Source organism: Micromonospora sp. NPDC023966 (genome assembly GCF_040639095.1).
Taxonomy (GTDB): domain Bacteria; phylum Actinomycetota; class Actinomycetes; order Mycobacteriales; family Micromonosporaceae; genus Micromonospora.
Genome location: NZ_JBEZZJ010000016.1, coordinates 115,343 through 170,472 on the forward strand (window position 1 = coordinate 115,343; position 55,130 = coordinate 170,472).

56 protein-coding genes and 2 pseudogenes (1 of these 58 cut by a window edge) are annotated in these 55,130 nt (G+C 72.4%); 22 read left to right on the forward strand and 36 right to left on the reverse strand.

Going from position 1 to position 55,130, the window contains the following annotated elements; translation table 11 throughout:
* Positions 1-241, forward strand: the end of a protein-coding gene (locus tag AB0F68_RS21250) for an FAD-dependent monooxygenase (protein WP_357341009.1). 1,343 nt of this gene lie to the left of the window's left edge; the window shows 241 of its 1,584 coding nt (coding positions 1,344-1,584); its start codon lies off the left edge, out of view; the stop codon is at positions 239-241.
* 55 nt (positions 242-296) lie between these two features.
* On the opposite strand, the gene AB0F68_RS21255 is transcribed toward AB0F68_RS21250, so the two are convergent.
* Positions 297-1,964, reverse strand: coding sequence for a DHA2 family efflux MFS transporter permease subunit (locus tag AB0F68_RS21255; RefSeq protein WP_357341012.1), 1,668 nt, complete (start codon positions 1,962-1,964; stop codon positions 297-299).
* 15 nt (positions 1,965-1,979) lie between these two features.
* Positions 1,980-2,384, reverse strand: a complete 405-nt coding sequence (locus tag AB0F68_RS21260) for an SgcJ/EcaC family oxidoreductase (RefSeq protein ID WP_357341017.1) — start codon at positions 2,382-2,384, stop codon at positions 1,980-1,982.
* 342 nt (positions 2,385-2,726) lie between these two features.
* On the opposite strand from AB0F68_RS21260, the gene AB0F68_RS21265 reads away from it, so the two are divergent.
* Positions 2,727-3,755: an RNA polymerase subunit sigma-70 gene (locus AB0F68_RS21265; protein ID WP_357341020.1), complete on the forward strand. Its 1,029-nt coding sequence runs from the start codon at positions 2,727-2,729 to the stop codon at positions 3,753-3,755.
* Between the two features lie 181 nt (positions 3,756-3,936).
* On the opposite strand, the gene AB0F68_RS21270 is transcribed toward AB0F68_RS21265, so the two are convergent.
* Positions 3,937-4,293, reverse strand: a complete 357-nt coding sequence (locus AB0F68_RS21270) for an AbfB domain-containing protein (RefSeq protein WP_357341023.1) — start codon at positions 4,291-4,293, stop codon at positions 3,937-3,939.
* A 205-nt stretch (positions 4,294-4,498) separates the two neighbouring features.
* On the opposite strand from AB0F68_RS21270, the gene AB0F68_RS21275 reads away from it, so the two are divergent.
* Complete coding sequence (locus AB0F68_RS21275; protein ID WP_357341027.1) at positions 4,499-5,542, forward strand: P1 family peptidase; 1,044 nt, start codon at positions 4,499-4,501, stop codon at positions 5,540-5,542.
* Positions 5,543-5,626: 84 nt separating this feature from the next.
* On the opposite strand, the gene AB0F68_RS21280 is transcribed toward AB0F68_RS21275, so the two are convergent.
* The 3 genes from AB0F68_RS21280 to AB0F68_RS21290 all read right to left on the reverse strand — a co-directional run bounded on the left by AB0F68_RS21280 (position 5,627) and on the right by AB0F68_RS21290 (position 8,307).
* Positions 5,627-5,956, reverse strand: coding sequence for a nuclear transport factor 2 family protein (locus AB0F68_RS21280; RefSeq protein ID WP_357341030.1), 330 nt, complete (start codon positions 5,954-5,956; stop codon positions 5,627-5,629).
* Positions 5,957-6,262: 306 nt separating this feature from the next.
* The gene (locus AB0F68_RS21285) at positions 6,263-7,201 is read right to left on the reverse strand and encodes an NADP-dependent oxidoreductase (RefSeq protein ID WP_357341041.1); all 939 of its coding nucleotides are present in this window, start codon (positions 7,199-7,201) and stop codon (positions 6,263-6,265) included.
* 284 nt (positions 7,202-7,485) lie between these two features.
* Positions 7,486-8,307 carry an HD domain-containing protein gene (locus AB0F68_RS21290; protein WP_357341043.1) on the reverse strand — a complete coding sequence of 274 codons (822 nt, stop codon included), beginning with the start codon at positions 8,305-8,307 and terminating at the stop codon, positions 7,486-7,488.
* Between the two features lie 457 nt (positions 8,308-8,764).
* On the opposite strand from AB0F68_RS21290, the gene AB0F68_RS21295 reads away from it, so the two are divergent.
* On the forward strand, positions 8,765-9,754 hold the full coding sequence (locus AB0F68_RS21295; protein ID WP_357341045.1) for a GlxA family transcriptional regulator: 990 nt from the start codon (positions 8,765-8,767) through the stop codon (positions 9,752-9,754).
* A 191-nt stretch (positions 9,755-9,945) separates the two neighbouring features.
* On the opposite strand, the gene AB0F68_RS21300 is transcribed toward AB0F68_RS21295, so the two are convergent.
* The 8 genes from AB0F68_RS21300 to AB0F68_RS21335 form a co-directional block, all read right to left on the reverse strand.
* Positions 9,946-10,713: a L,D-transpeptidase family protein gene (locus AB0F68_RS21300; protein ID WP_357341047.1), complete on the reverse strand. Its 768-nt coding sequence runs from the start codon at positions 10,711-10,713 to the stop codon at positions 9,946-9,948.
* 335 nt (positions 10,714-11,048) lie between these two features.
* Positions 11,049-13,646, reverse strand: a complete 2,598-nt coding sequence (gene rph / locus AB0F68_RS21305; protein WP_357341048.1) for a rifamycin-inactivating phosphotransferase — start codon at positions 13,644-13,646, stop codon at positions 11,049-11,051.
* A 392-nt stretch (positions 13,647-14,038) separates the two neighbouring features.
* Positions 14,039-14,452: a nuclear transport factor 2 family protein gene (locus AB0F68_RS21310; RefSeq protein WP_357341049.1), complete on the reverse strand. Its 414-nt coding sequence runs from the start codon at positions 14,450-14,452 to the stop codon at positions 14,039-14,041.
* Positions 14,453-14,548: 96 nt separating this feature from the next.
* Positions 14,549-15,310, reverse strand: a complete 762-nt coding sequence (locus AB0F68_RS21315; RefSeq protein WP_357341051.1) for an ABC transporter permease — start codon at positions 15,308-15,310, stop codon at positions 14,549-14,551.
* Positions 15,307-16,074, reverse strand: coding sequence for an ATP-binding cassette domain-containing protein (locus AB0F68_RS21320; RefSeq protein WP_357341054.1), 768 nt, complete (start codon positions 16,072-16,074; stop codon positions 15,307-15,309). The genes AB0F68_RS21315 and AB0F68_RS21320 overlap by 4 nt, the downstream gene beginning before the upstream one ends.
* Positions 16,067-16,498 (reverse strand): hypothetical protein, encoded by a 432-nt coding sequence (locus AB0F68_RS21325; protein WP_357341056.1) that lies wholly within the window; start codon positions 16,496-16,498, stop codon positions 16,067-16,069. The genes AB0F68_RS21320 and AB0F68_RS21325 overlap by 8 nt, the downstream gene beginning before the upstream one ends.
* A 38-nt stretch (positions 16,499-16,536) precedes the next feature.
* The gene (locus tag AB0F68_RS21330; protein WP_357341058.1) at positions 16,537-16,782 is read right to left on the reverse strand and encodes a hypothetical protein; all 246 of its coding nucleotides are present in this window, start codon (positions 16,780-16,782) and stop codon (positions 16,537-16,539) included.
* Positions 16,779-17,195 carry a DUF2089 domain-containing protein gene (locus AB0F68_RS21335; RefSeq protein ID WP_357341061.1) on the reverse strand — a complete coding sequence of 139 codons (417 nt, stop codon included), beginning with the start codon at positions 17,193-17,195 and terminating at the stop codon, positions 16,779-16,781. Before AB0F68_RS21335 ends, AB0F68_RS21330 begins: the two co-directional genes overlap by 4 nt.
* 125 nt (positions 17,196-17,320) lie before the next feature.
* On the opposite strand from AB0F68_RS21335, the gene AB0F68_RS21340 reads away from it, so the two are divergent.
* On the forward strand, positions 17,321-17,686 hold the full coding sequence (locus AB0F68_RS21340) for a hypothetical protein (protein WP_357341063.1): 366 nt from the start codon (positions 17,321-17,323) through the stop codon (positions 17,684-17,686).
* 13 nt (positions 17,687-17,699) lie between these two features.
* On the opposite strand, the gene AB0F68_RS21345 is transcribed toward AB0F68_RS21340, so the two are convergent.
* The 4 genes from AB0F68_RS21345 to AB0F68_RS21360 form a co-directional block, all read right to left on the reverse strand.
* Positions 17,700-18,584 (reverse strand): aminoglycoside phosphotransferase family protein, encoded by an 885-nt coding sequence (locus tag AB0F68_RS21345; protein ID WP_357341065.1) that lies wholly within the window; start codon positions 18,582-18,584, stop codon positions 17,700-17,702.
* 78 nt (positions 18,585-18,662) lie between these two features.
* Positions 18,663-19,157, reverse strand: a complete 495-nt coding sequence (locus AB0F68_RS21350) for an N-acetyltransferase (protein WP_357341075.1) — start codon at positions 19,155-19,157, stop codon at positions 18,663-18,665.
* A 22-nt stretch (positions 19,158-19,179) separates the two neighbouring features.
* Complete coding sequence (locus AB0F68_RS21355; RefSeq protein WP_357341077.1) at positions 19,180-19,773, reverse strand: hypothetical protein; 594 nt, start codon at positions 19,771-19,773, stop codon at positions 19,180-19,182.
* 98 nt (positions 19,774-19,871) lie between these two features.
* Positions 19,872-21,119, reverse strand: coding sequence for a hypothetical protein (locus AB0F68_RS21360; protein WP_357341079.1), 1,248 nt, complete (start codon positions 21,117-21,119; stop codon positions 19,872-19,874).
* A gap of 200 nt (positions 21,120-21,319) precedes the next feature.
* Here AB0F68_RS21360 and AB0F68_RS21365 point away from each other — a divergent pair, with 200 nt between their 5' ends.
* The 5 genes from AB0F68_RS21365 (at position 21,320) to AB0F68_RS21385 (ending at position 23,852) form a co-directional block, all read left to right on the forward strand.
* Positions 21,320-21,775, forward strand: a complete 456-nt coding sequence (locus AB0F68_RS21365; RefSeq protein ID WP_357341081.1) for an RNA polymerase sigma factor — start codon at positions 21,320-21,322, stop codon at positions 21,773-21,775.
* A complete protein-coding gene (locus AB0F68_RS21370) occupies positions 21,768-22,487 on the forward strand; it encodes a hypothetical protein (RefSeq protein ID WP_357341084.1) in 720 nt (239 codons plus the stop codon). Before AB0F68_RS21365 ends, AB0F68_RS21370 begins: the two co-directional genes overlap by 8 nt.
* 116 nt (positions 22,488-22,603) lie before the next feature.
* Positions 22,604-23,101 (forward strand): hypothetical protein, encoded by a 498-nt coding sequence (locus AB0F68_RS21375; RefSeq protein ID WP_357341086.1) that lies wholly within the window; start codon positions 22,604-22,606, stop codon positions 23,099-23,101.
* 59 nt (positions 23,102-23,160) lie between these two features.
* Positions 23,161-23,346, forward strand: a complete 186-nt coding sequence (locus tag AB0F68_RS21380) for a ribonuclease (RefSeq protein WP_357341089.1) — start codon at positions 23,161-23,163, stop codon at positions 23,344-23,346.
* 107 nt (positions 23,347-23,453) lie between these two features.
* Entirely contained in the window at positions 23,454-23,852 is a 399-nt protein-coding gene (locus tag AB0F68_RS21385) for a hypothetical protein (protein ID WP_357341091.1), read from the forward strand.
* Positions 23,853-23,930: 78 nt separating this feature from the next.
* Here the strand turns inward: AB0F68_RS21385 and AB0F68_RS21390 are convergent, their stop codons facing one another.
* Entirely contained in the window at positions 23,931-25,157 is a 1,227-nt protein-coding gene (locus AB0F68_RS21390) for a helix-turn-helix domain-containing protein (protein WP_357341094.1), read from the reverse strand.
* Positions 25,158-25,240: 83 nt separating this feature from the next.
* Here AB0F68_RS21390 and AB0F68_RS21395 point away from each other — a divergent pair, with 83 nt between their 5' ends.
* The 5 genes from AB0F68_RS21395 to AB0F68_RS21415 all read left to right on the forward strand — a co-directional run bounded on the left by AB0F68_RS21395 (position 25,241) and on the right by AB0F68_RS21415 (position 32,295).
* Positions 25,241-26,332: a ferredoxin reductase gene (locus AB0F68_RS21395; protein WP_357341096.1), complete on the forward strand. Its 1,092-nt coding sequence runs from the start codon at positions 25,241-25,243 to the stop codon at positions 26,330-26,332.
* Positions 26,333-26,348: 16 nt separating this feature from the next.
* Complete coding sequence (locus AB0F68_RS21400) at positions 26,349-27,491, forward strand: acyl-CoA desaturase (protein WP_357341098.1); 1,143 nt, start codon at positions 26,349-26,351, stop codon at positions 27,489-27,491.
* Positions 27,492-27,732: 241 nt separating this feature from the next.
* Positions 27,733-28,905 (forward strand): alanine--tRNA ligase-related protein, encoded by a 1,173-nt coding sequence (locus tag AB0F68_RS21405; RefSeq protein WP_357341101.1) that lies wholly within the window; start codon positions 27,733-27,735, stop codon positions 28,903-28,905.
* A 76-nt stretch (positions 28,906-28,981) separates the two neighbouring features.
* Positions 28,982-30,454 (forward strand): ATP-binding protein, encoded by a 1,473-nt coding sequence (locus tag AB0F68_RS21410; protein ID WP_357341103.1) that lies wholly within the window; start codon positions 28,982-28,984, stop codon positions 30,452-30,454.
* A 23-nt stretch (positions 30,455-30,477) separates the two neighbouring features.
* Positions 30,478-32,295 carry an acyl-CoA dehydrogenase gene (locus AB0F68_RS21415; protein ID WP_357341106.1) on the forward strand — a complete coding sequence of 606 codons (1,818 nt, stop codon included), beginning with the start codon at positions 30,478-30,480 and terminating at the stop codon, positions 32,293-32,295.
* Positions 32,296-32,310: 15 nt separating this feature from the next.
* Here the strand turns inward: AB0F68_RS21415 and AB0F68_RS21420 are convergent, their stop codons facing one another.
* Positions 32,311-32,964, reverse strand: coding sequence for a class I SAM-dependent methyltransferase (locus tag AB0F68_RS21420; protein WP_357341108.1), 654 nt, complete (start codon positions 32,962-32,964; stop codon positions 32,311-32,313).
* Positions 32,965-33,113: 149 nt separating this feature from the next.
* On the opposite strand from AB0F68_RS21420, the gene AB0F68_RS21425 reads away from it, so the two are divergent.
* Entirely contained in the window at positions 33,114-33,407 is a 294-nt protein-coding gene (locus tag AB0F68_RS21425) for a hypothetical protein (RefSeq protein ID WP_357341111.1), read from the forward strand.
* A 24-nt stretch (positions 33,408-33,431) separates the two neighbouring features.
* On the opposite strand, the gene AB0F68_RS21430 is transcribed toward AB0F68_RS21425, so the two are convergent.
* On the reverse strand, positions 33,432-34,310 hold the full coding sequence (locus tag AB0F68_RS21430) for an RNA polymerase sigma-70 factor (protein ID WP_357341178.1): 879 nt from the start codon (positions 34,308-34,310) through the stop codon (positions 33,432-33,434).
* A gap of 229 nt (positions 34,311-34,539) precedes the next feature.
* Here AB0F68_RS21430 and AB0F68_RS21435 point away from each other — a divergent pair, with 229 nt between their 5' ends.
* Complete coding sequence (locus tag AB0F68_RS21435) at positions 34,540-35,025, forward strand: carboxymuconolactone decarboxylase family protein (RefSeq protein WP_357341113.1); 486 nt, start codon at positions 34,540-34,542, stop codon at positions 35,023-35,025.
* Positions 35,026-35,114: 89 nt separating this feature from the next.
* On the opposite strand, the gene AB0F68_RS21440 is transcribed toward AB0F68_RS21435, so the two are convergent.
* The 3 genes from AB0F68_RS21440 to AB0F68_RS21450 all read right to left on the reverse strand — a co-directional run bounded on the left by AB0F68_RS21440 (position 35,115) and on the right by AB0F68_RS21450 (position 37,871).
* On the reverse strand, positions 35,115-36,794 hold the full coding sequence (locus AB0F68_RS21440; protein ID WP_357341116.1) for a long-chain-fatty-acid--CoA ligase: 1,680 nt from the start codon (positions 36,792-36,794) through the stop codon (positions 35,115-35,117).
* A 116-nt stretch (positions 36,795-36,910) separates the two neighbouring features.
* Positions 36,911-37,087: a hypothetical protein gene (locus AB0F68_RS21445; RefSeq protein WP_357341118.1), complete on the reverse strand. Its 177-nt coding sequence runs from the start codon at positions 37,085-37,087 to the stop codon at positions 36,911-36,913.
* A gap of 70 nt (positions 37,088-37,157) precedes the next feature.
* Entirely contained in the window at positions 37,158-37,871 is a 714-nt protein-coding gene (locus AB0F68_RS21450; RefSeq protein ID WP_357341123.1) for a spermidine synthase, read from the reverse strand.
* A 164-nt stretch (positions 37,872-38,035) separates the two neighbouring features.
* Here AB0F68_RS21450 and AB0F68_RS21455 point away from each other — a divergent pair, with 164 nt between their 5' ends.
* Positions 38,036-39,040 (forward strand): zinc-binding dehydrogenase, encoded by a 1,005-nt coding sequence (locus tag AB0F68_RS21455; RefSeq protein WP_357341180.1) that lies wholly within the window; start codon positions 38,036-38,038, stop codon positions 39,038-39,040.
* A 36-nt stretch (positions 39,041-39,076) separates the two neighbouring features.
* Here AB0F68_RS21455 and AB0F68_RS21460 read toward each other — a convergent pair whose 3' ends face one another.
* From AB0F68_RS21460 to AB0F68_RS21480, 5 genes and pseudogenes are all read right to left on the reverse strand, one after another.
* The gene (locus AB0F68_RS21460; RefSeq protein ID WP_357341125.1) at positions 39,077-39,685 is read right to left on the reverse strand and encodes a class I SAM-dependent methyltransferase; all 609 of its coding nucleotides are present in this window, start codon (positions 39,683-39,685) and stop codon (positions 39,077-39,079) included.
* Positions 39,624-40,513 (reverse strand): annotated as a pseudogene (locus AB0F68_RS21465) (sulfite exporter TauE/SafE family protein). The gene AB0F68_RS21460 and the pseudogene AB0F68_RS21465 overlap by 62 nt, the downstream one beginning before the upstream one ends.
* A pseudogene (locus AB0F68_RS21470) lies at positions 40,513-41,075 on the reverse strand (rhodanese-like domain-containing protein). Before AB0F68_RS21470 ends, AB0F68_RS21465 begins: the two co-directional pseudogenes overlap by 1 nt.
* Positions 41,076-41,153: 78 nt before the next feature.
* Positions 41,154-42,554 (reverse strand): MBL fold metallo-hydrolase, encoded by a 1,401-nt coding sequence (locus tag AB0F68_RS21475; RefSeq protein WP_357341127.1) that lies wholly within the window; start codon positions 42,552-42,554, stop codon positions 41,154-41,156.
* A 125-nt stretch (positions 42,555-42,679) separates the two neighbouring features.
* The gene (locus tag AB0F68_RS21480; RefSeq protein WP_357341130.1) at positions 42,680-42,949 is read right to left on the reverse strand and encodes a metal-sensitive transcriptional regulator; all 270 of its coding nucleotides are present in this window, start codon (positions 42,947-42,949) and stop codon (positions 42,680-42,682) included.
* Positions 42,950-43,089: 140 nt separating this feature from the next.
* Between AB0F68_RS21480 and eccB the strand changes: the two genes are divergently transcribed.
* Entirely contained in the window at positions 43,090-44,472 is a 1,383-nt protein-coding gene (gene eccB, locus AB0F68_RS21485; RefSeq protein ID WP_357341132.1) for a type VII secretion protein EccB, read from the forward strand.
* A gap of 69 nt (positions 44,473-44,541) precedes the next feature.
* On the opposite strand, the gene AB0F68_RS21490 is transcribed toward eccB, so the two are convergent.
* Genes AB0F68_RS21490 through AB0F68_RS21510 form a run of 5 tightly spaced genes read right to left on the reverse strand, consistent with a single transcriptional unit; the run spans position 44,542 to position 49,044 of the window.
* A complete protein-coding gene (locus tag AB0F68_RS21490; protein ID WP_357341135.1) occupies positions 44,542-45,147 on the reverse strand; it encodes a class I SAM-dependent methyltransferase in 606 nt (201 codons plus the stop codon).
* Positions 45,148-45,189: 42 nt separating this feature from the next.
* On the reverse strand, positions 45,190-45,792 hold the full coding sequence (locus AB0F68_RS21495; RefSeq protein WP_357341137.1) for a phosphatase PAP2 family protein: 603 nt from the start codon (positions 45,790-45,792) through the stop codon (positions 45,190-45,192).
* A gap of 35 nt (positions 45,793-45,827) precedes the next feature.
* The gene (locus AB0F68_RS21500) at positions 45,828-46,694 is read right to left on the reverse strand and encodes a carbohydrate ABC transporter permease (RefSeq protein WP_357341140.1); all 867 of its coding nucleotides are present in this window, start codon (positions 46,692-46,694) and stop codon (positions 45,828-45,830) included.
* Entirely contained in the window at positions 46,694-47,656 is a 963-nt protein-coding gene (locus AB0F68_RS21505; protein WP_357341142.1) for a sugar ABC transporter permease, read from the reverse strand. Before AB0F68_RS21505 ends, AB0F68_RS21500 begins: the two co-directional genes overlap by 1 nt.
* A complete protein-coding gene (locus AB0F68_RS21510) occupies positions 47,653-49,044 on the reverse strand; it encodes an extracellular solute-binding protein (RefSeq protein ID WP_357341145.1) in 1,392 nt (463 codons plus the stop codon). The genes AB0F68_RS21505 and AB0F68_RS21510 overlap by 4 nt, the downstream gene beginning before the upstream one ends.
* Positions 49,045-49,163: 119 nt before the next feature.
* On the opposite strand from AB0F68_RS21510, the gene AB0F68_RS21515 reads away from it, so the two are divergent.
* The 3 genes from AB0F68_RS21515 to AB0F68_RS21525 are packed head-to-tail and all read left to right on the forward strand — an operon-like array spanning position 49,164 to position 52,386.
* Positions 49,164-50,201, forward strand: a complete 1,038-nt coding sequence (locus tag AB0F68_RS21515; protein WP_357341147.1) for a zinc-binding alcohol dehydrogenase — start codon at positions 49,164-49,166, stop codon at positions 50,199-50,201.
* Positions 50,201-51,019: a sugar phosphate isomerase/epimerase family protein gene (locus AB0F68_RS21520; protein WP_357341150.1), complete on the forward strand. Its 819-nt coding sequence runs from the start codon at positions 50,201-50,203 to the stop codon at positions 51,017-51,019. Before AB0F68_RS21515 ends, AB0F68_RS21520 begins: the two co-directional genes overlap by 1 nt.
* Positions 51,016-52,386: a hypothetical protein gene (locus AB0F68_RS21525; RefSeq protein ID WP_357341153.1), complete on the forward strand. Its 1,371-nt coding sequence runs from the start codon at positions 51,016-51,018 to the stop codon at positions 52,384-52,386. Before AB0F68_RS21520 ends, AB0F68_RS21525 begins: the two co-directional genes overlap by 4 nt.
* Before the next feature lie 186 nt (positions 52,387-52,572).
* Here AB0F68_RS21525 and AB0F68_RS21530 read toward each other — a convergent pair whose 3' ends face one another.
* Positions 52,573-54,714, reverse strand: a complete 2,142-nt coding sequence (locus tag AB0F68_RS21530; RefSeq protein WP_357341155.1) for a molybdopterin-dependent oxidoreductase — start codon at positions 54,712-54,714, stop codon at positions 52,573-52,575.
* Between the two features lie 58 nt (positions 54,715-54,772).
* Positions 54,773-55,102, reverse strand: a complete 330-nt coding sequence (locus AB0F68_RS21535; protein WP_357341157.1) for a hypothetical protein — start codon at positions 55,100-55,102, stop codon at positions 54,773-54,775.
* Positions 55,103-55,130: the final 28 nt, after the last annotated feature.

Here is a 55,130-nt window from a genome sequence, read left to right on the forward strand (position 1 = left end):
CGGCCCAACCGAGGGCTGGCCCGCCCACGAGATCGACGAGCTGAGCCAGGGCCGTACCGGCCGGCTCACCACCCACTCGCTGGCGCCGGGAGCCGGCGCGGAGGTGCTGCGCCGACTCGGGGTCGGTCCGGGCCACCACGCCAGCTACCTGGTCCGGCCCGACGGGCATGTCGGCTACCGCGCGGGCGGCACCGACCTTGCCGGCCTTCGGTCCTACGTGCACCGTTGGCTCCGGGCCTAGTCCGCAACAAGTCGGCGGAGGGGGAGTGGCGCGAGGAATCATCTTGCTCGTCTGATCATCCGGCCTTGGATTCGACGGGCGCGGCATGCCCGGCGACCGTGGCCGGCGCGAGGCGGCGGTGTCGCGGTAGCACGATGCCGGCGGCGGTGGCCGCGAAGGCGAGCGCGGCGCAGACGCTCATCGCCGGGACGTAGCCGTCGCTGAACACGCGAGCGGTGGCGTAGCCGCCGGTCGTGGCGAAGACGGCGCCGGTGAGGGCGACCCCGAACGCGCCGCCGAGCTGGCGGAGGGTGCTGAAGGTGCCCGATGCCCGGCCGATGTCCTGCGGCGCGACGCGGCTGACGACCGATTTGGTGAGGGCGGGAAGGGCCAGCGAGAACCCGATGCCGCCGACGGTCATCGCCACGGCGGTCGTGGCGTACCCGATGCCGGGCTCGGAGATCAGCGCGATCCATCCCATGCCGACCCCGAGCAGGAGCGTGCCGGCGATGACCAGCGCCCGTTCGCCGATTCGATCCGTGAGCGCGCCCGCCCGTGGCGCGATGAGGAACGGCGCGATGCCCCACGGCAGCAGCCGCAGGCCGGCTTGCACTGCGCCGTGGCCGAGTGTGAGCTGCTGGAACTGGGCGGTGAAGAAGATCGCGCCCGTCAGCGACGCGTTTGTGAAGAAGACCGCGGCGTTGCCGGCGGAGAAGGCCGGCGAGTGGAACAAACGCATCGGCAGCATCGGGGTAGGGGCTTTCAGCTCCCTGAGGATGAACAGGCCACCGAGCACGATCCCGCCGGCCAGCGCCGATAGGGTTTCGGCGCTGCTCCATCCGGCCGCGTTGCCGCGCACCAGAGCCCAGGTGACGCCCAGCGCCGACCCGGCGGCCAGTGCCAAGCCCGGAAGGTCGAGCGCACCGCCGGAGCCGCGGGCCTCGACAATCCGGCCGAGCACCAGCGGAATCGCGATCAGCGTGATCGGAACGTTCAGCCAGAAGATCCACTGCCAGGCGAGGTCCTGGGTGACGACGCCACCCAGGACTGGACCGGCGATCGCGGCGAGCCCGGTGATGCTGCCGTAGATGCCCGTCGCCCAGCCGCGCCGCTCGGGCGGGAACGCAGCGTTGAGCACGCCCAGCGCGACCGGCATGATCATCGCCGCGCCGACGCCCTGCACGACTCGCGCCGCGATCAGCGGGCCCACCTGGGTGGACAGCGCGCAGGCGGCCGACGCCGCGGCGAACAGGCCCAGCCCGATCGCGAACAGGCGGCGCCGCCCGTAGCGGTCGCCCAGTGCCGACCCGGTCATCAGCAGGACCGCGAAGCTGAGCGTGTAGGCGTTGACGGTCCATTCGAGATCCTCGAGCGACGCGCCGAGGTCCCGCTGAATGGCGGGCAGCGCGGTCGCCACCACCAGCATGTCCAGCACCACGATGAACGATGCGAGGGAGCTGAGGGCCAGAACCCACCGCTGTGCCGGCGTGGAGCGTGCCGGCGTTCCTGTCTTGTCCACGTCTTTCTCCAAGGGTTGTCTGTCCGGTGCTCGGGTTCCGCCTCTCCCTGGGGAGTGGGCGGGGCGGAACGGTTGGGCGGCGAATCTGCCGTGGACGGCGATCGTGGTGCCGGTGTCGTACCGGCCGCCGTCGCCCGCTAGGTGGGACACCGTCGCGGCGATGCCCGCGGCGCTGCCGTAGCGGCCGAGCGCGGTGACACCGCTGAGCAGGCCCGCCGCGTTCATGTCGGTTGTTTGCGGTCAGGCGGCAGGGCAGTCGTGGTAGGCCTCGATGAGCCAACGCCCGGAGCGGCCGGACAGGACCCACGTCGCGATCGACCAGCGATCGGCGGGCGGCTCGTTCTCGTGGGTTCGGACGGTGACGCTGCGGCTGATCACGATCGCGGTGGCGTTGTCGAGGAACCGCACGCCCTGCACGCGATGGATGCGCCGGGTGCCCTTGAGCTGGTCGGCGAACGCCGCCGCCATCGCCGTGCGGATCACCGCCTTGCTCAGCAGGGCGAACCCGGGCAGGACCGCGGTCGCGTCGTCGGCGTAGTGGGCGACGAACGCGGCCACGTCGTTGTCCGCCCACGCGGCCGAGACGGCGTCGATCACCGCTCGTACCGCATGCTCGTCGGCGTCCTGGACCGTCGCAGAAGTCAATGGTCGTCCTCTCATCGATGTGTCGGTGCCTCGAATGGCCCGGGGCCAGGGGGCCGCGTCGCGGCCGGCGGCCACCGCCACGTGGAGGGCGCGACGCCGGCGGCGACGACCTCCGCGGCCTTGAAGTTTGAAAGGCGGATCGAGGACGAGTGGTCGCCGTTCGAGCGCCCGGCGGGCCCGGCAGCTCGCCGGTCACGGATGAAGACTCAGCGGATGGATCGGACTGGTCGGCCACCGACAGCGAGTGGGCTTGGCCACACCGAAGCCCCGGACCGATCACTTCCAGGGGTGCCGCGGGTCTGCATCAAGACAGGGCAGGCCCCAGACGGGTGGAGTGAGGACATGGCGCAAGCAGCGTGGGAACTGGTCCAGGAGCCTTACGCGAGGACGGACGACGAGGAGTTCTCCCGGCTCACCGAGCCGTTCCGCCGCGAACTTCTGGCGCACTGCTACCGCATGCTGGGCTCGATGGACGACGCCCAGGACATCGTCCAGGAAACCTACCTGCGGGCCTGGCGCGGCTTTGCCGGTTTCGAGGGCCGATCGTCGCTGCGGGTCTGGCTGTATCGCATCGCCACCAGCGCCTGCCTCACCGCACTCAAGCACCGCAGCCGACGAGTCCTGCCCTCCGGACTGGGTCCGTCCGGCGACCCGGACCAGCCGCTGACGGTAGCCGGCCCAGACGTCGCTTGGGTCCACCCGCTGCCGGACGCGGCACTGCCGGCCATGGACCCTGCCACGATCGTCACCACACGTAGCAGCGTCCGACTCGCCCTGGTGGCAGCTCTGCAATACCTTCCGGCCACACAGCGGGCCGTGCTGATCCTGCGCGACGTGCTCGCCTGGCACGCCTCCGAGGTCGCTGACCTGCTCGGCACCACTACCGACGCGGTCAACAGCGCGCTCGCCCGGGCCCGCGCGCACCTGGCTCGCATCGGCCTCACCGAGGACATGTTCACCGAACCGGCCGATCCGGCCGACCGGATGCTGCTCGACCGGTACGCACAGGCCTTCCAGAACGCGGACACCGCGGCACTGCTACGCGTGCTGCGCGAGGACGTCACGATGGAGATGCCGCCACACCTGACCTGGTTCGCCGGACGCGACGCGGTCACCCGCTTCCTCGCCACCACCGTGTTCGGCTGTGCGGGTGCGGTCCGCACGATTCCGGCGGCGGCCAACGGCCAGCGGGCGCTCGCCACCTACACCCGTGGCACCGACGGGCTCTATCACCCGCACGGCCTGCAGGTGCTCACCCTCACCCGAACAGGCGTCTCGCGGATCGTCTCCTTCCACGACCCGAGCCTCTTCGAGCCCTGCAATCTCCCGACACGCGTCGACGGGACCGGCCGACCCGTTGGAGGACGGTAGGGCCGGCGCGGCCACGCCAGGCCGCCGGTGCAGGTGATCGGCGTCGTAGGGGGATCATTCGGCGCGAGGATCAGGTTTGCCCCGGGTCTCGTACAGGCAGGCTGCCACATGACGGTCTCCCCGCCGTCGGACGCGCCGCCCCGTCCGGCATGCACCCTTGCGGGTACGCGCGTAGCGGCGCTCAGCCGGCGAGCGGCGCACGTACCCGAAAGGCGCTGTCGGCGCGGAACCGGTCGGTGCGATCGGACTGGTCGACCCACAGTTGGTCGCCGCGGTGCCGCAGGAACCAGCCGGGATAGTTGGCCGACTCGAGCTCGACCGTGCCCTCCCTGGTGCCGGGCCGGGGGCAGAAGGTGGCGTCGCCGCGGAAGAGGGCCGTGCGCTCGTTCCGGTTCAGCCGCAGCCGCCACGAGGAGTGCCGCAGGTAGCGGCCGTCGGTGAACCGGAAGGAGTAGCACCGGGCATTCGCGAGGCCCTCGACCGCCTCGAATGTCGCCCCCTTGCGGACGGCGGCCGCGCTGCCAGGGCCAGCCGCCACTCCGCCTCAAGCATGCGGGCACCGGCCGGATGCCGATGACCTTCATCCGGCTAGGCGCACGCCCCCCCCACACGTGATCTCAGTGCTGATGGGTGTAGACCATTCGGCGTGGTGCCGGCAGCCCGGCCTCGCCGGATCTCTGCACGAATCCGCCGGGCGACCGCAGGGCTGTTGCCGGCGTCGAGCCAACGACGACAGGAGCATCATGAATCAGGTCAGCCGCCGCGCCCGTGACCTCGGGATCGTCGTCGGACCCCTGCCAACCGGGCGGCACAACGCGATCACCGACGTCGCCGGGATCCTGGTCGGGCACACCACCATCGACGACGGCGCCGACCTGCACACCGGTGTCACCGCAGTCGTACCGACCCAGCTCGGCCCCGGCCGTTGGACCCTGCCGGCCGCCGTGTACACCGGCAACGGTCACGGGAAGCTCGTCGGCTCGACCCAGGTGGACGAACTCGGCGTCCTGGAGTCGCCGGTCGTCCTGACCGCCACGCTGTCCGTGTTCCGGGCTGCGGACGCGCTGCTCGGGTACCTGATGGACCGGAGGCCGGACGGCCTGTCGTTCAACCCGCTGGTGGGCGAGACCAACGACGGTCACCTGTCGGACATCCGCCGCCGCCCGATCACCGAAGAACACGTGCTCGCCGCCGTCACCCGGGCGTCCGGCGAACTACCGGCGGAGGGCTGCGTGGGGGCCGGCACCGGCACCACGGCCCTGGGCTTCAAGGCGGGCATCGGCACCTCGTCCAGGACGGTGCGGGTGGCCGACCGCGCGGTGACGGTCGGGGCCCTCGTGCAGTCCAACTTCGGCGGGGTGCTGACCGCCCTCGGTGTCCCGCTGCCGGCCGACGAGCTGATCCCGGATGCCGACCGAACCGAACCACCCGGCAACTCGTGCATGATCGTGGTGGCCACCGACGCGCCGCTGGACGCCCGGCAGCTCGGACGGCTCGCCCGGCGGGCGGTGTTCGCGATGGGCCGGGTCGGCGCGTCGTACAGCAACACCAGCGGCGACTACGCGATCGCGTTCAGCAAGGCACAACCGGACCAGCCACCCATCCCCGACGGGGAAATCAACCCGCTCTTCGCGGCCGTGATGGACGCGGTCGAGGAAGGGCTGCTCAACTCGCTGTTCGCCGCCGTCACCACCACCGGTGCGGGCGGTCGTACCAGTCACGCCGTTCCGCATCGAGAGGCGATCCGGCGGCTGTCGGCCGCCGGGCGACTGGCGGCGCGAGCCTGACCGCTCGGGTGATCCCGGTCGCCTCGGCGACCGGTCAGCTCGTAGACACCGACGTGGAGCCTCCCGCGGCGGCCGGCACGGGCCTCAGCTGATGCGCAGGCTCGCGATGAGGCCGTCGCGGAGGCGGAAGGTCATCGGGCCGGTGCCGTTGAAGCCGTTGCCCGAGACCTTGAGGGTGGCGACGTAGCTGTCGGGCTCGGTGCCGGCCTCGATCCCGACGAGCTCGAAGTGCGACTGCACCCCGATGTTGTCGGTGCGGTCCCAGGAGCGCACGCCGTCGCGGCCGTGGAACTCACGGCCCCAGTCGTTGAGGTACGCGTCGTCGGTGAACGCCGCGACGAAGGCCTCGGAGTCGGCGCGGTTGGTGGCGTCGATGAACGTCTGGATCGGGGCGGGGATGCTGGTGCTGGACATGAGCGCATCTTTCGACGGTCGTGTGGCGCGGACGGGCGCACCCCAGGCGGATTGACGGGCGGCTGAGCGGCGGCCCCCGTCCCGACCCGGTTGCCGAGGGTGGCGAGCTTGTCGGTTGGGCACGTAGTCGCGGCTGCCTTCGGCCGTGGCAGCTGGTGCTGAGCGTAGATCATTCATCCGTGCGCAGCAGCGGAACGCGCCCCGGCATCGGTCAGCCCCGACCGTCGGTCGGTGGAGGGCGGCTGCCACCGGGCACGTTGCCTCATCGGAACGTCGTGCGGGGCAGTAGAGCGGCCCGCACACTGGTCACGAGTGCTGCGTTCCCTGCTCGTCCGCGACCTGAATGATCGTCTTGCCGGGCGTGCGGCGGTGGCGGGTGAACGCGGAAGCCGTTTCGGAAAGCGGTCGCACGGCGCCGACGATGGGCTCGAGCCGTCCGGTCCGGAGGCGCTGGGCGAGGTCGGTCAGCCGGGCGCGATCAGGTTCGACGACGAAGAAGATGGCTCGCCCGTCCTTCGGCTGCCTGCTAGGTGGCGTCGCGATGGTGACGAGGGTGCCACCCGGGCGTACCAGTTCGGTCGATCGCTCGAGGATGTCGCCACCGATGACGTCGAACACCACGTCCACCTCGCCGACGTGCCGCAAGTCCTCGGCGTCCAGGTCGAGGAAGGTCTGCGCGCCGAGGCCGAGCGCGACATCACGGTCGTCGGCTCGGCCGGTGCCGATCACGCGGGCGCCCACCTCCCGCGCGAGTTGGACGGCGATCGAGCCGACGCCGCCCGCGGCGCCGTGAATGAGGACGGTCTGGCCGGTCGTGAGGTGGGCATGGTCGAACAGGCCCTGCCACGCGGTCAGCCCGGAGATGGGCAGCGCGGCGGCCACGACGTGGTCGATGTCGGCCGCGAGGGGGGCAAGGTTGCGAGCCTCCACCGCGGTGAATTCGGCCAGGGATCCGTTGCGGGCCCAGTCGGTCAGTCCGAACACGGGCTGGCCCACGCTGAGGCCGGTGGTTCCATAGCCGAGCTCGACCACGACGCCGGACAGCTCGTGCCCGGGGATGCTGGGCGTCCGGTCGCGGCCGGCGCGATCAGACCACGTTGCCGGCCAGTCGAGCTCTCCAGGGGTGAAGCCCGCGGCGTGCACGCGCACGATGACGTCGTTCTCCGCAGCGTGGGGGTAAGGCATGTCGGTCAGGGTGAGGCCACCGACGCCTGCGTCACGGTCGCGCACGGTAATCGCTCGCATGCTCGAATCTTCTCAAGAACGTTCGTCGGTTTGGGGCGGTTGGGGGCTTAGCGCGCGGGGTCCGCTCCTGGCGCTCGTGGTGCCGGCCGCGAGGTCGCGCATCGCCCGTCGTCAGTGCGCTGGTGAACCTGTGGGCGTGAACCCCAGCGACGACCGAACCGATGAGGAAGACGATCATGGAGGTGAGCGTCAGGCCGCTGCCAGTCCTGCGAATCCGAGGGCCGGGCGCACGCCACCAGGTCGCGACTCGTGGCGTGCGCCGGACGGCCCGGTGTGATGTCCGGTCAGCTCGGCCAGGGTGAGCCCACGATGCGCTCGACCGTCGTGACGCGTTGGAAGCCGGGGATGAAGTGCTCGAGTATGTCGGAGTTCACGGTGCCGTTGGTGGTGTCGGGGCGGTTCTTGAACCCGTCGAATTGGGCTCGCAGAAACTCGTTCTTGAAGTCCCCTCGTGGGTGGACGGCGAGGATCTCGGCCAGCTGATCGGGTTCCAGTCCGTCCAGGCCGAGGCCGAGCACGTCGGTCAGGACGCCGAGGTAGGTGGTCGCGATTTCCGGGGCCATCCGGTCGGGGATGCCCGGCGTGGTGTGCAGCGCGATCGCCGTCCAGACGGTTTCGGCGGCGGCCGTCGAGAAACCCCGGTCCAGGAGGAACTTGCGCGCGTGGTCGGCGCCATCGACTTCGAAGCGCTGCTCGACATCGGAGAAGGGAGTCAGGAGGCCGAGGTCGTGGAACATGGCCGCGACGTAGATCAGCTCCGGATCCGGCTTCACGCCGAGCCTGTGCGCGTGAATCAGACTGAAGAAATAGACCCGCCGGGAGTGGTGGTAGATGAGGGGGTTGGTCGTCTCCTGGACAAGCCTGGTCGCTTCAGCGACCGCCGCCGTCTCAGGAATCTCCAATCCCGCGATTACCTCTGGCATGATTCTCTGACTCTCCGGGAAGTGCGTCGGGCTGTGGATGTGGACGGTGTGTCCGAGATCCATGGTGCCCATCGATCGGGGTGCGGCGCCGCCTTCCTCGAGCCAGGAACCACTTAGATTCGGACAGGGCGAAATCGCAGCCCGAGTCCCGCGCGTGGCCTGCGACTCCGCGTCGTCCGTCACGGTTCGGTCCCGGCGATGCCCAGTGTCGGGTTCAGCGCGTTGGAGCCAACCGGACATGGGCAGCGGCATGACGATTCAGTTATCTAGCCTTTGCTGCGGCTCTGGCTTCTATTGAAGAAATCGGCTCCGCGCATCCGGGTAAGGCAGTGCAACCGAATTGTCAGGGGCCCGTCGTAAGCTCCCTAACGAAGCAGCATGATCGGCTGGGAGATCGTCGATCAGGACGCCCTTTTGTCGGCACGAATGCAATTTATAGCCCGATCGTCGCAGTCGATGCGGACGACGCCCATGGCTGCTGCCGGTTGAGCAGGCCCGCCCGGGACCGCCGTGATCGCCGGTAACGGTGTGCTACCAATGGACGGTGTCCATGCCTCCTGCATCGCCGATCCGACGGCAGTCGGTGCCGCCGCGGACTGGCTGGTCACCGCGCGGATCCGGCTCCGGAGGGACCGGAGTGGTGAACGGCGGCCCCCACTGCGTCGCGATCCTCGTCTACGACGGAGTGACGTTGCTGGACGTCGCCGGTCCCGCGGAGGTGTTCAAAGCGGCGAACCGGTTCGGTGCCGACTACCGGATCGTGCTGCTGTCGCCCACCGGCGCGGACGTCATGTCGAACCTCGGGGTCCGGGTTGCGGTCGACGGCGCCGTCTCTTCGGAGTCGGCTTTCGACACGTTACTGGTGGCCGGGTCCGACCTCTATCCGCGCGCCCGTGTCCCCGACCACCTGGCGGACGCTGCGCGGATACCGGCGGCTGTGGCCGGCCGGGTCGCGTCGATCTGCACCGGGGCGTTCGTCCTCGCCGCCGCCGGCCTCCTCGACGGCAAGCGCGCGACCACGCACTGGCAGGTCACACACGAACTCGCCGCCCGTTGTCCGACGTGCCGCGTCGAGCCCGACGCGATCTATGTTCGCGATGGCACCACGTACACGTCGGCGGGGGTGACGGCCGGCATCGACCTGGCGCTCGCCCTCGTCGAAGAGGACCACGGGGCCGACCTGGCGCGCGATGTCGCCCGCGCCCTGGTGGTGTACATGCAGCGTGCGGGCGGCCAGTCGCAATTCTCGGCACCGCTACAGGGACCGCCGCCGCGCTCGCCGGCGCTCCGCAAGATCACCGATTTGGTGACGGCGAATCCCCGCGGGGACCACTCGCTCGGTGAACTCGCGAAACACCTCAACGTGAGCACGCGGCAACTCACCCGGCTCTTCCACGACGAGCTGTCCACGACACCGGCCCGCTACGTGGAAACCATCCGATTCGACCTGGCCAGGGCACTGCTCGACCAGGGACACACCGCGACGCAGGCCGCGACCCTCGCCGGGTTTCCCAGTTACGAAAGCATGCGACGGGTTTTCGCCAGGAAGCTGTCGATCAGCCCCGCCGCCTACCAACGTCGGTTCAGCACGGCCCGCCGCACCACCGGACAGGTTCCACTCGGCGGCTGACCGGGCCGCCGGCCTACGTGCGTACTCCGCGAGGCGGCGCGCTCCTCGGCGAATGATCCGGCTCCGTGGACTTCATCCTGTCCTGCTCTGCTTCGTGAGCGTCTGCGGATGGTTCGACCGCTGGGCGACCGGCGAGGGAAGGGCTGCGCGATGATGGCGAGGCACTTTTCCGATCCGCGGTGGGTGCCGGGTCAGTAGCGGCCGAGGCTTTCCAGCGGGCACATCACGATGCGCGGCTGGGCCGCGGGGTCGAGCCACCGGAGTACGTTGACCAGGTCAGTGTGCGACAGGCTGATGCAGCCGGCGGTGGGACCGGACGGAGTCGTGCTGAACTCGTGCAGGAAGATCCCGCTGCCCGCGTTCGGCACCGGCTTCGCCACGTTCGGCGGCATGTTGTAGGTGATCACGGCGAAGTGCGTGTAGGCGGGTTTCTCCTTCCACAGCGCCTCGCTGAGCCCACCGGGATTGGTGGACGTGTGCTGGAAGGTGTTGTAGGCGGACGAGTTCGGGTTCTCGTTCCACCAGTCGTCCACCACAAGCCGGTGGTAGGGGTACCGCACGCCCGGATTCGCCGCGATGCCGTACATCGTCGGGCCGATGGAGTAGACGCCCGTCGGCGTGGTCGGGATGCCCTCGACGTGATGGTCGCTGAAGAACTGGGATCCGATCCGTGCCGGCAGCGCCGCGGACACCGGGGTCCAGCGGCCGTCGACCTTCGTGAACGTCTCCAGGGTGGCGTAACTGGTGCGGTAGCTGGCCGCGGTCACGACGATGACCTGCCGGGTGGTCGTCGGCAGGGTCGTGAGGTTGCTGGCCTTGTTGCTCGGCGAGTAGTTGCGCGGCCGGGGCTTGTCGGTGGTGGCGTCGGTCGTCCCTGCCGCGGCGGGCGTCGCACCGGAGGCGATGACGGGAGCCGCGACGCCGGCCGCCGCGCCGAGAATCAGAGATCTCCGCTTCATTCGGCAAATCCTCGCACCTCGAGTGACTCCCGGTTGTCCTTCGCGGCCGGCCAGCCGCTCGAACTTGGTGAAGCCGTTGGAGTCGTGGCGCAGGCTGAGGGCGACCTGGGGAACCACATCGGATACGGATCGCCTGAACCACCGCCGAGTCCGGGGCGGCTGCCTGCCGCTGCCGCCCCGGACTGCGCCTCCGTCGATCAGCCCTCCGACCTGCCGCACGCGGCCTCGCACCATCTGGCGGCAGGTGCGCCCACTGGGCGGCCTGGAGCTCGGTGGACCCTGCTCGGCGTGGTGCTGGGCCGGAAGCTACGACCAGCTTCGCTGTCGGTGGTCAGTCAAGGGAGGATCTCGACGTAGCCCTCGGTTCCGTGCAGGCGGATCCGCTGCCCATCCCGAATCAGCTTGGTCGCCTGCTCCACACCGACGACGGCGGGCAGGCCGTACTCCCGGGCGATCACCGCCCCGTGGGTCATGAGGCCGCCCACCTCCGTCACCAGCCCCCCGATCGCGACGAACAGGGGTGACCAGCTCGGGTCGGTGTAGGCGGTGACGAGTATGTCGCCTGGTTCGAGATCGGCCTCGGCCATGTCCAGGATGACGCGGGCCCGCCCTTCGACGGTCCCGGCGGAGACCGGTAGGCCGACCAGCGCGCCGGCCGGCAGATCGCCGCGTCGGTACGCGCCGGCGATGCCCTCGCCATCCGACGTGAGCACCCGGGGCGGCGTGAGCGCTTGATACGACCTGAACGCGTCCTTGCGTCGGCCGATGAGCTGGTCATCCACGCGGTTCGTGCGCACGACGTGGTGAAGCTCGTCGAACGTGAGGTAGAAGATGTCTTCCTTCTCGCGAAGCACGTGGGCCTGCACGAGGCGCTCGGCCTCTGCCAACAAGGCCTGCTTGTAGACGAAGTAGCGGCTGATCATGCCGTACTTCGGATACTCCCGGTAGCCGATAAAGGTCCGGACCCGGTCGATCATCCGCTTCGTCTCATCGGCCTTGTGCTCCCCGTCGGGCAGGGCCCGCAGGCGCTCCAGCAGCTCCTGCTCCTTCTTCCACGCCTCCTGCCGCCCTTGCTCGAAGCGCCGCTCGCCGGCTCCCGGCTCGAAGTTTTTGATGTTGCCGAGGAGGGCGGGCAGGAGCGTGGAGGGGCGTTCACGCCAACGCGGCCTCGTGATGTCGATCTCGCCGACGCAGCGCATGCCGTACCTGTCGAGCCATGCCTCGATGGCGTCTCGCGCCTCCCGCCCGCCCGGGAGCTTGGGCAGCTCGTCCGGGAAGCCCTCGTCCTCGACGTGCTCCAGAAACGCTACGACGTCCGGATACGGGCGGATCACGTCGGCGACGTCGAGCAGCGCCAGCCCCATCTCTGACGTGACGTTGTGGGGCACGGACTGCGTGAGCGTGTCCGCCGCGTTCTTCTCGCCCAGCCACGCCTCCAGTTGCTCGTTGAGCCACCACGTGGCCTCCATCGCCGACATGAACACCTGGTGGCTCTGCGGATCGAACAGGATCCGCCTCAGCTCCTGCATGTCCGCCTGGATGAAGGCGATCAGCGCCTCTCCGGACTTCGTCCGGATGTCGCGTTCCGCGGCGGCGATGGATGCCTCGCTGCGCCCGATCAGCTCGGTGACGATGGCCGGATCGGTCTCGATCGGGGCCGGCGCGCCGCCGAACAGTGGCCCGGGGGGACCCTCGTCAGGGAGCGGCCGGATGAAGCCGTCGCGCTCGAGGACGGTCTGCACCGCGTCCGTGGTCAGCGGATCGGATCTCCCCATGAGTTCCAGGAGGCCGGCGCGGCTCGTCGGCGAGGCCAACCTTCGGGTGACGTCGACGAACAGGCGGCCGCCGGCCACGGCCATGGGCGCGGGGGTCGTCATCTGCCAGAAGGAGAGCCCCAAGGGCTTCATGGCGTCGGTCATCATCTGCTGATGACCGACGGAGAGGTAGACGTGGTTCTCCCCGTCGGCGGTCTCGGGGATGGGGAACAGCGTCGTGATCGGCCGGCTCTGGACGATCTGGAAGTCGTCGTCGACCAGGCACCATTCGATGTCCTGGGGATGGCCGAAGTGGGCTTCGATCCGCCGGCCCAGCTGCACCAGCCGCACGACCTGCGCATCGGTCAGCGCCGGCTGCTCCTGCCGCTCCGAGTCGATCGCCTGTTCCCTCGTCCCGCCGCCGGGCAGGGCGTGGACGGCAAGCCGCTTGGTGGCGATCGCCTTGTCGATGATCTCACCGTCCCGCACCTTGTAGGCGTCCGCGTTCATCAGCCCGGAAACCAGAGCCTCGCCGAGGCCGAAGCCGGCCTCCACGGAGGCGACCTTCCGGTTGGACGTGACGGGGTCGGCCGTGAACAGGACGCCGGCCGCCTGCGGGAAGACCATCTTCTGCACGACAACGGCCATGTGGACCGCGCGGTGGTCGATGCCGTTCCGCTGGCGGTAGGTCACGGCCCGCTCGGTGAAGAGCGAGGCCCAGCACCGGCTGACGTGCTGGAGGATCGCGGCCGGCCCCATGACGTTCAGGTACGTGTCCTGCTGGCCCGCGAAGGAGGCCGTCGGCAGGTCCTCTGCCGTCGCGCTGGATCGGACGGCGTAGGCAGTTCCCTCGGCGAGTTGGGCGTGAGCCCGGGTGATCGCCGCCGCCACATCGTCGGGAAGGACGATCCCTTCGATGGTCCGGCGGATCTCCGCGCTGAGCGTGCGGATCGCCTCCCGGTCGTCCGCGTTCAGGCGCGACAGCTGATCGAGCCGTTCGTCGATCGACGGAGCTTCGGCCATGACCCGCCGGAAGGCGTCCGTCGTCACGCAGAAGCCGGCCGGCACGCGGATGCCGTCGATCCGCGACAACGCCCCCAGGTGCGCGCCCTTGCCGCCAACGATCGCGACCTGCGTCTCGTCGACCTCGTGGAGACCCAACACATACTGCTCGATCATCGCGGCACCTCCGAGGAAACCGTCCTCCATCGCACCCCACTGATTGGGTGGGTCGACAACCACACACGCACGTCGTGCCCCGATTCTTCGTCCGTTTCGCGTCCGGCCGACGATTCTGCGGCAAGACCCGGGTCTTGCCGCAAGCCCCCCACTGCGATATACGTTAAAGTGGGAGCAGTCCCTGGTTGTCGTCCGCTGCGGACTGAAATTCTTCTCGCGAAGTCAGAGTGAGCCGGCGCCCGAGACGCGCGCTGGACCGGAGCCCGGCGGAGTCGCGGTCCTACCGCAAGGAAACAAGAAACCGATGTGAGTGCCTGCCGCCTACGGCGATGGGCGCACCCTGTCGCGCGGTCAGCCGACATGCGCCCTTGGCTTCGGTTGGAGGACGGTGATCACCACCGCTCCACGAGGTGCTCGCGGCCCTGCGGCGGATCGTACGGTTCGGGCCAATAGTCGACGATCCGGCTGACCAGTCCACGCTCGGATACCTCGAGCCAGACACACGCATCCTGCTGCTCCACGCCGACCCGGACGTCGAGCCACAGGGCGGCCATCCGGCCGTCCGCCACCACCCGGCGCACCCGCAAATGCCAATCACCGGGATACTCGACGTTGAATTGCAGGATTGCGTCCTTGCCGCGAATGCGCTCCCGAGTCTGCGGCATCTCGTAAATCACATCGTCGGTGAGCAGGCCGGCCAACCCGGGCCAGTCGCGGCGTTCCAGACGATCGACGTAGTCGTGCGCAGTCTGCCGGGTCCTGGCGGTGTCGTTCACGGCGTGGACCCTACTGTCCGGCAGTGACATCCTCGTCGGCCGCGAAGGCCCGACGTCGCGGCCGAGGTGGCACCACCTCACCGTGGCTGGTGACCGGCCGCAAGCGGCGGCCGGTCACCCCGGTGTTCAGGCGATCTTCCGCCGGTACGCGAGCATGGCGAAGGCGTAGGCGAGGACCAGGATGCCGGCGCACCAGGCGAGGGCGGTCCAGATGTCGTTGCCGGCCGGTTGCTGGTCGAGCAGGGCCCGGATGGTGTTGACGATCGAGGTGACCGGCTGGTTCTCGGCGAAGGCCCGCACCGGTCCCGGCATGGTGTCGGTGGGGACGAACGCCGAGCTGACGAACGGCAGGAAGACGATCGGGTAGGAGAAGGCGGACGCGCCGTCGGCGGAGGATGCGGAAAGTCCGGCGATCAGCGCAACCCAGGTCAGCGCGAGCGTGAACAAGGCGAGAATGCCGGCCACGCCGAGCCAGGCGAGCACTCCTGCCGATGAGCGGAATCCGATGATCAGCCCGGCCAGCATGATGACGACCACGGAGATGGCGTTGGACACCAGCGAGGTCAGCACGTGTCCCCACAGTACGGAGGAGCGAGCGATCGGCATCGAGTGGAACCGTTCGAAGATGCCGCGCTGCAGGTCGCTGAAGAGGCGGTAGGCGGTGTACGAGATGCCGCTCGCGATGGCGATGAGCAGGATGCCGGGCATCAGGTAGTTGACGTAGTTGTCGGTGCCGGCCTGGATGGCGCCACCGAAGACGTAGCGGAACAGCAGCAGGAACGCGATCGGCATGATCGTGACCGTGATGATGGTGTCGACGCTGCGGGTCACATGGCGTACGGAGCGACCGAGCATCACCCTGGTGTCGCTGAGCGCATGTGCGGTCATCGCTGCACCTGCTTGCTTCCGATGGTGGCGAGGAAGATCTCCTCCAGGGTGGGCTGGCGTTCCACGTACTCCACCTGGGCGGGTGGGAGCAGTTCCCTGAGGTCGGCCAGGGTGCCGGAGACGATGATCGTGCCGTCGTGCAGGATCGCGATCCGGTCGGCGAGATTCTCGGCCTCCTCCAGGTGCTGGGTGGTGAGCAGGACCGTGGTGCCGCTGTGCGCGAGGTTCTGGATCACCTGCCACACCTCGATGCGGGCCTCCGGGTCGAGTCCGGTGGTGGGCTCGTCGAGGAAGATGACCGGCGGGTCGCCGATCAGGCTCATGGCGATGTCGAGGCGCCGGCGCATGCCGCCGGAGTAGGCTGCCACCCGGCGTCCGGCCGCGTCGGCCAGACCGAACCGCGTGAGCAGGTCGTCGGCGACGCGGCGGGGGTCGGCGACCTTCCGCAACTTGGCGATCATGACCAGGTTCTCCCGGCCGGTGAGGATCTCGTCGACCGCGGCGAACTGTCCGGTCAGGCTGATCGACTCGCGTACCTGCGCCGGCTGCGACATCACGTCGAACCCGTTGACGGTGGCCCTGCCGCCGTCGGGCTTGAGCAGGGTGGCGAGGATCCGCACAATGGTGGTCTTGCCGGCGCCGTTGGAGCCGAGCAGCGCGAAGATGCTGCCCCGCGCCACCTTGAAGTCCACGCCCTTGAGCACCTGCAGCTGCTGATATGACTTCTGCAGTCCGTCCACGCGGATCGCCACGGTGTCACTCACAGAACACCTGCACCTTGGCGCCGGGGTCGTCGACGTCGACAGTGAGGTCGTCGAGCTGCTCGATGAGCTCCTCGAGCTGCTGCGGCTTGAGCTGGGTGAGGTCGATCGGCACCCCGGACTTCGCCAGCTGGGCGTTGGCCTTGGTGAGCGCCTGCGGAGGGATCAGGCTGGTGAGCTTGACCCCGGCGCGCAGCAACTGCAGCGGGATCCGGACGTTGACCCGGCTCGGCCCGTCGCCGCCGGCGTTGTCCTCCGAGCTCACCAGCACGCGCAGGTACCTGTGCCGCGGTTTCGGGCGGGTCCCACCTGTCGGTGAGGGCTCGGGTTGTTCTCGTTGGAGGGCGTCGATGAGCCGCTCGGCCTCATCGGCGGTGATCTTGCCCTGGGCCAGCATCTCGAGGATCTGGCGGCGCTGCTCGTTCACGGGTTGCTTCCTCTCGCGTTGACTCATCTGACGTGGATCTACATGGCGGTCGGGCCGTCATCGATGTCGATGCGGGTGCCGGGCAGCGCCCACAGCAGGCGCCCGGTGCCGCGCAGCGCGCCCACCGGGCTGATCCGGGTGAGGTGGCAGGCGACCAGCCCGGCCAGAACGGCGAGCACCAGCAGCGGTGACAGCAGCAGCAGGACGGGCAGGACGGGTACGTACAGGCGCAGCCAGCTGCCGTCGAGACGGCGGTAGCGGACGGTCACCAGCTGCGGGATCACCGGGACCGCTCCAGCTCGGCCAGCGCCTCCTGGACGGTGATCTCCCCGCGCTGGAGGCGGTCGACGACGTCGGCGCCGGCGGGCGCCGGGTCGGTGTCGGCGACGTCGAGATGCTCCGCGAAGTCGAGCTGCTCGGCGATCCGGTTCAACCGGGCCTTGATCGTCGGGTAGCTCACCCCGAAGATCCGCTCCATCTCCTTGATCGAACCGTGCGCGCGGACGAACGCCGCCACGAAGACCTGGTCGCTCACGCTGAGCTGGGCCAGCTGCGGCGGCTCGAACTGGCCCTCGATCACCACGCCGTTGCCCGCGAGGCGGACCCGCTCGACCGCGAACGGCTGCCCCTGGGTGAGATCCGTCAGTTCCTGCCAGTCCACGTCGGCCCCCTGCTTCCTCAACTTGCCCTGGTTCATTTCTAGCTTGATTTTATGAAGAAGTACAGACGCTAACCTTGAGATTTTTAATAACGATGGGAGGCGGCGGGCGTGGGGGAATCAACTCAGCGAGCCGCCACCAGGCCCGGGAGGCGGCACCCGACGTGCGCCATCAGGTCGGCCGTCTCGCCGGCGATGTCGAGTCTCAGGACCTGCGCGACAGCTCAGTCTCGGCACTTGGGTGGCAGGTCCGGCTAGACGATCTCGTCGACGTCCGCGCGGCGATTTCCGCCACGCAGCAGGCGGCCGTGATCATCCCGGTCGCCGCGGATCGGTGGGCGGTGGTGCCGTCGCAGGAGGACGGAAGCTACGCCGAGACCGAGAACCTGGCGAAGCTGCTGAGCCTCGCACCGGGCAGCGTGACCGCCTCGTTCGACGTGTTCGACTCCGATGTCATGGTGGCCATACTGTTCCGCGATGGCCGGGCGCGAGCCCGCCCTCGGGTCCCCAGCCTTGCACCGTTCTCGTGAGGAGTCCGTGCGCTCAGGCGGCCAGGACGCGTTCGAGTGTGGCGTAGCCTGCCGGCTCCCAGGTGGGCTTGCCTCCAGGTAGTCCGAGCCTGCCGTTGCGACCGATGCTGATCAGGGCCAGGGCGCGCATGACGGCCCAGCCGCGAGCCCGCGCGATGGTGGCCTCGTCCGCACGCTCGTAGGCATCGAAGAACCGCTTCGCCGTGCCGGCGGGCAACAGCACCCAGGCGGCTGCGAGGTCGGTCGCTGGATCGCCTGCGCACAGCTCGCCGAAATCGATCACTCCGGAGAGCGTCCCGTCCTGGACGACCACGTTCGCGGGGTGCAGGTCGCCGTGGAGCCAGAGCGGCGTGCCCTGCCAGGCGGGCGCCGCGACAGCCTTCTCCAACATCTCCCGCGCGGCGCCGGCGTTCGCGTCGCCTGCCAGAACCTCGAACCAGCCGTCGAGATCGTCGCGCATCCCGGCCAGCGGGATGCCACGCGTCGGGTTGGCCGGGGCGTCTGCGGGCGCCGGCTGGTGCAGGGCCCTGAGGAACCCTGCGAGGGTCTTGGCCGAGTCAGCACTGGTGATCGGGGTGTGATCGGCCGGCTCGCCCTCGACCCAGCGTGCGATCGTCCAGGTGTGCTCGAACAGCTCCGAGGGTTCGCCGGTGCGCATCGGAACGGGCGTCGGTAGCGGCAGGCGCTCGGCCAGGAAGGGCAGCCACTTCTGTTCGGTGCGCAGCAGGATCGGGGCACGTGCGGTGCGCGGCATGCGCACCGCCAGCTCCGGCCCGAGGCGCCACTGCTGGTTGTCCCAGCCGCCGGCGACATCGCGCAGTTCGAGGTCGGCGAGGTCCGGGTGCTGCTCGCGCAACAGCGCATGCACCAGGTCTTGCTCGAACCTGAACTCGCTCATCGACGAACCTCCGATCACTGACGTCCGCCGGCGAGCTGGCACTCGCCGAACTTGGCGGGCGAGAGTCGCGCGTGCGCGCTAGGCGCGCGGCAGCGCGAGCCAGTCCTGCCAGGTGATGTCGCGGCCCAGATACCGGGGCTGCTGGAAGGGCCAGTCGGCGGCGATCCACTGCGGCACCAGCGCGTCGAGCGCGCGCTCCACCTCGCCGCCTACGAGGTCGTCCACCACCCACCAGGAGATTTCTCCGTCGGAGCCGGCGCGCTCGGGCGGGTCGATGTAGACGCAGCCGAAGATCGCCGTCTCCTCCTCGTCGAGCAGCGCGTAGTTGAACGACTGGTGGGCGGCTATCTCCTTCTCGTGCCGCAGCAGGTCGATGCGGTCCTCTTCATAGGTCATCGTTTCCCTGGGCCAAGCCCAGGCCGGCCCGAAGATCTCCCACAAGCGCTCTCGGGAGCCCATCACGGCGGGGTAGTCGAGCGCGGTGTCCGCCTCCCGGATCGGCCGCAGGTGAAGCGCGGTGTTGGGCACGGGCACGTACACGGGGTGGACGAAGTCCTCAGGCAGCCAGGTCATCGGGGCCGAGGCTACAGGCGGGTCATTCGCCCAGTGGAGCACCCTGCCAGCGCCATTCCTTCAGCTGCGGACGTCCTGTCAGCTCGATCCGGCCGGTGGACCACCGCAGCGCTGCCCACGGGTCCACCGCCGCCAGTCCGGGCGCCGTTTCCGGAAACAGTCGAGCGAGTACCCGGGCACACACGTCGCGTGGTGGATCGATGGCGAGACCGAGGCCCTGCGCGATATCCTCGCCGTGCAGCAACGTCTCCACGCACCCCATTGCGGCGAAGCCCTCCGGATCGGCTGCCCCGGTGGGGTGGTAGGCCCGCACATCCGGTCCTGACGTGCGTACCGTGGCTGCCAGAATGCGGCCACCCGCCTCGGCGAACTCCAGCACCTGTTCCGGGGAGGCGTCCTTGTCGGCGATTGCCATGAAGCGCACGTACCGCTTCTCCGGTCGGGCCACGAGTTGGCCCGCGAACGACATCAGGCAATCGCCGACGTGCTCGGCGGCGTGCCAGCAGTCCCAGTCGAGGTTGCCTGCCCGCTTGGACCAGTCCAGGTCGGTAGCCGGTCGTAGGGTGGCGACAACGCTGGACAGTGCTGCGTCGAGATCATCGGCGGTGACCGCCACGGTTCCCTCCAGGCTTGCGAGGCCGATGCTTGCACCGGCCCTGGTCGGTACAGCCAGCCACCCTGCCTGATGGGTGTGACGAACTGGGTCACGATGGGTCAGGCGGATCCGGCCAGGCCGCGCAGGCCGACGAGGCCGGGGACCGGGACGCGGCCGAGTTCCCGGCCGGTGACGGGATCGTGCCAGCTCACCGCGTCGCGCTGGCCCACGTAGAGACGGCTTCCGTCCCGGCCGGGCACGAGGCCGGTGACCGGCTCGCGTACCTGCCAGTCCAATGAGTCGGACAGGCGGGTGAGATTCAGCGCCCGGACCGTCGTACCGGCGGCGAGGTAGAGGCGGTCGTTGCCGGCGGCGGCGTGTGCGATGCCCGTGCCACGGGTCTGCGGAACCGTCCGGCGTACCGTCAGTTCCTCGGTCGAAATGTCGGCGACGGTGCCCGACGAGACGTCGGCGACGAGGAGCCGACCTCCGTCGGGGGTGATCGCCATGGCGTGGCCGGCTGCGGCCGCCTCGCCGTACGGGTGCGGCAGGTCGATGCAGTACGCCCACCGCTCCCGCAGGTTCAGGGTGTGGACGAACGCGTGGGCGTTGCCGGGCCGGCCGCTGACCAGGTCACGGGTGTGCTGGTGGCCGGGTTGATGGGTGTAGAGCGTGTAGAGGACGGTGCGGTCCGGGGCGAGCACCGCCTGGCGCCCGTCGCCGCGCATCTCCTCCTCGGCGCCGGGCGGAACCGGCTGCTTGTCGCGAGTGGACAGCGGACCGGGCACGCCGGTGGCGAGGTCGACGACCCGGACGCGGTAGCGGTCCGGCGCGGTCGCCGGGAGCCACTCCAGGACGAACAGCCCGGTGCGGTCCGCGGTGAACGCCTCCGGGACGAGGTTGCCCGCCAGGTTCAGCCGGTGGCGCACCCCACTGAGGTCGGCGACCAGCACCGGCGTCACCTCCCGCCCCGGTGGGCGGCCGGTCACCGTCACCCCGGTCGTGGTGAGCGCGACCGCCGTACCGTCGCCCGAGACGGCCTGTGGTATCCACCGCCCGGGCAGCAGGGCCTTGGCGGAGGCGCGGCCGGTCGCCGTGTCGATCCGCCGGCAGGCGGTGTCGGGGCCGTCGGGGGCGGTCGCGAACAACCACATCCCGTCCGCGCTGGCCACGGCGCGCGGGATCGTTCGCCGGTCGGTGCCCCGCAGGAGGCCCAGCCCTTCGGTGACCTGGACGAGCAATGGATCGGGAACGGTGAGAACCGGTTCCGAGCCCTGGCGCCGGACGGGCTCGCAGCCGGCCAGCGCGGCGGCGCCGGCACCGGCGAGCAGGGTCAGGATGCTGCGACGCGAGATGGTGACGGTCATGCCCGGGTGACACCCTCGAAGCCGTCGAAGTTCCGTGCGGCGAAGGTGGAACCCGCGCGGCGCGGCCGGTGTCATGAGGGTGATCGAAGCGGAGGTCTCCACTGGACGACGACGAGCTTGTCCGCCGCGCTGGCACCGGTGACCTGGAGGGGTACGAACTCCTGGTCGCCCGGCACACCGCGTCCGCGTATAGGACGGCGGTGCTGCTCGGCGCCGGGTCGGACGCGGAGGACGTCATCCAGGAGGCGTTCGTGAAGGGGTTCCGCAACCTGTCCCGCTACCGCGGCGAGTCGTCCTTCCGGTCGTGGCTGCTCGCGATCGTCGCCAACGAGACCCGCAACCTGCACCGGTCCCGGAACCGGCGGAACGGGCTCGTCCTGCGGGCCACGGCGGCGGACCTCGGGTCGGAGGTCGGCGAGGACGCCGCGGTCGGCGGGGTCCTCGCCGCGGAGCGCCGGGCCGCGCTGGTGGCGGCGCTGCGTCAGCTGCCGGTGAAGGACCGTGAGGTGATCGTGTGCCGGTTCCTTCTCGACCTGACCGAGGAGGAGACCGTGACGACGCTCGGCTGGCCCAGGGGCACGGTGAAGTCACGGACGTACCGGGCCCTGGCCAAGCTGCGCAACCTGCTCGACCGCGAGGAGGTGCGCCGTGGATGACCTCGAACGCGAGCTGCGGGACCTCGCCACCTGGCTGGAGACACCCGAGGTCCCCGACGTGACCGCCCGGATGCGCGCCCGGCTGGCCACGCCGGCACACCGGCGACGCCGCTGGCGTTACGCGCTCGCCGCGGCGCTGGCCGCTCTGCTCGTCGCCCTGCTGCCGCCGGGGCGGGCCGCCATCGCCGACGCCGTGTCGGGACTGCTGCGCTTCTCGGGGATCATCATCGACACCACGCCGGCGCCGATGCCGCCCACCGGCACACCGTCGCCGTTGCCGGCGCAGCGGCCGGCCTCCGCCGACGAGGCGCAGCGGCACCTGCGCTTCCCGATCCGCGTGCCGGCCGAGCTGGGAGCTCCGGAGCAGGTGCTGGTCGCCGACCCGGACGACACCGGCACGTACCGGGCGGTGACGCTGCTCTACCGCGGTGGCGCGCTGCGCCTCGACGCCTTCGACGGTCGCCTCGACCCGGTCTTCCACAAGCAGATCAGCGGGCCGGGCGTGGAATGGGTCAGCGTCCGCGGCGACTTCGCCGTGTGGATCGGCGGCCCGCACGAGCTTGCCTACGTCGACCGCGCCGGCACGGTACGGGTGGAGACCGCCCGGCTCGCCGCGGCCACGCTGATCTGGGAGGCCGCCGGCGTCAGCTACCGGCTGGAAGGCGAGCTGACCCGAGACGAGGCGGTCGCGATCGCCGCGTCGCTGGACTAGGCGTGGGCCGGCCCGCGCGACCGCGGTCATCCGCTACGAGAGGAACCCGCGCTGCCCGACCGGTGTCGACAGGACAGGGGTGCCGACCGGCGCCGACCGCGGTCCGGAGGTGCGAGATGAGTTCATGGGGCAGGCTCCTGCTGGGGTCGGTGGTCCTGCTGTCGGGCTGCACCACCGCGGGCCGGTCGGCCGCGCCGGCCACCCCCGCGAGCGCACCGACCGGCTGTGCGACCCGGGTCGAGGCCGGCAGGCTGCCCGACTGGGCGGACGCCGGGTTCACCGGGGACACCCGCATGCCGCATGTGTTCGGTGCGAAGGGCGAGATCGTCGCCGTGCTGTTCGGCCACCCGCTGGCGGTCGGCCGGACGGAGGGCCCCAGCAACAAGATCCTCTGGGTTGCCCGGCCGGCGGCGACGCCGTCGCCCGACCCGGCCGCGCCGGCCACCCTCGTCATCACCGCGACCCTGGACGGCACCACGAGCCGGGCGACCCGGGAGGTCGCCGGCGGCCCCGGCCCGTCGATCGTCGACCTGCCGCAGGCCGGCTGCTGGCACCTCGACCTCCGCTGGTCCGGACGCACCGACACCATGGACCTGGTCTACGTCCCCGCCTGACGGGCCGTCTTCGAGAACCTTGTGCATATCTGCCGCGAGCGGAGGGTATTGATTCGGTCGTGACCACACCTGAGCAGCGTCGGCAGCAGGAAGAAGCGCTCGAGAGCGGCGAGGCGTATCAGGACGCCGAGGGGCGCCTTACCAAGGATCCGGGTGCCGGTGCCGCGCACGCCGACAGCGAGGCCGACCGCAACGCCGAGCACCTGAGGCGTGGCGAGGTCGGTCCGGGCGTCCCGGAGGAGTAGCCGCTTCCCCCGATCCCTCCGTCGGCTCCCGGTCAACCGCTGGAGCGTGCTTCCGGGGAGTGCGACGATGGCGGTCGATGATGCCGGCATCCGGGTGGAGGACGATCATGGCGCGAGGCAGCGAGCGATCGGCGAGCCGGGCGGAACCCCGCCACCTCCGCGACGTCCACCTGCACGTCCTCGCCGTGGTGATCTTCGGGCTGCTCGCCTGGTTCGGAATCGACGGGCTCGACCGGGGGGTGGCCGGGCTGGCCGTGCCCTGGCTGATCGTGGGGCTGGCCGGCGCCGTCCGGGCGATCCTGGCGGTCACGGGGACCCTGCCGGCGCGACAGGTGGCCCGGGGAATCATGGTGCTGGTCGCCGTGGGCGCCCTGACCACCGGGTACGCGCTCGCCCCGACCGGGATGGACCGGGGCTTCGTCATCGCGGTGGACGCTGTTCTCGCCGGCGCGCTGGCCGCCTACGCGTTCCTGGGTGAGCCGCGCGCCGTCGCCGGGACCCCCTGACGCCCTCGACGCGCTCGCGCCGGCCGGCCGCTCCGGCCGATCCCGTAACCGGTCCACCGTGGCGGGGAGCAGCGGTGCTCAGGCGGCCTCCGGCGGGGTGGGCGGGACGGCCAGGGCGATGGTGAGGGCGAGCACCGTGGCCGGTTCGTGGAGGCGGTCGCCGTACAGCTCGCGGAGCTTGCCCATCCGGTAGCGGACGGTCTGCGGGTGGACGAACAGGTCGGCCGCCACGTCCTCGCGGCGGCCCTGGTGCAGCAGCCAGGAGCGCAGTGTCTCGGCGAGCCGGTGCGCGGTGGCCGGGGGCAGGGCGGCGAGCGGCGCGAGGGCCTGCGCGCGCAGGTCGGCCAGGGCCTCCGGGTCCATGCTGAGCAGCAGCTCGGCCAGGTGGTCCTCGGTGTCGACCGGCCCGGCGTCCGGTTCGCCGAGGCCGAGGGCGAGCGCCCGGGTGGCCCGCTGGTAGGAGGCGGCGACCCGGTGCCACGACCGGGCCGGTCCGAGCACCGCCCGGTGCCCGTGCAGCAGCCGGGTGAGTTGGCGCCGGCGGGCGCCGTGGGTGTCCGGGACCAGCAGGACGGCCAGTTCCTCGGCGGGGTCCATGCCGGGCAGGTCCTCGCCGCTCTCCAGAGTGTGCGGATTGAGCAGGGCGAGCACCGCGCGCAGGTTGCGGCGGGGCAGGAGGACGACGGTGAGGGTCTGCGGCAGTGGCCAGTCGGCCCGTTCGGCGCTGCGCCGCAGGATCTCCTCCGGTTCCCCGGCGAGCAGTTGCTGGATCAGGCGTTCCATGTTGCGGCTGCGGGCCCGGCCCGCGCTGGCCAGCTCGTCGGCGTGCCCGGCCACGCTGGCCGCGGAGAGCTCGTCGATGTAGGCGAACATCAGCTCGGCGAACTCGGCCACCGTCTCGGCGGCCAGCCCGCTGCGCACGGTAGTGGCGGAGACCTCCCGCCAGGCCACCCGGGCTCCCACCCGGTACGCGGCCAGCAGCGCGTCCATGCTGCGCCCGGAGCGGGCCTCGCCGCTGCCCAGCGCGTACGCGGCCTCCAGGGCCGGGGCCAGCGGGGTGCTCGGGTCGGTCAGCTCTGCCCCTTCGATGAGCTGGAAGAATGTACCCAGCGCGATGCGTACCGCGTTCTCGATCTTCTCCCGCATGGTGCCGGTGAGCGCGCCGGAGTAGTCGGGGACCTCGGCGGTGATCGCGCTGACGGTCCGCTCCGCCACCACGGGCAGCCCGTCGCGCAGCCGGGCCGCCACTCCCGCGTCGAGTTCGAGGTGGGCGGCGCGATAGTTCGGCACGGACTCGTCGGACATCTTGTTCTCCCCGAACAAAAACCTGCGGCTGTTTCACCTTTGGCGGTCAAGATGTTATGCGATCACGCAGTCACCCTGGTGATATGACCACAACTGCCCCCCGCCACCCCCAGAAGGCCACCTTCCGGGACAGATTGCTGCGGCTGGCCGGCGCGGTCACCACCCCGCTGTTGCCGGGGGACTACCTCGACCTCGTCGCTCCGCTGCGCGCCGGTGCTCCGCTGCGCGGCCGGATCGTCGAGGTCCGCCCGGAGACCCGGGACGCCGCGACCGTGGTCATCCAGCCGGGCCGAGGGTGGCAGGGGCACCTGCCCGGACAGTACGTGCGCCTCGGCGTGGACGTCGACGGGGTGCGCCAGTGGCGGGCGTACTCGGTCACCTCGGTGCCCGGCGCCGCGGACCGCCGGATCACCGTCACCGTGAAGGCGATCCCGGACGGCAAGGTCAGCAACCACCTGGTCCACCGGATCCGGCCCGGCACGATCGTCCAGCTCGACCAGGCGCAGGGCGACTTCGTCGTGCCCGAGGCGACCCCCGGACAGGTCCTCTTCCTCACCGCCGGCAGCGGCATCACCCCGGTCATGGCGATGCTCCGCGCCGGCCTGCCCGGCCGGGCCGACGTGGTGCTGGTGCACTCGGCGCCGACCCGCGACGACGTCATCTTCGGCCCGGAGCTGCGGGCGCTCGCCGGGTCCGGCGCGCTGCGGCTGGTCGAGCGGCACACCGACACCGACGGCCTGCTCGGCGTCGACGAGCTGGCGGACCTGGTGCCCGACCACCTCGACCGGCAGGCCTGGGCCTGCGGGCCGATCGGCATGCTCGACGCGGTTGAGGGGTACTGGGAGTCACACGGGCTCGCCGACCGGCTGCACACCGAGCGGTTCCGGCCCACCGTGATCTCACCGGGGGAGGGCGGCACCGTGACGTTCACCGGGGTCGGCGTGACCGTCGAGGCCGACGGGGCCACCCCGATCCTCGACGCCGGAGAGGCGGCCGGCGTGCTGATGCCGTCCGGCTGCCGGATGGGGATCTGCTTCGGCTGTGTCGTGCCGCTGCGCGAGGGCGCGGTGCGCGATCTGCGCAACGGGGACCTCACCACCGCCGTCCCCGGCGACGGCGTGCTCATCCAGACCTGCGTGTCGGCGGCCGCCGGTACCTGCGACATCGAACTCTGACAGGAGGCCACCCGACGTGACCGTGATCCAGAAGAAGGCCGACAACCCGATCGCCCACCTCACCGCCGCGGACATCGAGATCATCGGCAAGGAGCTGGACGCGATCCGGGACCGGGTGATCGCCGACCGGGGCGAGCGGGACGCCCGCTACATCCGCAAGGTGATCAAGACCCAGCGGACGCTGGAGCTGAGCAGCCGGGCCGTGCTGCTCTTCTCGCTCTTTCCGCCGGCCTGGATCGTGGGCACGGCCGGCCTCGCGGTCGCCAAGATCCTCGACAACATGGAGATCGGGCACAACGTCCTGCACGGGCAATGGGACTGGATGCGCGACCCGAAGATCCACTCCACCACCTGGGACTGGGACCACGTCTCCCCGCCCGAGCAGTGGAAGCACTCGCACAACGAGCTGCACCACCGGTACACCAACGTGCTCGGCAAGGACAACGACCTCGGGTACGGCATCATGCGGGTCGACGAGGACCAGCCGTGGCACCCGATGTACCTGGGCCAGCCGTTCTACAACTTCCTCAACGCCTGCTTCTTCGAGTACGGCATCGCCGCGTACGACCTTGAGCTGGGGGAGAACCTCAAGAACGGCCGGCACAAGGACCCGGCGTTCCGGGCCCGCGCCAAGGCGGTCGGTCGCAAGATCCGCCGCCAGGTGCTCAAGGACTACGTGCTGCACCCGCTGCTGTCCGGCCCGTCGTTCCTGTCCACGCTCGCCGCCACCTTCACCGCGAACCTGATCCGCAACCTGTGGAGCCACTCGGTGATCATGTGCGGGCACTTCCCGAACGGCGTGGAGACCTTCGAGAAGACCTCCATCGAGGGCGAGACCCGCGGCGAGTGGTACCTGCGGCAGATGCTCGGCTCGGCCAACATCAGCGGCCCCCGGCTGCTGCACATCATGACCGGCAACCTGTCGTTCCAGATCGAGCACCACCTCTTCCCCGACCTGCCGAGCAACCGCTACCAGGAGATCGCCCCGCAGGTCCGGGCCCTGTTCGACCGGTACGGCCTGAAGTACACCACCGGCCCGCTGCCCAAGCAGGTCGCCTCCGCCTGGTGGAAGGTGATCCGGCTGTCGTTGCCGAACCGGCGCTCCGACCGCCGGCAGCCGGTGGCCCCGGCCTCGCTGGTCTCCTCCGGCACGGCCTGACCGGTCGCCGCCCACCGGGATATTCCGGTGGGCGGCACCGCCGCCGATCGGCTACGGTCGTAGGCATGGACCTCAGGCGCAGCACCACCGCCGCAGCCGCGCGAGCTTCCCGCTCGCCGGTTGCCGCCGCCTGACCTGCCCAATTCCCGCCGGCGACCGGAAACGGTCCGCCGGCGTCGTCGTGTCACGCCACCGCCCGCGCGGCGGACCGTCCGGTCGTCCCCACCGGAAGGCCCGTGCCATGACACCCGACCAGATCGTCCGAACCTTCGTCGACCACTACCACCGCCGGGGCCACCGGGACGCGCCGGAGAGCTCGCTGATCCCGCCGCCCGGCGATTCGGTCCTCTTCACCACCTCCGGCATGCACCCGCTCACCCCGTACCTGCTGGGGCGCCCGCACCCCGGCGGCCGGCGGCTGGTCAACGTGCAGCGCTGCCTGCGCACCACCGACCTGGAGGAGGTCGGTGACCGCACCCACCTGACGGTCTTCGACATGCTCGGCTCGTGGTCGCTCGGCGACTACGACATCGCGACCAGCCTCCGCTGGGGGTACGAGCTGCTCACCGACGGTTTCGGCGTCGGCCCGGGGCGGCTGCACGCCACCGTCTTCGGCGGCGACGACCAGGTCGGCCCGGACGAGACCGCGCTCGCCACCTGGGCCGGGCTGGGTGTGCCGGTCGAGTCGAACGGCGCGGAGAACTGGTGGTCCAACGGCCCGACCGGCCCGTGCGGGCCCGACTCGGAGATCTTCGTGTGGACCGGGGACGGCCCGCCGGTCGGCACCCCGGGCACCGACGAGCGCTGGATGGAGGTCTGGAACCACGTCCAGATGCGCTACCACCGGCACTCCGACGGCCGGCTGACGCCGCTGCCGATGTCGAGCATCGACACCGGAATGGGTCTGGAACGCCTGGAGATGGTGCTGCGCGGCGGCCGGTCGGTCTTCGAGGGCGCCGGTCTGACCCCGTGGGTGGACGCGGTCCGCGACCGGTGGGACCTGCGCGGCGAGGACCTGCGGGTGGTCGCCGACCACCTGCGCTCCGCCGTGGTCGTGCTCGGCGACGGGGTACGCCCCGGCAACACCGGCCGCGGCTACGTGCTACGCCGGCTGGTCCGGCGGGCGCTCACCGTGCTGTGGCGGGACGACCCGGCGCGCGGCCTGACCGACCTGCCGCTCGACGCGTACGGCGACACGCTGCGCCGGTTCCGGCAGGAGGCGGAGGTGGGCCCGCTGCGCGAGCTGCTGCTGGACGAGGAGCGGCGGTTCCGCGGGCTGCTCGGCCGGGGCCGGCCGCTGGTCGACCGGGTACGCGCGCGGGGGCCGCTGACCGAGCGCGACTACCACTGGCTGCACGACACCCACGGGCTGCCCCGGGACCTCGTCGACGGCCTGCTCGCCGAGGCGGGCTGACCGGCGTCGGTGGCCGCCGCGGTGACCCGGTGTCAGACTCGGCAGCGGAGACCGCCGCAGCGAGGGATGTGGTCGCATGACGGGGTACGAGGTCCGGCCGGACGTGGAGACGGTGACGCTGCTCGGCGCCCGGGTCACCGTCACCGACGCCACGGCGCTGCTCGCCGCCGCCCAGGACGGGCCGGTGGAGCTGCTGGCCGGCGCCGACTTCCCCGCGCCCGTGCGGGAGGTGCGCTGCACCGTGCGCGCCGACAGCCGGGACGGGCGGCCGGTGCACCGCTTCGAGGCGTACCTGCGGGCGGACGCCCCGCTGCCCGCCACCGGCCTGCTCGCCCTCGGCCTGGCCGGACCGGTCGGGCTGCTGATCGCCCAGCGACTCGCCGCGAAGGGCGGCGACGGGCCGGCCGCCACGGTCGGCCGGGTGGCGGCCGAGGCCGGGCGCCGGCTCGGGCTGCGTCCCGCCGGGACCGCGCTCGCCGAGGCGCCGCGCGACGCGGCCGGCCGCGCGGTGCTGCGCGCCGCCGAGGAGGCCGGCCTGCGGCCGGAGGTGAGCCACGACGGCGGGACGGTGCGGGTGCGCGCCGAGGTGCCCAGCGCCGAGGTGACGCCGGCGCACCTGACCGCCGCGATCGGGGTGGTGCTCCAGGCCGTCCGCGAGCTGGCCGGCGACACCCCGGAGCCGACGTTGCTGCGCGGCCGGTCGTACCCCGTGGGTCACCGCGCGGCCGCGGCGGTGCCGCGCAGCGCGGCGGTGACCCTCGACCAGGTCGGCGGCCTGGCCGAGGTGGTCGCCCGGTTCCGCGAGGTCGCGGTGTCGTTCCGGCACCCGGGGGCGATGGCCCGCTGGGGGGCGCGCCGGCCGCAGGGCATCCTGCTGTACGGCCCGCCGGGCACCGGCAAGACCATGCTGGCCCGGGCCCTGGCCAACGAGATCGGCGCGGACTTCGTGGAGATCCGCACCCCGGAGATCCTCGACAAGTTCCTCGGCGGCTCCGAGCGCAACATCAAGCGGATCTTCCGGGAGGCGCGTCGCTACCGGCGGCCCACCGTCATGCTCTTCGACGAGTTCGACAGCATCATCAGTTACGCGGGCGCCGGTGGCGACGCGGCCAGCCAGGCGGTCAACGCGGTGGCCGGGATCTTCAAGCAGGAGATGAACACGCTGTTCGAGGAGAACCCGGATGTCATCGTGGTGGCCACCACCAACTTCCCGCAGCGGGTGGACGCCTCGCTGATCCGCTCCGGCCGCTTCGACCTCAAGATCGCCATTCCGGCGCCGGACGAGGCCGGCCGCGCGGAGATCCTCGCCAAGATGATCCGGGAGCTGATCGACCGGCACGAGCGGCCCGGCTTCCGGATGTTCGCCGCCGACGTCGACCCGGCCGCGCTGGCCGCCGTCACCCCGGGCCTCACGGGGGCCGACCTGCGGGAGGTGCTGCGCCGGGTGCAACTCGCCAAGGCGCTCCGGGAGGCGAGGGAGGGTGCGCCGCCCGCCCCGATCAGTCAGGATGACCTCCGAGAGGCCGTCGCCGGGCTGCGCCGCGGCTGAGCACGGCCGACGGAAGGAGACCTGTGTCGTCGTCGACCCTGCTGTCCCGTCGCGATCTGGCGTTCCTGCTCCACGACTGGCTGGACGTCAGCCGGCTGACCGAGCGGCCGCGCTACGCCGAGCACTCGCGGGAGACCTTCGACGCGGTGCTGGACCTCGCCGCGCAGGTCGCCGCCGAGCGGTTCGCCCCGCACAACCGCGCCGCCGACGCCGCCGAACCGAGCTTCGACGGGCAGCGGGTCCGCACCCTCCCGCAGGTCAAGGCCGCCCTGGAGGTGTTCGCCGGCACCGGCCTGCTGGCCGCCACCATGGACGAGTCGGTCGGCGGGATGCAGTTGCCGCACGCCGTGGCCGCCGCCTGCTTCGCCTGGTTCCAGGCCGCCAACGTGGCCACCGCCGCCTACCCGTTCCTCACCCTCGGCAACGCCAACCTGCTGCTCGCCCACGGCAGCGCCGAGCAGATCGACACCTGGGTGCGGCCCATGGTGGAGGGGCGGTTCTTCGGCACCATGTGCCTCTCCGAGCCGCAGGCCGGCAGCTCGCTGGCCGACATCACCACCCGGGCCGAGCCGCAGGAGGACGGGACGTACCGGCTGGTCGGCACCAAGATGTGGATCTCCGGCGGCGAGCACGACCTGGCCGAGAACATCGTCCACCTGGTGCTCGCCCGGATCCCCGGCGGGCCGCCCGGGGTGAAGGGCATCTCGCTGTTCATCGTGCCGAAGGTGCTCCTCGACGCCAACGGCGCGCTCGGCCCGCGCAACGACGTCGTGCTGGTCGGTCTCAACCACAAGCTGGGCTACCGGGGCACCACCAACACGCTGCTCAACTTCGGCGAGGGCGTGCATCGCCCGTACGGGCGGCCCGGGGCGGTCGGCTACCTGGTGGGGGAGCCGCACCAGGGGCTGGCGCAGATGTTCCACATGATGAACGAGGCGCGCATCGGGGTGGGCGCCGGCGCCACCGCGCTCGGCTACACCAGCTACCTGAAGTCCGTGGCGTACGCCCGGCAGCGCCCGCAGGGCCGCCCCGCCGCCGACAAGGACCCGACCGCGCCGCAGGTGCCGATCGTGGCGCACGCCGACGTACGCCGGATGCTGCTGGCGCAGAAGAGCTACGTGGAGGGCGCGCTCGCCCTGATCCTCTACTGCGGGCGGCTGCTCGACGAGGAGAAGACCGCTCCGGCCGAGGCCGACCGCAGCCGGGCGCACCTGCTGCTGGACCTGCTCACCCCGATCGCCAAGAGCTGGCCGTCGCAGTGGTGCCTGGCCGCCAACGACCTGGCCATCCAGGTGCACGGCGGCTACGGCTACACCCGCGACTACGACGTCGAGCAGCACTGGCGGGACAACCGGCTCAACCCGATCCACGAGGGCACCCACGGCATCCAGGCGCTCGACCTACTCGGCCGCAAGGTCACCATGCGCGGCGGGGCCGGCCTGGAGCTGCTGCTGGAGACCATCCGGGCCACCGTCACCCGGGCCTGGAAGGCCGAGGGCGAGGCGGCCGAGCTGGCCGGCCGGCTCGGCGCGGCGGTCGACCGGATCGCCGTGGTGACCCGCCGGCTGCACGGCGCCGGCGACCCGGAGCTGGCCCTGGCCAACGCCAGCGTCTACCTGGAGGCGGTCGGGCATGTGGTGATCGCCTGGATGTGGCTGGAGCAGTTGCTCGCCGTCGAGGCGCTGGGCAGCCCGGACGGCCCGGACGGCGACTTCCTCGCCGGCAAGCGGCAGGCCGCCCGGTACTTCTTCCGCTACGAGCTGCCCCGTACCGGCCCGCAGTTCGACCTGCTGGAGAGCCTGGACCGAACCACCCTGGACACCCGGGAGGCCTGGTTCTGACCGGCCGCGGAGGGCCTAGGAGGCGCGGCGCGCGAGCAGCGTGGAGTCGTGGATGTCGAGCGTCACGCCGTCGCGGGTGACCGTCCGCGGCCGCTGCTCGACCACCAGGGCCTCGAAGTCGTCCGGCAGGCCGGGCAGCAGCTCCTCGGCGACGAACATGGCTCGGCGGTGGCTGGCGGTCAGATGGGGGAATCCCTCCGACGGCGCGTGGCCGACGACGAGCAGGTGCCCGCCGGGCGCGACGGCGCCGGCCAACCGGCGGGTCACCTCCACCATCCCGCCGTCCGGTGGGTGCAGAAAGTGGCTGGTGACCAGGTCGTAGGACCGGCCGTCGGCCGCGAAGGTCCGGGCGTCGACCTGCCACCATTCGGTGCGGTCGGCGACCCCGGCCTGCTCGGCGTGCCGGGCGGCGCGGGCGAGGCCGTTGGCGGAGAAGTCGGTGCCGGTCACCCTCCAGCCCTGGCGGGCCAGCCAGATCACGTCGCCGCCCTCGCCGCAGCCGACGTCGAGCGCGGTGCCCGGCGTCAGCCCGGCCACCTCGGCGACGAGCTGCGCATTGGGGTTACCGCTCCAGATCTTCTCCTCGCCGGAATACCGCTCGTCCCAGCCCGGCGGCTCGAACAGGGCAGCCGCCTCCTCCGCGGTGGGGTGGTGTCCGTGTCCACTCATGAGGCGGCTTCCTCCCGGTGCTTGGCGGCGGCGGCCGCGGCGATCAGGTCGTAGGACTGGTTGACGTCCATGCCCACCAGCATCCTGAGCGCCGCTGGTGCCGACAAACTTTCTTGCTGCTTCGGCAAATCTCGCTGAGAATATGCGCCATGAGCGGCGACGTACCCCTCGAGGTGAGCGCCCTGGCGATCAACGTCACGATCCCCGAGGGGCTCCGCTGGACCGATACCCGGCGAGGTGAGGAGTTCATCCTGACCACGCTCAACGTCCGGCTCCTCCCCGACGGTCGCCTCGCGGCGAAGGCCTACGGGCGACCGACCGCCGGCGGCCGCGGCACCTACGTCTCGTTCCCCGTGCCCGACCGGCCCGAGCTGACGGCCCTGGTCGACCGGGCCGCCAGCCGCGCCGGTGCGCTGTGGTCCGCGCACCGCGGTCTCGGCTGAGCGGTCGGCTCCGCGGGCCACCGCTCAGCGCCGCAGGGTGGTCTCCCGCTGCATGTGCGACAGCTTTTCCGGATTGCGCACGGCGTAGAGCCCGGTGATGAGGCCGTCGTCGATGCGCACCGCCACGACGGTGTCGATCTCGTCGTCCTGCCGGAAGATCAGCGCCGGGTAGCCGTTGACCTGCGCCGGCCCCAGCGACATCGTGCCGGCGACCCGGCCCAATCCGGCGACCAGCAGGCGGGCCACCTTGTCGGCCCCCACGACGGGCCGCAGGACGGCCTGCTTGACTCCGCCACCGTCACCCAGGAGGACGACATCCGGCGCGAGGATGTCGAGCAGGCTCTGCAGATCGCCCGTCTCGGCCGCCCGCTGAAACGCCTGGAGCGCGTCGCGGGTCTCGGCCTGGGAGACGACCCCGCGCGGCCGGCGCGCCGCGACGTGGGCCCGGGCCCGGTGCGCGATCTGCCGGACCGCGGCCTCGCTCTTGTCGACGGCTCCGGCGATCTCGTCGTAGGCCAGGTCGAACACCTCACGCAGCACGAACACCGCCCGCTCGGTCGGCGTGAGCGTCTCCAGCACCAGCAGCATCGCCATCGACACGCTGTCGGCCAACTCGACGTCCTCGGCCACGTCGGGCGTGGTCAGCAGCGGCTCGGGCAACCAGGAGCCGACGTAGGACTCCTTGCGGCGGCCCAGCGTACGCAGCCGGGCCAGGGCCTGGCGGGTGGCGATCCGCACCAGGTAAGCCCGCTGCTCCCGCACCGTGTCGAGATCGACGCCCACCCACCGCAACCAGGTCTCCTGCAGGACGTCCTCCGCGTCGGCGGCCGAGCCCAGCATCTCGTAGGCGACGGTGAACAGCAGGTTGCGGTGGGCCAGGAACGCCTCGGTGGCGGAGTCCATGCGGTCGTCCTGGCTCATGCCCCCGCCGCGATCGTCGGGCGCGGTCCGCGACGTGCCGGCCATGCGGATCTCCTCTTCGCTCTCGACTGTGTCACCCACCAGATGCCGGGCCCCGCCGTTCTGTGACACCCAGACCCTAGTGGCGTGCGTCACGTGACCGAGCTGTCACAGGGATCGGGCCGCCGGCATCTCGTGTTCGTCCAGCGCCACACGGAGAGAGGACGACGTCATGGAAGCCCGATTCAACCTGTTCGAGAACGAGATCGCCGCCAAGTTCGCCAAGCGGTTCGCGAACACCGGCCTGGTGCTGCACCAGTCGCCGCTGCCGAAGTCGACGCAGGAGCTGGTGTCGCTGCGGGCCAGCCAGATCAACGGCTGCGGTTGGTGCATCGACCTGCACACCAAGGAGGCCGCGGCTGCCGGCGAGAGCGCGGTCCGGCTCAACCTGGTCGCCGCCTGGCGCGAGTCCACCGTGTTCACCGAGGCGGAACAGGCGGCGCTGGCGCTCGCCGAAGAGGGCACCCGGCTCGCCGACGCCCACCAGGGCGTCTCCGACGAGACCTGGGCCCAGGTGCGCAAGCACTACGACGACGACCAGATCGCCGCCCTGGTCTGCCTGGTCGCCCTGATCAACGCGGCCAACCGCCTTGCCGTGATCGTGCACCAGAAGGGCGGCTCCTACGAGGCCGGCATGTTCGCCAGCATGACGAGCTGATCGGCGACGGGTCCCGGCCCGGCCCGGGATCGTTCGATCCGGGCCGGGACCGGTGCCCAGTCATGGCGCCCCGCGTGTGATGCCGGTGGTCAGCCCTCGGCGAGCAGCCGGTCGCGCACCTCACGGCGGAGGACCTTGCCGATCTGCGAGCGGGGCAGGTCGTCGACCACCACCACCCGGCGGGGCACCTTGTAGCCGGCGAGGTGCTGCCGGCAGGCGGAGCGGACCGAGTCCGGGCCGGCGCCCACCCCCGGGTCCAGCACCACGGCGGCCACCACCTCCTCGCCGTCCCCGGTGGGCAGGCCAACCGCGGCGGCCTCGCGGACGCCGGGGATCCGGCACAGCGCCTCCTCCACCTCGGACGGGTAGACGTTGAACCCGCCCGTGATGATCAGCTCCTTGATCCGGTCGACCACGGTGACGAAACCGTCGGCGTCCATGGTGACCACGTCCCCGGTGCGCAGCCAGCCGTCGGGCAGCAGCACCCGGGCCGTCTCGTCGGGCCGGTTCCAGTAGCCGGCGAACACCTGCGGGCCGCGGACCAGCAGCTCGCCGGCCTCGCCGGGGGCGCGGTCCCGGGTCGGGTCCTCCGGGTCGACCAGGCGCACCTCGGTGGAGGGGAAGGGCACCCCGACCGTGCCCGGCCGGCGGGTCGGCGCGACCGGGTTGCCCAGGGTGATCGGGGAGGTCTCGGTCATCCCGTAGCCCTCGACGAGCAGGCCGCCGGTCACCGACTCCCAGAGCTGCACGGTGGCCGGGGGGAGCGCCATCGCGCCGGAGATGGCGTAGCGGACGGAGGTGAGGTCGACGCCGCGTTCCCGGGCGGCGGTGGCGAGCCGCGCGTAGATCGGCGGGACGGCGGGCAGGAAGGTGGGCGGGCGGCGGCGCGCCGCGTCGAGCACCTGGTCGAGGTCGAAGCGGGGGAAGAGCACCAGTGTGGCCCCGATGCTCACGGCGAAGGTGAGGCAGAGGGTCAGCCCGTACGCGTGGAACAGCGGCAGCACGGCGTACACGGTCTCCGCGCCGTCGTGCAGGCCGGGCACCCAGGCCCGGCCCTGCGCGGCGTTGGCCCGCAGGTTTCGGTGGGTCAGCACGGCGCCCTTCGGGACGCCGGTGGTGCCGCCGGTGTACTGGAGCAGCGCGGTGTCCCCGGGCCGGGGCGCGGGGTGGTCGGCGGCGAGCGGCGCGGCGTCGGCGACCAGCGTCGACCAGGAGAGCGCGCCGGGGGCCGGGGCGGTCATCGCGGCGCGGGCGGCGCGGACCTTGGGCAGCGGCAGCCGCAGCGCCCAGCGTTTGAGCCGGGGCAGGCCCCCGGTCAGGTCGACGCTCACCACCGTCTCGACCGCGCCCCGCCCGGCGACCAGCGGCGCCACCTTGTCCCACACCACCGCCACCCGGGCGCCGTGGTCGGTGAGCTGGTGGGCCAGTTCGTCGGCGGTGTAGAGCGGGTTGTGCTCGACCACCACCGCGCCGAGGCGCAGCACCGCGTAGAAGGCGACGACGTGCTGCGGGCAGTTCGGCAGCACCAGGGCGACCCGGTCGCCGGGGCCGACGCCGAGCCGGCGCAGCGCCTCGGCCGCGCGGGCCACCTGGTCGGCCAGGTCGGCGTAGGTGGTGGTGGCGCCGTAGAAGTCGAGCGCGACCCGGGGGCCGAACCGGCGGGCCGCGTCAGTGAGCAGGTCCACCAGCGAGCCGGTCGGCTCCGCGATCTCGGCCGGTACGCCGGGGGCGTAGCTGCGGGTCCAGGGCCGCTCCACGGTCGCGTCCATCGCCGTCTCTCCTCGCTGCCGGATGACGGCCCTCAGCCTAACTTAACCCACCGGTAACTTACGTTGCTGAGTTCGTCACACGACGCGAAGCGGGACGGCCGCCGATGCCGGACGAGTCAGCGGCGGCCGGCGGGTCGGTGCAGCACCCGCCGGGTCTTCATGACACCCAGGACGATGACCACGACCAGCACGACCAGGCCGATGATGATCAGCCAGCGGGCCGCCTCCAGCAGCAGCCCGAGCAGGATGAGCACGCCGGCCACGACGCCGACGGTCCAGAGCAACGCCCGCATGGCACCTCCTGCGAGTACGTGGACCGCCCGCTTTCCCGTTCCGGCTCCCGCCATTCCGCCCGCGGCGCGGTCAGTGCCGGGCCACGTATACGGTGTTCGCGGCCTCCCGGCCCTGCAACGGGTTGGGGAAGCGGACGACGTGCGCCACCGACGTCGGGAACACCTCGGTCAGCGTCCGCTGGAACGCCGGGTCCGGCGGGTCGTTCGACCAGAGCGCGAACACCCCCTCCGGGTGCAGCAGCGCGGCGAGCCGGCGCAGCCCGTCGGCCGTGTAGAAGGCGGCGTGGCTGGGGTGCAGCACCTGGCGGGGGGAGTGGTCCACGTCCAGCAGCACGGCGTGGAACCGCCGCCCCGGCGCCTCCGGGTCGAACCCGTCGCCGCTCGCGACCGCCGCGAAGAAGTCCGCCGGGACGAACCGGGTCCGCGGGTCGGCGGCCAGCCCGGCGGCGAACGGCAGCAGGTCCCGGCGGTGCCAGTCGATCACGTCCTCGATCGCCTCGACCACCACCAGCGAGCGCACCCGGGGATCCTCCAGCGCGGTGCGCGCCGTGTAGCCGAGGCCGAGCCCGCCCACCACCACGTCCAGGGCCTCGCCGGTCACCCGGGCCAGCCCGAGCCGGGCCAGTTCGATCTCCGCGACCGGGAAGAGGCTGGACATCAGGAACTCGTCGTCGAGCTTCACCTCGTAGACGTCGACGTCCAGCGACGGGTCGCGCCGCCGGCGCAGACTGATCTCGCCGATCGGCGTCTCCCGCCAGGCCAGTTCCTCGAAGCGTGCGCCCACGCGGTGGTCCTCTCCGCCGATTCCGTCACGCGATGTTACCGGTACCCCGCCCCGCCGTCGGGCGCGTCCGTTTTTCCGGCGCCGACGGCATCGCCCGGCCCTTCCCGGGTACGCCTGCCGTCGCGGGTCGAGGACGTCGGAGGAAGGAGCCGAGCGTGGCGGAGATGCTGGCCGGACGGCTGCACCTGGCCGAGCGGGCGCTGCGGATGGAGTCGGTGCCGGTGCCCGAGCCGGGGCGCGGGCAGGTGCGGATCCGGGTGGCCGCGGCCGGCGTGTGCCTGTCCGACGTGCACCTGATCGACGGCACGCTGACCCCGACGTACCTGTCCGGGGACGTGGTGACCCTCGGCCACGAGGTCGCGGGCACGGTGGACGCGCTCGGTGCCGGAGTGCGGGGCTGGCAGCCGGGCCAGCGGGTGCTGCTGCAGGCGGGGGAGCGGGACCGGTTCGGCCTCGTGCTCACCCGCGGCGTGGACTACGACGGCGGCTGGGCCGAATACGCCCTGGCCCGCGAGGACACCCTGGTCCCCGTACCGGACCTGCTCCCGTTCGAGCAGGCCTGCATCATCCCGGACGCGGTCTCCACGCCGTGGGCGGCGGTGACCGACACCGCGCGGGTCCGGCCGGCGGAGGCGGCCGCGGTGTGGGGTGTCGGCGGGCTCGGCGCGCACGCGGTACAGCTGCTGCTGCTGGTCGGCGCGGCCCCGGTGATCGCCGTGGACCCGCTGCCGGCGGCCCGGGACCGGGCGGTCGCCCTCGGCGCGGACCTGGCCCTCGACCCGAGGGACGACGGCTTCAAGGACGCCATGCTGGAGTTGGTCGGCACCAAGGGGCTCGACGTCGCGTTCGACTTCGCCGGCGTGCCCTCGGTCCGGGAGCAGGCCATGACCGTGCTCGGCCGGCGGGGGCGGCTGGTGCTCGCGGGCATCGCCAACCAGCCGATCAACATTCCGTCGGACAGCCGGTTCAACTACAACCAGCAGGCCGTGCTCGGCCACTACGGCTCGGAGGCGGAACACGTCGGGCAGTTGGTGACGCTCACCGGACTGGGCCGGCTCGACCTGTCCGCGTCGGTCAGCGACGTGCTGCGGCTGGCCGACGCGCCGGAGGCGGTGCGCCGGGTGCACGACAAGGAGGGCAACCCGATCCGCCTGATCCTGCGCCCGTGAGGCGCAGGCCGCCGGCGACCGCAGGCAGCGGACGCGTCAGTCGGCCGGGCGGGTCGCGACCACGACGGTGTCGAGGGCGTCGACGGTGCCGCCGTCGGTGGTGGACACCGGGCGGCGGGCCGTCTCGGCGCGCCGGATGTGCAGCCCGGCGAGCCCGTCGACCACCGCCTCCGGGGTGAGCAGGACGGCCGGGTCCTGCGGACCGCCGGTGCCGCCGGTCAGGTTCGCCAGGTCGTGGCCGACCACCACGAGGCTGCCGCCGGGGCGCAGCGCCTGCTTGGCCGCAGCCAGCACCCCGGCGAGGTCGTCGGCGGGCAGGTGCAGGTAGCTGATCAGCACCAGGTCGTAGCTGCCCGGCACCGGCCGGTACGCGGTGACGTCGGCGAGCCGCCACTCGACCGGGACGCCCCGGCCGGCGGCCAGCTCGCGCCCGCGGCCGACGGCGACCGGTGAGAAGTCCACCGCGGTGACCCGCCAGCCCTGCTCGGCCAGCCAGACCGCGTTGCGCCCCTCGCCGGCGGCGAGGTCCAGCGCGGCGCCCGGGGTGAGCCCGGTGACCGACTCGACGACGAAGCGGTTGGGCTCAGCGCTCCACACCAGCCCCGGCGTGCTCGCGTACCGGGTGTCCCAGGCGCTGCTGTCCACTGTGTCTCCTCCTTCGGCGGCCCCACGCCGCCATGCTGACCGTACCGGCTGCGGCAAGCGCTCCCAGGGCGAGTCCCGCGTACGCGGGAAGCTGCTGGGCGAGGACGAAGACGCCCATCACCACCACGAACCAGCCGAAGACCCGGCGCAGCAGGTCCGCCGGCAGCCGACCGGCGAGGCGCCCACCGGCCAGGCTGCCGAGTACCGCCGCGGCGGTGACCGCACCGGCCAGCCCCCAGTCGAGGTGGACGCTGGACAGATATCCGGCCAGGCCGGCGAAGGACTTCATCGCGATGACCACCAGCGAGGTGCCGACCGCGACCGGCATCGGCAGGCCGCCGAGCAGGGCCAGCGCGGGCACCACCAGGAAACCGCCGCCGGCACCGACCAGGCCGGTGACCAGCCCGACCACGATCCCCTCCAGGGCCACCCGGAACACGGGCAGCTCGTGCGGGGCCGGCCGGTCCGCGCCGCCGCGCCGGCCCCGCAGCATGGCGATCGCGGTGGCCAGCATCATCAGGGCGAAGCCGGTGAGCAGCACCCACGCCGGGACGAACGCGGCCAGCCGGCCGCTGGCGTACGCGCCGGTCATCCCGGCCAGCCCGAAGGTCAGGCCGGTGCGCCAGCGCACCCGGTGGGCCCGGGCGTGCGGCAGCACCCCGACGGCGCTGGTCACGCCGACGACGAGCACGGAGGTGGCGATGGCCTCCTTGGCCGGGAGGTCGGCCACGTAGACAGCAGCGGGACCGCGAGGATCGACCCGCCACCGCCGAGCAGGCCGAGGCTGACCCCGATGAGGACGGCCAGCCCGAGGGTCAGCAGGAGCATCAGCGGGCCTCCCGCAGCTGACCGACGACGGTGTCCAGGTCGCAGCTCGCGCCCCGGTTGTACGGCAGCTTGGCCAGCAGCATGCCCATGGCGCAGGTGTTGGTCAGCGCGGCGAAGGTGAGGCCGGCGCCGATGAACCCGGCGACCCACTTCAGGCCCGGCACGAACACCGAGCCGAGGACGCCGGCCAGCACGATCGAACCGGCGACCAGGCGGACCTGCCGCTCCAGGTCCCAGCGGGCGGCGCCCTGCTTGACCGGCGCGTTCGCGGCCTGCCAGGCGAGCATGCCGCCGTCCAGGACCTTGAGGTTCGGCAGCCCGACCCCGGCGAGCGCCTGCTCGGCCTGGGTAGCGCGGGCGCCCGAGCGGCAGATCAGCACCACGTCCTCGTCCAGGTGCTCGCGCAGTTCCGCGCGATGCTCCTTGAGCAGGTCGAGCGGGACGTTGTAGGCGCCGGGACGTGCACGGTCTCGAACTCGGCCGGGGTGCGCACGTCGAGCAGGCGGGGGGCGCGGCCGGCGTCGATCAGCTCGCGCAGGGTGGTGGCGTCGATGGTGTTCATGTCTCCTCGTTCCGGGGGGATGGCAGGGCGGGGCGCCGGCCGGCGCGCGGTCGCGCCGGCCGGTGATCGGGTACGGGGTCAGTCCTGGTCGGCCATGGCGACGCCGGCGGCCGCGGCCTGACCGAACCGGTCGTCGATCACGACGACCTGGCGTCCGGCGTTGGCCAGCAGCGACGCCGCGGCGGTGGCGCGGTAGCCGGAGCCGCAGTGCACCCAGACGGTGCCGGCCGGCACGTCGGCGAGCCGTCCGGGCAGGTCGGGCAGCGGGACGTGGACGGCGCCCTCGACGTGGCCGGCCGTCCACTCGTTGGTCATCCGCACGTCGAGCACGACGTCGGGGGCGGGCAGGCCGGCGGGGGTTTCCCCGGATCGGGCCGCCGCCAGGGCGGCGAAGTCCGCCGTCCGCAGCTTCCGAAGCTGCCCCGGCTCGGCCGCCCATCCCTCGGCCGCGCCGGTGGCCTGGGCGGCCGGGCGGTCGATGCCGATCAGAACCAGCTCACGCTGGGCGTCGGCGACCTGCTCGGGCGTGTCGGCGAGCAGGGTGATCGGCACCCCCCAGTCGATCAGCCAGCCGAGCCAGGTCGACATCGGCCCGTCCAGGCCGAGGCTGACCGTGCCGGCCAGGTGCGCCGCCGCGTACGCCTTGCGGTGGCGCAGGTCGACCACCCACTCGCCGGCGGCGATCCGCTCGCGCAGCCCGGCCGCGTCGGCGCGGGCGACCGGGGTGAGGTCGACCGGGGCCGGCCCGGCGGCGTTCGCCACGCCCATGTGGGCGTAGTACGCCGGGTACGCGTCGAGGCCGGCGAGGGTCTCGGTGACGAACTCGTCGGCGGCGAGCCGCAGCACGGGGTTGGCCTGCTTCTCCCGCCCGATGGTCGAGTCGGCGGCGTCGGCCTGGCTGGCCGAGCAGAAGCTGCCGAAGCCGTGCGTCGGCCAGACCTGGGCGCCGTCGGGCAGCAGGTCGGCCAGGCGCCGAGCCGAGGCGTGCTGGTGGTGGGCCAGCTCGTGGGCGTGCCGGCCGCCGAGCAGGTCGGTCCGCCCGGTGGTGCCGAACAGCAGCGAGCCGCCGGTGAACACGCCCGCCGGCCGCCAGTCGCCGTCGGTCGCCTCGTCGAGCACGTACGACAGGTGGTGGAAGGTGTGACCGGGGGTGGCGATCACCCGCAGGCGCAGGGCGTCCGAGACGGGCACCACGTCACCCTCGTCGACCGGCGTGCGGTCGAAGCCGACCTCGTCGGCCGCGGCCACCAGGTAGCGGGCACCGGTGATCCGGGCGAGTTCCAGGCCACCGGAGACGTAGTCGTTGTGCAGGTGCGTCTCCACCACATGGGTGATCCGCACGCCCCTGGCGCCGGCCAGGTACAGGATGCGGTCGATGTCCCGCTGCGGGTCGACGACGATGCCCACCCGGCCGTCGGAGGCCAGGTAGCTGCGGTCGCCGAGCGAGGACGTCGTGATCATGGTCACGTCCACTGCCATGTGTGGTGCTCCTTTCGTTCCCCGTATACCCCGGGGGGTATGTGGGAGGTAGACGTCCGCCCGGGTGCGGGCGCGAAGTACCCGCCCGCGCGACGATCAGGCCACGCGGGCGGCGGTTTGTTCGGTCAGGCCAGGGAGAGGAAGAGCTTCTCCAGCTCCTCCTCGGTCATCTCCGGCTCCTCGCCCCGGTCGCGGGCGGTGCCGCAGTGCCGCATGCCGGAGGCGATGATCTTGAAGCCGGCCCGGTCGATCGCCTTGGAGACGGCGGCGAGCTGGGTCAGGGTGGCCCGGCAGTCCTCGCCGTTCTCCATCATCTCGATGACGGCGTTGAGCTGGCCGCGGGCCCGCTTGAGCCGGGTCAGGGCGTCGCCCGTCAGCTCGGGTCGAAGTTTCATCGTGCACCTCCTGGAGCCAACATACCCCGGGGGGTACCCGTTCCGCCACCGGAATGAGGCGCGGGCGGACACGGAGGGTCCCCGGGAGGTCGACGGAGCGCTTATCCTGTGCGCCGACGATCGTTCTCGGAAGGGATCCGATGCCGTCCCGGCAGGACCAGCTCCACTCCTACCAGTTCACCGTCCAGCGGGCGGTCGCCGCGCTGGTGATGCGGGAGACCGACCCCGCCCAGTCGCCGTTTCGCCGGTTGGCCGGCGCGGGCCTGGCCAGTGTGCTGGTCGCGGTGATCGCGCTCGGCGGGGTCGCCCTCTACGGCCTGTTCGCCGGCGGTGGCAGCGCCTGGCGCGACCCGGGCGCGGTGATCGTGGAGAAGGAGTCCGGGGCGCGGTTCGTCTACCGCGAGGAGAAGCTGCACCCGGTGCTCAACTACGCCTCGGCGCTGCTGATCATCGGGGCGGAGCGGCCGAAGACGGTGCTGGTCTCCCGCCGCTCCATCGACGGGGTGCCGCGCGGCCTGCCGCTGGGCATCGCCGACGCCCCCGACCCGCTGCCCGCGCCGGGGCGGCTCGCCGGCGGGGCGTGGACGGTCTGCTCGGTCACCGCCGCCGAGGCGGGCCGGACGCAGGCCCGGTCCGCGCTGCTGATCGGGCGGGACGCCACCGGTGGCCGGCCCCTCGCTGACCAGGGGCTGCTGCTGCGCCACCCGGACGGCAGCCTGCACCTGCTCTGGCACGAGCGGCGCTACCTGCTCCGCGACACCGACCGGGTGCTCGCCGCGCTGGCCGCGACCCGGGAGCGGGCCGTGCCGGTGGCCCCGGCGCTGCTCAACACCGTGCCGGCCGGCGCTGACCTGGCGCCGCCCCCGCTGCGCGATCTCGGCGAGCCGTCCGAGCGGGTCACCGGCGCCACCATCGGGGACGTCTACCTGGTCCGCAACTCCGGCGGCGGCCGGCAGTACGCGGTGGCCGGACGGGCCGGCCTGGCCGGCATCACCGAGTTGCAGGCCGCCCTGCTGCTCGCCCGCACCGGCCAGGGCGACCCGGAACCGATCACCCTCGGCCGGTTCGCCGCCCTGCCGAAGCTCCCCGACCTGGTGCCCACCGGGCCGACCGCCCCGCCCGCCGTCCCGCCCGCGCTGGCCACGACGGAGGGTGGCGGGCTCTGCGCCCGGGCCGGCGACGACGCCGGCGTACGCGACGTCCGGCTCGGCGCCACCGTGCCGGACCTCTCCGCCGCCGCGCGGACGCCGGCCGGCCGGGGCGGGCTGGCCGACCAGGTGCTGGTGGAGCCGGGGCGGGGCGCGCTGGTCGAGTCGGTCGCGGCTCCCGGCGCCACCGGCGGCGCGGTCAGCGTGGTCACCGACCTCGGCCGGCGCTACGTGCTGGCCGGCGGCGAGGTGCCCGGCATGCTCGGCTACGCCGGCGTGCGCCCGGTCCGGCTGCCGGCGGGCCTGGTCAGCCTGGTGCCGGCCGGCAGCCCGCTCGACCCGGCCGCCGCCCGCACGGTCGCCGCCCCGGCCTGACCCGGCCCGGACCGGTCGCCGTGCGGCCCGGTCCGCCGGCGCCGCCGGCCGGGCGAGCGTCGGGGCGGCTCAGGCCGCCGGCTTGCGGAGCACGGTCACCGCGAACTCCGCGTCGTCGTGCCAGGGGCGCAGGTCCCAGGTGGCGAAGCGGTGCTCGAGGCGGAGCCCGGCGGCCACCGCGTCGGCGTCCAGCCCGGTGACCGGGTAGCCGCGGTCGGTGCCGAAGCCGACCACTACCAGGCCGTCCGGCCGGACGTGCGCGGCGATCCGGGTCAGCACCGCGCGCTCGGTGCCGGGGGCGAGGAACACCATCACGTTGCCGGCCACCACGGCCGCGTCGAACGGCTCGGGCTCGCCCTGCGCGGCCAGGTCCAGCTCGGACAGGTCGGCGACGAGGAAGCGCGGGCCGGGGTAATCGGCCCGGGCGGCGTCGATCAGCGCCGGGTCGGCGTCCACGCCCACCACCGTGTGGCCCCGGGCGGCCAGCGCGGCGGCCACCCGGCCGGTGCCGCAGCCGGCGTCCAGGAGGCGTGCGCCGGGCGGGACGAGCGCGTCCAGCAGCCGGGCCTCGCCGGCCAGGTCCGCCCCTTCGGCGGCGAGCCGGCGGAACCGGTCGATGTACCACTGCGAGTGTCCCGGCTTGGTCTCGGTCACCCAGCGGGTCGGCTTGCCCATGCCACCACGGTAGCTGATCTTGTGGTGGTCGGACCGGGAACCTCAGCTCAGCGCGAGGAAGGCGCCGGTGGCCAGCGGGGCGCCGGCGACGGCCCCGGCCACCACCTGCGGCCAGGTGTGGTCCCGCAGCACCACCCGGGACCAGCCGACCGCGGCCACCAGCAGCCAGCCGACGTGCAGCGCCGGGCCGAACAGCAGCACCAGCACGGCCGTGGTGGCGGCCGCGACCGCGGCGTGGATGCTCAGCTTCCACCAGTGGTTCACCAGGGTGCAGGCCGCGCCCACCACGAAGATCACCACGATCACGGCGAACAGTTCGGCGGGCGCGCGCAACGCGGCCAGCAGGGCCGTCCCGACCGCCACCGAGGCCAGGCCGGTCAGCAGCGGCCGGGCCCGCTGGGTACGGTCGCCGACGTGCCGGTCGGTGAGCCGGCCGCGGCGTACCCCGTGGACGATCACGCCGATCGGGATCACCGCGCAGAACAGCAGCGCCGTGCCGGCCCAGAGCAGAAAGTGCTGCGGGGAGCGGCTGACCCGGGCGGCCGCCACCAGCGGCAGGGCGGTCACCAGGACGCCCGGCGCGAGCACCTCGGTGATCAGCCGGGCCAGCCGCCCGCCGGTCGTCCGTTCCCGAGTCGCCCGCACCGGGCCATCCTGGTGGAGCCGCCCGCCAAGGTCAATTACCCCTTCTCCGCGCCGCTCGTCAGGCCCTCGGTGAGCAGCCGTTCGCTGGCGAAGAAGAGCACCACGATCGGCAGGGTGAGGATCACCGAGCCGGCCATCAGCACCGTCTTCGGCACCTCGACGCCGTCGGAGAGCAGCGACAGGCCCAGCGAGACGGTCCACCGGTTGGGCCGGTCGACCAGGAAGAGCAGCGCGAAGAGGAACTCGTTCCAGGCGATCATGAAGTCGTAGAGGGCGACCGCCATCACCGACGGCGCGGCGAGCGGGAGGCTGACCCGGCGGATGATGCCGAGCCGGCCGGCCCCGTCGATCGCCGCGGACTCCTCCAGGCTGACCGGGATGGTCTCGAAGTAGTTCTTCAGCATGTAGACCGAGACCGGCAGGGTCTGCGAGATGTAGACCAGCACCAGCCCGACCAGCGACCCGCGCAGCCCGGCCCGGGTGAAGACCACGAAGAGCGGGATCGCGATGACGATCGACGGGAACAGGTAGACCGCCAGGAACAGCGCGCTGACCTGCCGCCGGCCGAAGAACCGCAGCCGGGACACCGCGTACGCGCCGGGGATGGCGATCACCAGGGTGAGAGCGGTGGCGGCCAGCGCCACGATGCCGCTGTTGCGGATGAAGGCGAGGAAGCCCTGCCCGCCGTCCTCGACGGACTTGAGCACCTCGGCGTAGGTGGCGACGGTCAGCTCACCGAACGGCACGAGCAGCGAGCCGGGGTCGAGCAGCAGCCGCTCGATGGGGCGTACCGAGAGCACCAGCATGTACCAGAACGGCAGCAGGGTCACGAGCAGGAAGGCGGCGATCACCAGCCGGCGCAGCCAGCGCAGGCTCACCGTCTCGATCCGATCCCGGTCCATCACGCCTCCTCCCGTCGGCCGCTGAAGAAGCGCAGGTAGATCGCGACGAAGACGATCAGCACCACGGCCAGCACGACCGCCTGCGCCGCCGCCGCGCCGATGTCGGTCCGCGCGGTGAGGAACTGGTAGACCCGGACGCTGACCACCTCGGTGCCGGCCGAGCCGCCGGTGAGCAGGTAGACGTCGTCGAACTTGTTGAAGGTCATGATGAACCGGAGCACGCCGATCAGCGCGATCACCGGCATGAGCTGGGGCAGCAGGATGTGCCGGAATCGCTGGGTCGGGGTGGCCCCGTCGACCCGGGCGGCCTCCTCCAACTCGGCCGGCACGGCCTGGAGCCGGGCCAGCAGGAACAGGAAGGCGAACGGGAAGTAGCGCCACGCTTCGAACGCGATGACCGTCCAGAGCGCGGTGGACTCCTGGGACAGGAACGGGATCGGCGCGTCCCACCCGAGGAACCGCCGGCCCCAGTCGTTGACGAAGCCGAACTGCGGGTCGAGCATCACCTGCCAGACGAACGTCATGGCGACCACCGGCGCCACGTACGGCAGCAGCATGGACGCGCGGACGATCGTGCGGCCCCGGAACGGCCGGCGGACCACCAGCGCCGCCACCAGGCCGACCAGGATGGAGCCGACGGTCCCGCCGGCGCTGTAGACGGCGGTGGTCCAGAGCGTGTCGGCGAAGCCGGGGGTGTGCAGCACGCGGTCGACGTTGTCCAGGGTCAGCTCGCCGAAGAGGCCGGTCCGGCGCAGCGTCGCCAGGCGTACCCGTTGGAAGGCCAGCACCACGGTCCAGACGATCGGGATGCCGATCACCGCGACCACGACGAGCAGGGTGGGGGTGACCAGCGCGAGCCCGGCGCGGGACTCGCGGCGGCGCAGGGTGAGCGGGCGTCGGCCGGGGCGGCGGGGCCGCTCCCCGGTGGGGGAGCGGCCCGCCTCCGGCGCGGTGGTGGTCAATTCACGCCCTTGGCGATCGCGTCGACGTCCTTCTTCGCCCGCTCGGCGGCGGCCCGGGCGTCGGACTTCCCGCCGATCACGTCGGCGAGCGCCTTGGGCACCGGCAGCTCGCCGAGGATCGCCCCGACCAGCTTCCCCTGGCCCTGGGTGAGCCCCCAGCGCTGGAAGGTGTCCGGGCTCTTGCGCAGGGTGGCGAGCACGTCCTCGCCGTAGACCGCCGACAGCGGCTGCTTGCGGTCCACCCCGGCCTGGCTGGTGTTCCAGGCGGTGAGGAATTTCTGCTTGTCCTCTGCGGTGCCGGTACGCACCGGGAAGCGCCCCTCGGGGGACATGCCGAACCAGCGCGGGTAGCCGTCGGAGAGCATGTACTCCACGAAGGACGACGCGGAGTCGCTCGCGCCGTCGAGCACCGCCCAGGAGCTGATCTCGCCGTACTGGGCCGGCTCGGCGCCGTTCGGACCCTTGATCGCGGTGACGAAGCCGCTGTTCTTGGCCAGCCAGGCCGGGTCGGACTGGCACTGCGGGCAGGTCGGCTTGGCGTCGTTGCGCAGCCCGGCGAGCTCGTCGAGGATGAACGGCGACCAGATCAGCATGGCCGCCTTGCCAGCGAAGTAGGTGGCCCGGGTGGTGTCCACGTCCTGCGCGCCCTTGACCGAGCTGTTGCGCATCAGGTCGCCGTAGAAGCGGAACGCCTCGACGCACTCGGCGGAGTCCAGCGCGACCTTGCCGGCGTCGTCGGTGAGCTGGCAGTTGTTGGCCAGCGCGAGGTGTTCGAAGGTCTGCTGGGTGAAGACGTCGCCGGGGGCGGTCGCCGCGGTGATGCCGGCGACGCCGCCGGTGTTGAGCTTCGCCGCCGCGGCGGCGATCTTCTCGTAGGTGTCGGGGGCGGGCAGGCCCGCCGCGGCGAACAGGTCCTTGCGGTAGACCAGCAGCTGGCCCCACCCGTCACTGGGTACGGCGAGTTGCTTGCCGTCCTCGCTGGTCAGTTCGAGGGCGCGCGGGGAGAAGGTGTCCCGGCCGAGCTTGTCGACGACCCGCTGGTTGGCGTCCGGTTCGAGCAGGTCGTTGCCGGCCAGCGTGCGCACCCCCGCCAGGGAGACCGCTCCGACCACGTCGGGCAGGTCGCCGGCGGCGGCGCTGGAGGCGATGAGGGAGGGGAACTGGTCCTCGTTGACGGTGACCAGGTTGACCTTGACGCCCGTCTTGGCGGTGTAGTCGGCGATGATCGCCTTGGTGGCGTTCACCCGGTCCGCCACGTCTTCCAGGCTCCACACGGTTATCTGGGAACTGTCGGATTTCGGCTCGTCGTCACCGCAGGCAACCAGGGTAGTCCCGGCAAGTGCCATGATCAGGGTGGAGGCGAGGATCCGCATCGAGGGTGATGGCATCGGTGGCACTCCTCTCGAAGGGTACATCAGGGATTCAACGCCCTCGATTGATCGTTTACAAGACAATTACCAATATTTCGGTTTAGAATCGGGCCCGGCACTTTTCTCGGAGCGACGCCATGGCCAACTGGGTTGTCTCTCTGGCCGGGCCCCGGCGCGTGAGCCTGGAGCCCTGCCCCCCGGACCCGCTCGGCCCCGGCCAGGTCCGCGTCCGCACCTGCTACTCCGGCATCTCCGCCGGCACCGAGCTGACCCTCTACCGGGGCAGCAATCCCCGGCTCAGCAAGGACTGGGACGACGCCACCCGGATGTTCGTGCCCCGGCAGGCCGCGCCCGCGTACCCGGTGGTGGGCTTCGGCTACGAGGAGGTCGGCGAGGTCGTCGAGGTCGCACCCGACGTCGCCGACCGCCGGCCCGGCCAGGTCGTCTGGGGCATCTGGGGGCACCGCGCCGAGGCCGTGCTCGCCGCCGGCGCCGTCACCCCGCTCGCCCCCGGGCTCGACCCCCTGGTCGCCGTCTTCGCCCGCCCGGGCGCCATCGCGCTGACCGCCGTGCTCGCCGGCGACCTGCACCTCGGCGACTGGGTCGGGGTCTTCGGGCAGGGGGTGATCGGTCTGCTCGCCACCCGGCTCGCCGTCCTCTCCGGAGCCCGGGTGGTGGCCGTCGACCGGGTGCCGGACCGGCTCGCGCACGCCACCCGGCTCGGCGCCCGCCGGGTGGTCGACGCCGCCGTCGACTCCGCCGCCGCCGCGCTGCACGCGGCCACCGGCGGCCGCGGCGCGGACGTCTGCCTGGAGCTGTCCGGGTCGTACCCGGCGCTGCACGAGGCGATCCGCGCCACCGCCCACGCCGGCCGCGTCGTGGCCGCCGGCTTCTACCAGGGGTACGCCCACGGGCTGGGGCTCGGCGAGGAGTTCCACCACAACCGCATCCAGCTGGTGGCGGCCCAGGTCTCCGGCCTCGCCCCGGCACCCGGCACGGCCGGCCGGTGGACCGCGACGCGGATCGCCCACACCTTCATGGACCTGGTGGCCGAGGGCAGCGTCGACCCGCTGCCGCTGGTGAGCCACGTCGTCGACGCGGGCGCGGTGGCCGACGCCCTGGCGTTGCTCGACCGCGGTGCCGGTGACGTCCTCCAAGTCGTGCTGAGGTTCTGATGACCATCCCACTCGCCTGCCAGGAGCAGTTGCTCCCCGGCGCCGGCCTGTCCGAGAAGTACGCCCTCGCCGTCTCCCTCGGCTACCAGGGCATCGAGCTGCGCGGCCGGGGCGACCTGGCCCTCGCCCGGCGGCTGCCCGAGTTGCGCCGGGCCCGCGCCGAGGGCGTGGTCATGCCGACCGTCTGCGTCGAGATGGACCATTTCATCGGCGACTTCGACCCCGAGCGCTCCCGGGACGCGGTGCGCAACCTGCGCTCCCAGCTCTCGGTGATCGCCGAGCTCGGCGGCATCGGCGCGATGACCCCGGCCGCCTGGGGGATGTTCTCCCGCCGGCTGCCGCCGTTCGAGCCTCCCCGCCCGCCCGAGGGCGACCGGCAGGTGCTGGTCGACGCCCTGGGCGAGCTGGGCGAGCACGCCCGCGCCGAGGGCGTCACCCTCTTCCTGGAACCCCTCAACCGCTACGAGGACCACATGGTCAACCGGCTCGACGAGGCGGTCGCCCTGTGCCGGGCCGTCGGCCTGCCCTCGGTCCGGGTGGTCGCCGACACCTACCACATGAACATCGAGGAGGACGACGCCGGCGCGGCGCTCCGCGCGGCCGCGCCGTACCTGGGGCACGTGCAGGTCAGCGACTCCAACCGGTACCAGCCCGGGGCCGGGCACCTGGACTGGCCGGCGCTGCTGGCCACCCTGGACGAGATTCGCTACCCCGGCTGGCTGGCGCTGGAGTGCCGGCTGCGCGGCGAGCCGGTCGCCGCCCTGCGCCAGGCCGCCACCGTCCTGGCCCAGGCCCGGCCACGACGGGCGGCGGCGTGAACGCCGGCACGTCCGGCGGCGCGGCCGGGGTACGGGCCGGCGGCGCCGGCCGCACCGAGGCCGAGCGGGCCGCCCGGCTGCGCCGGCTGGCGCTGAGCACGCTGGACGCCAACTGGGAGCACGACCACACCGTCCCGTCCCGCACCCTCTACCCGCACCAGTGGAGCTGGGACTCGGCGTTCATCGCGGTCGGGCTGGTGCACGCCCGCCCCGACCGGGCCTGGCGGGAGCTGCGCACCCTGTTCGCCGCGCAGTGGGCCGACGGGCGGGTGCCGCACATCGTGTTCAACCCGGCGCTGCGGGTGGGCGCGTACTTCCCCGGGCCCGAGTTCTGGGACTCGGCCCGGGCCGACGGCGCCCCGGCGGTGGCCACCTCGGGGATCGTGCAGCCACCGGTGCACGCCCCGGCCGCCTGGCTGGTGCACCGCCGTGCCCCCTCCGAGGCGTCGGTGGCGGCGCTGCGCTGGCTGTATCCGCGGCTGGTCGCGCAGCAGCGGTACCTGACCGGCCGGCGGGACGTCGGCGGGGGCGGGCTGGCCGCCATCGTGCACCCGTGGGAGTCCGGCCTGGACAACAGCCCCGCCTGGGACGCCCCGCTGGCCGGGGTGCCCGCCGACGAGGCGGTGATGCGGGCGTACCGCCGGCACGACACCGCGCACGCCGATGCGGCGCACCGCCCCACGGACCTGGACTACGCGCGCTACGTCGCGCTGGTGGCCGCCTACGGGGCCGGCCGCTACCGCGACCACGGGCTGCTCGGCCGGCATCCGTTCCTGGTGGAGTGCCCGCTGGTGAACGCGGCGCTCGGGGTCTCCGAGCAGGCCCTCGCCCGGATCGCGACCGTGGTCGGCGCCGACCCGGGGCCGCATCGGGACCGGGCGGCCCGGATCACGCAGGCCCTGGTCGACCGGCTGTTCGACCCGGTCACCGGGACGTTCCGCCCGCGCGACGTCCGCACCGACCGGCTCGTCCCGGCCCGTACGGTGCTCGGGCTGATGCCGCTGATCCTGCCCGACCTGCCGGCCCACCAGGTGCGGGCGGTGCTCGCCGAGGCCTGCTCGCCCCGGTTCGGCCTGGCCGCCCGGATGGACCGCCCGCTGCCCACCCACGACCGCACCGCGCCGGACTTCGAGCCGCTGCGCTACTGGCGCGGCCCGAGCTGGCTGAACACCAGCTGGCTGCTGTGGCGGGGACTGCGCAGCCATCGCCGCGCCGATCTGGCCGCCGGGCTGCGCGAGTCCATGCTGGACCTGGTCGACACGGCCGGTTGCCACGAGTACTTCCACCCGGACACTGGGGCCGGGCTCGGCTCACCGGCGTTCGGCTGGACCGCCGCGCTGGTGCTGGACGCCCTCGCCGAGCGCTGAGCCGCCGGGGTCGCCGGGAAAGGGGCGACGCCGGGCGGGATCAGGCGATGCCGGCGGGGGTCGCGCCGCCGGCCCGCAGCGCTGACATCGTCGCGTCGTCGATCGCGTAGCCGAGCGCGTCGACCACCTCGCGGTGGCCGCGAGCAGGGGCGCATGGACCTCGCGCCCGGGCCGGAAGTCCCGGGCTCAGCCGGCCGGCACGACCGCCGGATCGACGGGTGCGGCCGGCGCCGGCACGGCCGCCGCGTCCGCGGGCGGCTCGGGGGCCAGCAGCTCGGCCGGCACCGGCTCGACCTCGACCCGGCAGTCGTGGAACGTCGGTGCCTCGCCCAGGTCGGTGTCGCGTACGGCGGTGACCGCGTTGACGGTGGCCCGGCCCGGGCTCAGCCGCGCCCAGTACGCCTTGTAGGTGAAGGCCAGCCCCGGCCGGGTCGCCTCGTCCACCGCGACCGCGGCGAGGAACGAGCCGCGGTCGTTGTGCACCCGCACCGCGTCGCCGTCGGCGAGGCCGCGCGCCGCCGCGTCGTCCGGGTGCAGGTGCACCCGGGGCGGCCCGGTCCGCCGGGTGTGCCAGGGCAGCGAGGCGAAGGTGGAGTTCATCAGGAACCGGCCGGCCGGGGCGAGCAGCACGAGCGGGAACCGGCGGGCCAGCTCGGGATCGGCCGCCTCCACCGGTGGGGTGTGACCGGGCAGCGGATCCACCCCGAGCCGGGCCAGCGCCGGGTCGTGCAGCCGGGCCCGGCCGTCCGGGGTGCGGAAGCCGCCGGCGGCGAGCGGGGCGGCGCCGACCGGCACGCCCGTGGTGCGGGCGTACGTCCGCTCGCGCAGCTCCTCGAAGCTGACCGGCGTGCCGGCCAGCAGCTGCCGGGCCAGGTCCTCGTCGCTGTCGGAGAACCGGGGGTGGTCGATGCCGAGCGCGGCGGCGATCCGCCGGAAGATCTCGGTGTTCGGCAGGGCCTCCCCGGGCGCCTGGGTGACCGGCAGGTTCAGCGTCGTGTAGTGGTGCCCGTAGGAGGAGTGCAGGTCGAGGTGTTCGGGCTGCATGGTGGCCGGCAGCACCACGTCGGCGTAGTCGCAGGTGTCGGTCCAGCGCTGCTCCAGCACCACGGTGAACAGGTCGGCGCGGCGCAGGCCGGCGAAGAGCCGGTTCTGGTCCGGGGCGGTGGCGGCCGGGTTGGCGTTGAACACCACCAGCGAGGTCACCGGCGGGTCGACCTCGCCGGTGAGCACGGTCGCCAGCCGGCTCATGTTCACCGACCGGGCCGGCGGGGCCGGCATGCCGGGCGGCCGGACCACCGGGGCCTCCTCGATCGGGTGGTGCCCGCTGGTCGACACCAGGGCGCCCCCGCCCGGGTACCGGAAGTCGCCGGTGACCAGCGGCAGCGCGCAGATCGCCCGGATCGCCTGGCCGGCGCCGTGGTGGCGCTGCAGCCCCAGGCCGACGCGGACGGCGGTGGGCCGGGTGGTGGCGATCCGGTCGCCGAGCCGGCGGACCACCTCGACGGGCAGGCCGCACTCGGCGGCGGCCCGCTCCACCGGCCACTCGTCGAGCCGGGCGGCCAGCTCGGGCCAGCCGACGGTGTGCGCGGCCAACCACTCCTCGTCGGCCGCCCCGGCGTCGCGCACGTGCCGCATCAGGCCGAGGGCGAGGGCCGCGTCGGTGCCGGGCAGCGGGGCCACGTGCTCGTCGCTGCGGGCCGCGGTGTCGGTGCGCAGCGGGTCGATGGTGACCACGTACGCGCCGCGCTCCCGGGCCTGCTGCACGAACGGCCACAGGTGCAGGTTGGTGGCGAGCGGGTTGGCGCCCCAGAGCACGATGAGCTTCGCCGCCACGATCGACTCCGGCTCGAAGCCGATCGAACTGCCGTAGATCGAGCGCAGCGCGGCCCGGGCCGCGCCGGTGCAGATGGTGGTGTCCAGCCGGGACGCCCCCAGGTACGCGAAGAGCCGCTGGCCCATCGTCCAGCCCTGCACGTGGCCCATCGTGCCGGCGAAGTAGTAGGGGAGCACCGCCTCGGGGCCGTCGCGCTCGATGCTGGCGCGCAGCCCGGCGGCCACCCGGTCGACGGCCTCCGCCCAGCTCGCCGGCCGGTAGGCGACCCGCCCGACGCCCTTCGTGCCGGTGCGCACGTAGGGCGTGGTCAGCCGGTCGGGGCCGTTGACCGCGTCGAGGTAGCGGTTGACCTTGCCGCAGAGCGCGCCCTGGGTGAACGCGTGATCTCGGTCGCCGCGCAGCGCGACGGCCCGGCCGTCCTCCACGGTGAGCTGCCAGACGCAGGTGTCCGGGCAGTCCAGCGGGCAGGCGCCGGGGTGGGTGGTGCGGGCCATGCGCCGAGCCTACCGAGCCGCGGCGCGCGCCAGGTTCCCGCCGCGGCGGCCGGGCGGATCACCGGATCGGCCGCCAGTCGGGCCCGTCGGGTCGTCGGGTCGAGGTCAGCGCGGCGAGCATCACGTCCTCGACCTGCTCGGGCGTCAGGTGTTCCCGGCGGTCGGCGCCCGGCACGTAGGCGCCCCAGGCCCGGCCGTCCGGCTCCCGCATGACGACTCCGACCGGGTCGCGGTGGTCGGCCACCGCGGCGATGACCCCCCACGGCCGGCGAATGTGCACCTGTTGCCGGAGGTCCGGGTCGAGTTCCCGCAACCACCACCGCACGGTCTCCCGGTCGTCCAGCTGGACCGTCTCCGTCGTGGTGCGGAACAGCCCGTACGTGGTCAACCGTTTCGCGACGTCCTGCCGTGCCGGA

What these genes read in the sequence shown, in the direction of transcription:
- AB0F68_RS21275 (WP_357341027.1), top strand. Translation starts at nt 4,499, where the DNA reads ATGAATCAGGTCAGCCGCCGCGCCCGTGACCTCGGGATCGTCGTCGGA.
- AB0F68_RS21510 (WP_357341145.1), bottom strand. Translation starts at nt 49,044, where the DNA reads ATGCCATCACCCTCGATGCGGATCCTCGCCTCCACCCTGATCATGGCA.
- AB0F68_RS21530 (WP_357341155.1), bottom strand. Translation starts at nt 54,714, where the DNA reads ATGGCCCGCACCACCCACCCCGGCGCCTGCCCGCTGGACTGCCCGGAC.
- AB0F68_RS21435 (WP_357341113.1), top strand. Translation starts at nt 34,540, where the DNA reads ATGGAAGCCCGATTCAACCTGTTCGAGAACGAGATCGCCGCCAAGTTC.
- AB0F68_RS21385 (WP_357341091.1), top strand. Translation starts at nt 23,454, where the DNA reads ATGGCGCGAGGCAGCGAGCGATCGGCGAGCCGGGCGGAACCCCGCCAC.
- AB0F68_RS21345 (WP_357341065.1), bottom strand. Translation starts at nt 18,584, where the DNA reads ATGAGCGAGTTCAGGTTCGAGCAAGACCTGGTGCATGCGCTGTTGCGC.
- AB0F68_RS21360 (WP_357341079.1), bottom strand. Translation starts at nt 21,119, where the DNA reads ATGACCGTCACCATCTCGCGTCGCAGCATCCTGACCCTGCTCGCCGGT.
- AB0F68_RS21300 (WP_357341047.1), bottom strand. Translation starts at nt 10,713, where the DNA reads ATGAAGCGGAGATCTCTGATTCTCGGCGCGGCGGCCGGCGTCGCGGCT.
- AB0F68_RS21445 (WP_357341118.1), bottom strand. Translation starts at nt 37,087, where the DNA reads ATGCGGGCGTTGCTCTGGACCGTCGGCGTCGTGGCCGGCGTGCTCATC.
- AB0F68_RS21335 (WP_357341061.1), bottom strand. Translation starts at nt 17,195, where the DNA reads ATGAACCAGGGCAAGTTGAGGAAGCAGGGGGCCGACGTGGACTGGCAG.
- AB0F68_RS21425 (WP_357341111.1), top strand. Translation starts at nt 33,114, where the DNA reads ATGAGCGGCGACGTACCCCTCGAGGTGAGCGCCCTGGCGATCAACGTC.
- AB0F68_RS21430 (WP_357341178.1), bottom strand. Translation starts at nt 34,310, where the DNA reads ATGGACTCCGCCACCGAGGCGTTCCTGGCCCACCGCAACCTGCTGTTC.
- AB0F68_RS21285 (WP_357341041.1), bottom strand. Translation starts at nt 7,201, where the DNA reads ATGCGAGCGATTACCGTGCGCGACCGTGACGCAGGCGTCGGTGGCCTC.
- AB0F68_RS21390 (WP_357341094.1), bottom strand. Translation starts at nt 25,157, where the DNA reads ATGTCCGACGAGTCCGTGCCGAACTATCGCGCCGCCCACCTCGAACTC.
- AB0F68_RS21395 (WP_357341096.1), top strand. Translation starts at nt 25,241, where the DNA reads ATGACCACAACTGCCCCCCGCCACCCCCAGAAGGCCACCTTCCGGGAC.
- AB0F68_RS21500 (WP_357341140.1), bottom strand. Translation starts at nt 46,694, where the DNA reads ATGGACCGGGATCGGATCGAGACGGTGAGCCTGCGCTGGCTGCGCCGG.
- AB0F68_RS21280 (WP_357341030.1), bottom strand. Translation starts at nt 5,956, where the DNA reads ATGTCCAGCACCAGCATCCCCGCCCCGATCCAGACGTTCATCGACGCC.
- AB0F68_RS21410 (WP_357341103.1), top strand. Translation starts at nt 28,982, where the DNA reads ATGACGGGGTACGAGGTCCGGCCGGACGTGGAGACGGTGACGCTGCTC.
- AB0F68_RS21310 (WP_357341049.1), bottom strand. Translation starts at nt 14,452, where the DNA reads ATGTCACTGCCGGACAGTAGGGTCCACGCCGTGAACGACACCGCCAGG.
- AB0F68_RS21490 (WP_357341135.1), bottom strand. Translation starts at nt 45,147, where the DNA reads ATGGGCAAGCCGACCCGCTGGGTGACCGAGACCAAGCCGGGACACTCG.
- AB0F68_RS21405 (WP_357341101.1), top strand. Translation starts at nt 27,733, where the DNA reads ATGACACCCGACCAGATCGTCCGAACCTTCGTCGACCACTACCACCGC.
- eccB (WP_357341132.1), top strand. Translation starts at nt 43,090, where the DNA reads ATGCCGTCCCGGCAGGACCAGCTCCACTCCTACCAGTTCACCGTCCAG.
- rph (WP_357341048.1), bottom strand. Translation starts at nt 13,646, where the DNA reads ATGATCGAGCAGTATGTGTTGGGTCTCCACGAGGTCGACGAGACGCAG.
- AB0F68_RS21420 (WP_357341108.1), bottom strand. Translation starts at nt 32,964, where the DNA reads ATGAGTGGACACGGACACCACCCCACCGCGGAGGAGGCGGCTGCCCTG.
- AB0F68_RS21315 (WP_357341051.1), bottom strand. Translation starts at nt 15,310, where the DNA reads ATGACCGCACATGCGCTCAGCGACACCAGGGTGATGCTCGGTCGCTCC.
- AB0F68_RS21255 (WP_357341012.1), bottom strand. Translation starts at nt 1,964, where the DNA reads ATGAACGCGGCGGGCCTGCTCAGCGGTGTCACCGCGCTCGGCCGCTAC.
- AB0F68_RS21375 (WP_357341086.1), top strand. Translation starts at nt 22,604, where the DNA reads ATGAGTTCATGGGGCAGGCTCCTGCTGGGGTCGGTGGTCCTGCTGTCG.
- AB0F68_RS21440 (WP_357341116.1), bottom strand. Translation starts at nt 36,794, where the DNA reads ATGGACGCGACCGTGGAGCGGCCCTGGACCCGCAGCTACGCCCCCGGC.
- AB0F68_RS21515 (WP_357341147.1), top strand. Translation starts at nt 49,164, where the DNA reads ATGGCCAACTGGGTTGTCTCTCTGGCCGGGCCCCGGCGCGTGAGCCTG.
- AB0F68_RS21520 (WP_357341150.1), top strand. Translation starts at nt 50,201, where the DNA reads ATGACCATCCCACTCGCCTGCCAGGAGCAGTTGCTCCCCGGCGCCGGC.
- AB0F68_RS21480 (WP_357341130.1), bottom strand. Translation starts at nt 42,949, where the DNA reads ATGAAACTTCGACCCGAGCTGACGGGCGACGCCCTGACCCGGCTCAAG.
- AB0F68_RS21350 (WP_357341075.1), bottom strand. Translation starts at nt 19,157, where the DNA reads ATGACCTGGCTGCCTGAGGACTTCGTCCACCCCGTGTACGTGCCCGTG.
- AB0F68_RS21455 (WP_357341180.1), top strand. Translation starts at nt 38,036, where the DNA reads ATGCTGGCCGGACGGCTGCACCTGGCCGAGCGGGCGCTGCGGATGGAG.
- AB0F68_RS21265 (WP_357341020.1), top strand. Translation starts at nt 2,727, where the DNA reads ATGGCGCAAGCAGCGTGGGAACTGGTCCAGGAGCCTTACGCGAGGACG.
- AB0F68_RS21475 (WP_357341127.1), bottom strand. Translation starts at nt 42,554, where the DNA reads ATGGCAGTGGACGTGACCATGATCACGACGTCCTCGCTCGGCGACCGC.